The 57,671-nt window shown below is 46.7% G+C and carries 57 protein-coding genes and 1 pseudogene; 33 read left to right on the top strand and 25 right to left on the bottom strand.

The window, feature by feature from the left end:
* Both LRP50_RS18050 and rlmC read right to left on the bottom strand, forming a co-directional pair.
* Positions 1-250, bottom strand: a pseudogene (locus LRP50_RS18050) (glutathione S-transferase family protein); the annotation flags it as partial.
* Positions 251-483: 233 nt separating this feature from the next.
* Entirely contained in the window at positions 484-1,620 is a 1,137-nt protein-coding gene (gene rlmC, locus LRP50_RS18055; RefSeq protein WP_274165845.1) for a 23S rRNA (uracil(747)-C(5))-methyltransferase RlmC, read from the bottom strand.
* A 227-nt stretch (positions 1,621-1,847) separates the two neighbouring features.
* On the opposite strand from rlmC, the gene murQ reads away from it, so the two are divergent.
* From murQ to LRP50_RS18075, 4 genes are all read left to right on the top strand, one after another.
* Positions 1,848-2,750 (top strand): N-acetylmuramic acid 6-phosphate etherase, encoded by a 903-nt coding sequence (gene murQ, locus LRP50_RS18060; RefSeq protein WP_274165846.1) that lies wholly within the window; start codon positions 1,848-1,850, stop codon positions 2,748-2,750.
* A 401-nt stretch (positions 2,751-3,151) separates the two neighbouring features.
* Positions 3,152-3,691 carry an RNA polymerase sigma factor gene (locus LRP50_RS18065; protein ID WP_274165847.1) on the top strand — a complete coding sequence of 180 codons (540 nt, stop codon included), beginning with the start codon at positions 3,152-3,154 and terminating at the stop codon, positions 3,689-3,691.
* A complete protein-coding gene (locus tag LRP50_RS18070) occupies positions 3,676-4,482 on the top strand; it encodes a hypothetical protein (protein WP_274165848.1) in 807 nt (268 codons plus the stop codon). The genes LRP50_RS18065 and LRP50_RS18070 overlap by 16 nt, the downstream gene beginning before the upstream one ends.
* A gap of 374 nt (positions 4,483-4,856) precedes the next feature.
* Positions 4,857-6,065: an ammonium transporter gene (locus LRP50_RS18075; protein WP_274165849.1), complete on the top strand. Its 1,209-nt coding sequence runs from the start codon at positions 4,857-4,859 to the stop codon at positions 6,063-6,065.
* 154 nt (positions 6,066-6,219) lie between these two features.
* Here the strand turns inward: LRP50_RS18075 and LRP50_RS18080 are convergent, their stop codons facing one another.
* A complete protein-coding gene (locus tag LRP50_RS18080; RefSeq protein ID WP_274165850.1) occupies positions 6,220-7,041 on the bottom strand; it encodes a helix-turn-helix transcriptional regulator in 822 nt (273 codons plus the stop codon).
* Between the two features lie 66 nt (positions 7,042-7,107).
* Positions 7,108-7,701, bottom strand: a complete 594-nt coding sequence (locus LRP50_RS18085) for a LysE family translocator (protein ID WP_274165851.1) — start codon at positions 7,699-7,701, stop codon at positions 7,108-7,110.
* A 212-nt stretch (positions 7,702-7,913) separates the two neighbouring features.
* Between LRP50_RS18085 and LRP50_RS18090 the strand changes: the two genes are divergently transcribed.
* On the top strand, positions 7,914-9,209 hold the full coding sequence (locus LRP50_RS18090; protein WP_274165852.1) for a hemolysin family protein: 1,296 nt from the start codon (positions 7,914-7,916) through the stop codon (positions 9,207-9,209).
* Positions 9,210-9,353: 144 nt separating this feature from the next.
* Here the strand turns inward: LRP50_RS18090 and LRP50_RS18095 are convergent, their stop codons facing one another.
* The 7 genes from LRP50_RS18095 to LRP50_RS18125 all read right to left on the bottom strand — a co-directional run bounded on the left by LRP50_RS18095 (position 9,354) and on the right by LRP50_RS18125 (position 13,624).
* A complete protein-coding gene (locus LRP50_RS18095; protein WP_337992921.1) occupies positions 9,354-9,542 on the bottom strand; it encodes a TOBE domain-containing protein in 189 nt (62 codons plus the stop codon).
* A gap of 154 nt (positions 9,543-9,696) precedes the next feature.
* On the bottom strand, positions 9,697-10,170 hold the full coding sequence (locus LRP50_RS18100; protein ID WP_274165854.1) for a 2TM domain-containing protein: 474 nt from the start codon (positions 10,168-10,170) through the stop codon (positions 9,697-9,699).
* 197 nt (positions 10,171-10,367) lie between these two features.
* The gene (locus tag LRP50_RS18105; protein ID WP_274165855.1) at positions 10,368-11,024 is read right to left on the bottom strand and encodes an alpha/beta hydrolase; all 657 of its coding nucleotides are present in this window, start codon (positions 11,022-11,024) and stop codon (positions 10,368-10,370) included.
* Positions 11,025-11,428: 404 nt separating this feature from the next.
* Positions 11,429-11,944 carry a transcription termination/antitermination protein NusG gene (gene nusG, locus LRP50_RS18110; RefSeq protein ID WP_274165856.1) on the bottom strand — a complete coding sequence of 172 codons (516 nt, stop codon included), beginning with the start codon at positions 11,942-11,944 and terminating at the stop codon, positions 11,429-11,431.
* Positions 11,945-12,324: 380 nt separating this feature from the next.
* Positions 12,325-12,750: a GNAT family N-acetyltransferase gene (locus LRP50_RS18115; protein ID WP_274165857.1), complete on the bottom strand. Its 426-nt coding sequence runs from the start codon at positions 12,748-12,750 to the stop codon at positions 12,325-12,327.
* Between the two features lie 159 nt (positions 12,751-12,909).
* Positions 12,910-13,125, bottom strand: coding sequence for a hypothetical protein (locus LRP50_RS18120; protein WP_274165858.1), 216 nt, complete (start codon positions 13,123-13,125; stop codon positions 12,910-12,912).
* Between the two features lie 145 nt (positions 13,126-13,270).
* Positions 13,271-13,624: a hypothetical protein gene (locus tag LRP50_RS18125; RefSeq protein ID WP_274165859.1), complete on the bottom strand. Its 354-nt coding sequence runs from the start codon at positions 13,622-13,624 to the stop codon at positions 13,271-13,273.
* A gap of 243 nt (positions 13,625-13,867) precedes the next feature.
* On the opposite strand from LRP50_RS18125, the gene LRP50_RS18130 reads away from it, so the two are divergent.
* The 3 genes from LRP50_RS18130 to LRP50_RS18140 are packed head-to-tail and all read left to right on the top strand — an operon-like array spanning position 13,868 to position 16,687.
* Positions 13,868-15,544, top strand: coding sequence for a vWA domain-containing protein (locus LRP50_RS18130; protein WP_274165860.1), 1,677 nt, complete (start codon positions 13,868-13,870; stop codon positions 15,542-15,544).
* Positions 15,545-15,563: 19 nt separating this feature from the next.
* Positions 15,564-16,109: a sigma-70 family RNA polymerase sigma factor gene (locus LRP50_RS18135; RefSeq protein WP_274165861.1), complete on the top strand. Its 546-nt coding sequence runs from the start codon at positions 15,564-15,566 to the stop codon at positions 16,107-16,109.
* The gene (locus LRP50_RS18140) at positions 16,106-16,687 is read left to right on the top strand and encodes a hypothetical protein (RefSeq protein ID WP_274165862.1); all 582 of its coding nucleotides are present in this window, start codon (positions 16,106-16,108) and stop codon (positions 16,685-16,687) included. Before LRP50_RS18135 ends, LRP50_RS18140 begins: the two co-directional genes overlap by 4 nt.
* A 66-nt stretch (positions 16,688-16,753) precedes the next feature.
* Here the strand turns inward: LRP50_RS18140 and LRP50_RS18145 are convergent, their stop codons facing one another.
* Both LRP50_RS18145 and LRP50_RS18150 read right to left on the bottom strand, forming a co-directional pair.
* Complete coding sequence (locus LRP50_RS18145) at positions 16,754-18,007, bottom strand: hypothetical protein (protein ID WP_274165863.1); 1,254 nt, start codon at positions 18,005-18,007, stop codon at positions 16,754-16,756.
* A 272-nt stretch (positions 18,008-18,279) separates the two neighbouring features.
* Positions 18,280-19,185 (bottom strand): MBL fold metallo-hydrolase, encoded by a 906-nt coding sequence (locus LRP50_RS18150; RefSeq protein ID WP_274165864.1) that lies wholly within the window; start codon positions 19,183-19,185, stop codon positions 18,280-18,282.
* A gap of 50 nt (positions 19,186-19,235) precedes the next feature.
* Between LRP50_RS18150 and LRP50_RS18155 the strand changes: the two genes are divergently transcribed.
* The gene (locus tag LRP50_RS18155) at positions 19,236-20,177 is read left to right on the top strand and encodes a LysR family transcriptional regulator (protein ID WP_274165924.1); all 942 of its coding nucleotides are present in this window, start codon (positions 19,236-19,238) and stop codon (positions 20,175-20,177) included.
* Between the two features lie 97 nt (positions 20,178-20,274).
* Here LRP50_RS18155 and LRP50_RS18160 read toward each other — a convergent pair whose 3' ends face one another.
* On the bottom strand, positions 20,275-21,006 hold the full coding sequence (locus tag LRP50_RS18160) for a phosphatase PAP2 family protein (RefSeq protein WP_274165865.1): 732 nt from the start codon (positions 21,004-21,006) through the stop codon (positions 20,275-20,277).
* A 256-nt stretch (positions 21,007-21,262) separates the two neighbouring features.
* Between LRP50_RS18160 and LRP50_RS18165 the strand changes: the two genes are divergently transcribed.
* Positions 21,263-21,556 (top strand): DUF6506 family protein, encoded by a 294-nt coding sequence (locus tag LRP50_RS18165; RefSeq protein WP_274165866.1) that lies wholly within the window; start codon positions 21,263-21,265, stop codon positions 21,554-21,556.
* A 121-nt stretch (positions 21,557-21,677) separates the two neighbouring features.
* Here the strand turns inward: LRP50_RS18165 and LRP50_RS18170 are convergent, their stop codons facing one another.
* Positions 21,678-23,201: a trypsin-like serine protease gene (locus LRP50_RS18170; RefSeq protein ID WP_274165925.1), complete on the bottom strand. Its 1,524-nt coding sequence runs from the start codon at positions 23,199-23,201 to the stop codon at positions 21,678-21,680.
* 579 nt (positions 23,202-23,780) lie between these two features.
* Here LRP50_RS18170 and LRP50_RS18175 point away from each other — a divergent pair.
* The 6 genes from LRP50_RS18175 (at position 23,781) to creD (ending at position 28,047) form a co-directional block, all read left to right on the top strand.
* Complete coding sequence (locus tag LRP50_RS18175; RefSeq protein WP_274165867.1) at positions 23,781-23,921, top strand: hypothetical protein; 141 nt, start codon at positions 23,781-23,783, stop codon at positions 23,919-23,921.
* Positions 23,922-24,250: 329 nt separating this feature from the next.
* Positions 24,251-24,757, top strand: coding sequence for a hypothetical protein (locus LRP50_RS18180; protein WP_274165868.1), 507 nt, complete (start codon positions 24,251-24,253; stop codon positions 24,755-24,757).
* A gap of 24 nt (positions 24,758-24,781) precedes the next feature.
* The gene (locus LRP50_RS18185; RefSeq protein WP_274165869.1) at positions 24,782-25,069 is read left to right on the top strand and encodes a hypothetical protein; all 288 of its coding nucleotides are present in this window, start codon (positions 24,782-24,784) and stop codon (positions 25,067-25,069) included.
* On the top strand, positions 25,062-25,550 hold the full coding sequence (locus LRP50_RS18190) for a peptidoglycan-binding domain-containing protein (RefSeq protein ID WP_274165870.1): 489 nt from the start codon (positions 25,062-25,064) through the stop codon (positions 25,548-25,550). The genes LRP50_RS18185 and LRP50_RS18190 overlap by 8 nt, the downstream gene beginning before the upstream one ends.
* Positions 25,551-25,595: 45 nt before the next feature.
* Positions 25,596-26,267 carry a peptidoglycan recognition protein family protein gene (locus LRP50_RS18195; RefSeq protein WP_274165871.1) on the top strand — a complete coding sequence of 224 codons (672 nt, stop codon included), beginning with the start codon at positions 25,596-25,598 and terminating at the stop codon, positions 26,265-26,267.
* A 343-nt stretch (positions 26,268-26,610) separates the two neighbouring features.
* Positions 26,611-28,047, top strand: a complete 1,437-nt coding sequence (gene creD / locus LRP50_RS18200) for a cell envelope integrity protein CreD (RefSeq protein ID WP_274165872.1) — start codon at positions 26,611-26,613, stop codon at positions 28,045-28,047.
* Positions 28,048-28,129: 82 nt separating this feature from the next.
* Here the strand turns inward: creD and LRP50_RS18205 are convergent, their stop codons facing one another.
* On the bottom strand, positions 28,130-29,086 hold the full coding sequence (locus LRP50_RS18205) for a hypothetical protein (RefSeq protein WP_274165873.1): 957 nt from the start codon (positions 29,084-29,086) through the stop codon (positions 28,130-28,132).
* A 295-nt stretch (positions 29,087-29,381) separates the two neighbouring features.
* On the opposite strand from LRP50_RS18205, the gene LRP50_RS18210 reads away from it, so the two are divergent.
* The 8 genes from LRP50_RS18210 (at position 29,382) to LRP50_RS18245 (ending at position 38,083) form a co-directional block, all read left to right on the top strand.
* Positions 29,382-29,888: a DUF3087 domain-containing protein gene (locus LRP50_RS18210; RefSeq protein ID WP_274165874.1), complete on the top strand. Its 507-nt coding sequence runs from the start codon at positions 29,382-29,384 to the stop codon at positions 29,886-29,888.
* Between the two features lie 249 nt (positions 29,889-30,137).
* A complete protein-coding gene (locus tag LRP50_RS18215) occupies positions 30,138-31,094 on the top strand; it encodes an AAA family ATPase (protein WP_274165875.1) in 957 nt (318 codons plus the stop codon).
* Entirely contained in the window at positions 31,091-32,068 is a 978-nt protein-coding gene (locus LRP50_RS18220; protein WP_274165876.1) for a DUF58 domain-containing protein, read from the top strand. The genes LRP50_RS18215 and LRP50_RS18220 overlap by 4 nt, the downstream gene beginning before the upstream one ends.
* A 25-nt stretch (positions 32,069-32,093) precedes the next feature.
* Positions 32,094-32,597 carry a DUF4381 domain-containing protein gene (locus LRP50_RS18225; RefSeq protein ID WP_274165877.1) on the top strand — a complete coding sequence of 168 codons (504 nt, stop codon included), beginning with the start codon at positions 32,094-32,096 and terminating at the stop codon, positions 32,595-32,597.
* Positions 32,590-33,555 (top strand): vWA domain-containing protein, encoded by a 966-nt coding sequence (locus LRP50_RS18230; RefSeq protein WP_274165878.1) that lies wholly within the window; start codon positions 32,590-32,592, stop codon positions 33,553-33,555. Before LRP50_RS18225 ends, LRP50_RS18230 begins: the two co-directional genes overlap by 8 nt.
* Positions 33,548-35,479: a vWA domain-containing protein gene (locus tag LRP50_RS18235; RefSeq protein ID WP_274165879.1), complete on the top strand. Its 1,932-nt coding sequence runs from the start codon at positions 33,548-33,550 to the stop codon at positions 35,477-35,479. The genes LRP50_RS18230 and LRP50_RS18235 overlap by 8 nt, the downstream gene beginning before the upstream one ends.
* Positions 35,480-35,593: 114 nt before the next feature.
* Positions 35,594-37,309 (top strand): BatD family protein, encoded by a 1,716-nt coding sequence (locus LRP50_RS18240; protein WP_274165880.1) that lies wholly within the window; start codon positions 35,594-35,596, stop codon positions 37,307-37,309.
* A 267-nt stretch (positions 37,310-37,576) separates the two neighbouring features.
* Positions 37,577-38,083: a TPR domain-containing protein gene (locus LRP50_RS18245; RefSeq protein WP_274165881.1), complete on the top strand. Its 507-nt coding sequence runs from the start codon at positions 37,577-37,579 to the stop codon at positions 38,081-38,083.
* A 71-nt stretch (positions 38,084-38,154) separates the two neighbouring features.
* Here the strand turns inward: LRP50_RS18245 and nrfA are convergent, their stop codons facing one another.
* Positions 38,155-39,573 (bottom strand): ammonia-forming nitrite reductase cytochrome c552 subunit, encoded by a 1,419-nt coding sequence (nrfA, locus tag LRP50_RS18250; RefSeq protein ID WP_274165926.1) that lies wholly within the window; start codon positions 39,571-39,573, stop codon positions 38,155-38,157.
* A 481-nt stretch (positions 39,574-40,054) separates the two neighbouring features.
* Between nrfA and nrfB the strand changes: the two genes are divergently transcribed.
* The 6 genes from nrfB to LRP50_RS18280 all read left to right on the top strand — a co-directional run bounded on the left by nrfB (position 40,055) and on the right by LRP50_RS18280 (position 45,502).
* A complete protein-coding gene (gene nrfB / locus LRP50_RS18255) occupies positions 40,055-40,657 on the top strand; it encodes a cytochrome c nitrite reductase pentaheme subunit (protein ID WP_274165882.1) in 603 nt (200 codons plus the stop codon).
* Positions 40,654-41,343, top strand: a complete 690-nt coding sequence (gene nrfC, locus LRP50_RS18260; RefSeq protein ID WP_274165883.1) for a cytochrome c nitrite reductase Fe-S protein — start codon at positions 40,654-40,656, stop codon at positions 41,341-41,343. The genes nrfB and nrfC overlap by 4 nt, the downstream gene beginning before the upstream one ends.
* Positions 41,340-42,305, top strand: a complete 966-nt coding sequence (gene nrfD / locus LRP50_RS18265) for a cytochrome c nitrite reductase subunit NrfD (protein WP_274165884.1) — start codon at positions 41,340-41,342, stop codon at positions 42,303-42,305. The genes nrfC and nrfD overlap by 4 nt, the downstream gene beginning before the upstream one ends.
* A 131-nt stretch (positions 42,306-42,436) precedes the next feature.
* Entirely contained in the window at positions 42,437-44,383 is a 1,947-nt protein-coding gene (locus LRP50_RS18270) for a heme lyase CcmF/NrfE family subunit (RefSeq protein WP_274165885.1), read from the top strand.
* A 4-nt stretch (positions 44,384-44,387) separates the two neighbouring features.
* Positions 44,388-44,816 (top strand): cytochrome c-type biogenesis protein CcmH, encoded by a 429-nt coding sequence (locus tag LRP50_RS18275; protein ID WP_274165886.1) that lies wholly within the window; start codon positions 44,388-44,390, stop codon positions 44,814-44,816.
* A 362-nt stretch (positions 44,817-45,178) separates the two neighbouring features.
* Positions 45,179-45,502 (top strand): hypothetical protein, encoded by a 324-nt coding sequence (locus tag LRP50_RS18280; RefSeq protein WP_274165887.1) that lies wholly within the window; start codon positions 45,179-45,181, stop codon positions 45,500-45,502.
* A 148-nt stretch (positions 45,503-45,650) separates the two neighbouring features.
* On the opposite strand, the gene LRP50_RS18285 is transcribed toward LRP50_RS18280, so the two are convergent.
* The 3 genes from LRP50_RS18285 to LRP50_RS18295 all read right to left on the bottom strand — a co-directional run bounded on the left by LRP50_RS18285 (position 45,651) and on the right by LRP50_RS18295 (position 47,824).
* Positions 45,651-46,238, bottom strand: coding sequence for a hypothetical protein (locus tag LRP50_RS18285; protein WP_274165888.1), 588 nt, complete (start codon positions 46,236-46,238; stop codon positions 45,651-45,653).
* A 2-nt stretch (positions 46,239-46,240) separates the two neighbouring features.
* On the bottom strand, positions 46,241-46,756 hold the full coding sequence (locus LRP50_RS18290; protein ID WP_274165889.1) for an RNA polymerase sigma factor: 516 nt from the start codon (positions 46,754-46,756) through the stop codon (positions 46,241-46,243).
* 144 nt (positions 46,757-46,900) lie between these two features.
* A complete protein-coding gene (locus tag LRP50_RS18295) occupies positions 46,901-47,824 on the bottom strand; it encodes a DoxX family protein (RefSeq protein WP_274165890.1) in 924 nt (307 codons plus the stop codon).
* A gap of 259 nt (positions 47,825-48,083) precedes the next feature.
* On the opposite strand from LRP50_RS18295, the gene LRP50_RS18300 reads away from it, so the two are divergent.
* Positions 48,084-48,629, top strand: a complete 546-nt coding sequence (locus LRP50_RS18300; RefSeq protein WP_274165891.1) for a peroxiredoxin family protein — start codon at positions 48,084-48,086, stop codon at positions 48,627-48,629.
* Between the two features lie 203 nt (positions 48,630-48,832).
* Positions 48,833-50,383, top strand: a complete 1,551-nt coding sequence (locus tag LRP50_RS18305; RefSeq protein WP_274165892.1) for a hypothetical protein — start codon at positions 48,833-48,835, stop codon at positions 50,381-50,383.
* A gap of 152 nt (positions 50,384-50,535) precedes the next feature.
* Here the strand turns inward: LRP50_RS18305 and LRP50_RS18310 are convergent, their stop codons facing one another.
* The 4 genes from LRP50_RS18310 to LRP50_RS18325 form a co-directional block, all read right to left on the bottom strand.
* Positions 50,536-51,288 carry a TSUP family transporter gene (locus tag LRP50_RS18310; RefSeq protein ID WP_274165893.1) on the bottom strand — a complete coding sequence of 251 codons (753 nt, stop codon included), beginning with the start codon at positions 51,286-51,288 and terminating at the stop codon, positions 50,536-50,538.
* Between the two features lie 126 nt (positions 51,289-51,414).
* Positions 51,415-52,059 (bottom strand): lysophospholipid acyltransferase family protein, encoded by a 645-nt coding sequence (locus LRP50_RS18315; RefSeq protein WP_274165894.1) that lies wholly within the window; start codon positions 52,057-52,059, stop codon positions 51,415-51,417.
* Between the two features lie 2 nt (positions 52,060-52,061).
* Entirely contained in the window at positions 52,062-52,994 is a 933-nt protein-coding gene (locus tag LRP50_RS18320) for a phosphatidate cytidylyltransferase (RefSeq protein WP_274165895.1), read from the bottom strand.
* Complete coding sequence (locus LRP50_RS18325; protein ID WP_274165896.1) at positions 52,991-53,677, bottom strand: CDP-alcohol phosphatidyltransferase family protein; 687 nt, start codon at positions 53,675-53,677, stop codon at positions 52,991-52,993. Before LRP50_RS18325 ends, LRP50_RS18320 begins: the two co-directional genes overlap by 4 nt.
* A gap of 662 nt (positions 53,678-54,339) precedes the next feature.
* Between LRP50_RS18325 and cqsA the strand changes: the two genes are divergently transcribed.
* Positions 54,340-55,506 (top strand): alpha-hydroxyketone-type quorum-sensing autoinducer synthase, encoded by a 1,167-nt coding sequence (cqsA, locus tag LRP50_RS18330; protein ID WP_420791237.1) that lies wholly within the window; start codon positions 54,340-54,342, stop codon positions 55,504-55,506.
* 54 nt (positions 55,507-55,560) lie between these two features.
* Here cqsA and LRP50_RS18335 read toward each other — a convergent pair whose 3' ends face one another.
* Positions 55,561-57,621: an ATP-binding response regulator gene (locus LRP50_RS18335; protein WP_274165927.1), complete on the bottom strand. Its 2,061-nt coding sequence runs from the start codon at positions 57,619-57,621 to the stop codon at positions 55,561-55,563.
* Positions 57,622-57,671 lie beyond the last annotated feature (50 nt).

Genomic DNA, 57,671 nt, shown 5'->3' on the forward strand with positions numbered 1-57,671 from the left:
CTGAAATCATGCTTTCTAGCCCTTTTAACGCACGGAAGATCAAGGTGCGATGTGCCCAAGGGCACGCGAGGGAAACATACAAATGATAGCGACTAGGTTCTGCTTTAAAGCCACTTTCGCCGCTTGGTCCTGCTGAGCCATCTTGCGTTACCCAATTGCGAAAGCTGGTGGCTTTGCGAGTAAAACGTCCGTTGGTTTTCGATGTGTCATACCAATCGGTGCGCCATTTTCCATCCACTAATAAACCCATATCTCGCTTCCTTCGTCTCAACCTTCGATGGACAAACAATAATCAACCTCATGAAATGAATAAACAGCGATAAATTGAAATGATTGTTCTCCAAGCGAGAACGAAAGGCGTAATGGGCGACAAATGCGAGAAAGAAAGAGAAAAGAGAAAAGAGAAAAGAGAACAATTTTTACTGAGTCACGCGTACTTACAACAGTGAATGCAGGGCAATCCCTTGCCCAGTGACGTGAAACTTAAGCGATTTCCGAGCGCTCGAGAAGCACCATCACCTCAGTGTGATCGGTATGAGGAAACATATCGAACCACTGCAAACGTTTAACGGTATAGCATTGCAGAGCATCAAGGTCTGTTCGCAAGGTGTCAGGATTGCAGCTTGAATAAACAATGTGTTTGGGCGCCAACGCCGAAAGCTGTTCGGCCAATTCAGTGCCGAGGCCACGCCGCGGCGGATTCACCAAGACCAGATCAGGTGCTGAGTTTTGACGCTGTGAAAACTGGGTAGAATCTAACGCATCGAAGTCGAGGTTAGTGATCCCCATTTCATCCGCAGACCGTTTAGCGCTAGCGATGGCCTCGGGTTCGATTTCAATCCCTGTCACTGAATTCGTCACGTCAGCACAATGCAGGGCGAAGCCGCCTACACCACAGAAAAGATCCCACATACGCTCTGGCGCTATCTCTTTTACCCACTCACGCGCAGTGGCATAGAGTTGAGCAGCAACTTTAGGGTTAGTCTGGAAAAAGCTTTTCGGACGGATCACTAAAGGCACATGATTGAATCGTTCGATAAGGTGTTGTTCTTGTGTGAGAAAAATCTCTTCGTCACCTTCCAAACGTGCCATATGAACTGGCTGAATGTTTACCGTCACAACGCGAACCTTTGGAAACGATTGCTGTAAACGAGGTAGATTCGTTTCAAATCGCGCAATAGCCTCTTGGCTTCGCGTAACAAATCGCAGCATAAACTCACCGCTAATCGCCGCGCGAGTCAGTAAAATATACTTCAGCTCTCCTTTCTTCTTTGCTTTGTTGTAAGGCGAAATACCCGAGGTACGAATCCAATCACGCAGGTAATCCAACAATTCCTTCATGTCGTCTGTGTATAGAGGACAATGCGTCAGGCTTGCGGGTTCTCCGCTGGGCATCTCAATACCCAATACCGGCGCATGTGCAGCGCCCATCACCACCATTTTCGCTTTGTTACGACAAGCCACTTCATCGCTTAGCACGGGCGATAGCCACTGCTCCGGCAGACGTTGTTCAAACAAGGATTTTAACGCTTCGTCTTTTTGTTCAATCTGTTCTGTGTAAGGTATTTCTCTCAATGAACAGGAACGGCACGTATGCTGATCAAAGAATTTGCAACACATGGGGATCCACCACCGCCAGAAAAAACGCAAGTCTATGCTTCCTGAGAAAAATGACCAATCGCGTTATTTCTCGTTATCTAAAACGTTTTTTATCGTAGTAAAAGTCAGAAAATCACAGCAATAACAACGCAGAAAACGGCTTTTCACTTGAGGTTAAAGGCACAGATAAGGAATACTGAGCAAAATAGAAAAATCCTTGCTCACTAGCGACATAAGAGACGCACCCAATGAATATTGATTTAACCCAACTCGTCACAGAAAGTCGCAATGCCGCCAGTGCAAACATCGATACTTTATCGACATTAGACATGCTGACAGTGATCAATCAAGAAGATCAAAAAGTCGCTCTCGCAGTGGAAACGCAACTGCCCAACATCGCCCTTGCAGTCGATGCGATTACCCATGCCTTTGCCAATGGTGGTCGCTTAATTTACATGGGGGCAGGAACGTCAGGCCGTTTAGGTATTTTAGATGCCAGTGAATGCCCGCCAACCTATGGCACAAAACCAGAAATCGTCGTTGGACTTATCGCAGGAGGACACCCCGCGATATTAAAAGCGGTCGAAAATGCCGAAGATAACGCAGAACTTGGTCAGCGCAACCTTGAAGAATTAGCCTTAACACGCCACGACGTTGTCGTTGGCATTGCGGCAAGTGGGCGCACACCATATGTATTAGGCGGTATGCGCTACGCCAAATCAGTTGCTGCAACGGTCGTCGCCATTGCGTGCAATCCGCACTGCCCAATGGTTGATGAAGCGGATATCGCCATCACCCCAGTTGTTGGCCCTGAAGTGGTGACAGGTTCTTCACGCATGAAAGCAGGTACGGCGCAGAAACTGGTGTTGAATATGCTGACCAGCGGCGCAATGATTCGCAGTGGTAAGGTTTATGGCAACTTAATGGTGGATGTGGAAGCCACCAACGCCAAGCTCGTTCAGCGTCAGGTGAACATTGTCATTGAAGCAACCGGCGAGTCACCTCAAGCAGCCGAAGCAGCGCTCAATGCTTGCCATCGCCACTGCAAAACCGCCATTCTGATGTTACTGGCGGGGATTGATGCACAAGAAGCCAAAACAAGGCTTGAGCATCACAATGGTTTTATTCGCGCCGCATTAAACAACAGCTAGACGACAGCTAGCACTAAACAGGCACATGGCGTCATATCCTGCCCAATGCGCGACACATTGGGCTTTTTTATGCCTGTAAGAGAGCATTTTTCCATTTTTTTTTCACTTTCTTGCATCCAATTTTCTTTCTCCTCCGTCTCTTGTTCTAGGTCTAAACCACGTCACGATACAAAATTCAGACCCCAATATTGCAGTCATAAACCTTCTCTCCTAGGGCGTCATGCGCTTTTGCGAAGTCTTAGTCTTGGCTGTGGTATCACCGAATGGACAGACGGCACACACCAATGATTGCACAATGGCACGCCTCTTTATCTTTGGTTTAAAGACAAAAAAACACTCGATCACACCAGTGATGACGTAGAGAAAACGTTCAACATATCATTCAACAACAGGGGTAATCAGTGAGCGTCGAAAAACAACAACTAACATCGCTACTCTCACGCGTAGCGCTTAGAGACAGAGAAGCATTCGAAGCGCTTTATACCTTAACCAGTCCTCGGCTATTTAACCTATTAACTGCCATGGTGAAAGATGAACAACTAGCAGCAGATCTTCTTCAAGAGGGCTTCCTAAAACTCTGGTTTGACGATCGTCGTTACCCCGTCGAACATCCTTGGGCCTGGCTGTGCCAAAGCATGAGAAACCTCGCTATTGATGAACTACGGCAACGAAGACGACGACAAGGCGATAACCAGTCACCGTATGTGCTTTCGGATGTGCAATCTACCGCCATGAATGTATCAAGCCAATCAAAAGACCCCCAACGCCTCGATGTTTGCCTCGAGGCGTTGGCGTATGAAAAGCGCAATGCCATCGTACTCGCCTATCAACATGGCATGACACACCAAGAAATCGTAGAGCACATCAATTCGCCGCTGGGTACAGTAAAGTCATGGATCAGACGCGGACTACAGGAGTTGAAGCGATGCCTAACCGAATAACAGCAAAGCGCTATGCATCATTCGAAGTTCGCGACAGACTTGCTGCGCAATATGTGCTGGGTACGTTGCCTCCCCGAGTGCGTCGCCGGCTGGAGAACTTGATTCAACAAGACCCAACATGGTGGGAAAATATCGCCCATTGGCAGAAACACTTTAGCGGGTTAACACCGTCGATGGATGAACACCTTGAAGAGCAGCAGTTTTCGACTCCTCCCAGTAAGGTCTGGGATCGGATTTCAATGGCTCTGTTCCCTCAAACACATAGAAATGCGTCAAATTTCATCACTCGCAAACCTACACGCCAATGGCCCTTGTGGTTCATGCCTGTTGGTTTTACCTTTGCTTTAGTGTTGGGGCTATTGCTAAGACCTATCATTACTCCAGAGCAAAACACACCAATAAATGATACACCATCAATAACGTCAATTTCCCGCGTTCAGCCTGCCGCTTACTTCGCCATGATGTCATCGAAAGTCGAAGATAATCAATTTGCTCTAGTCGCGTATCAAGGCGCTAGAGCCGGAGAGTCCACACTCCGACTACAACGAAACCTGAGGGAAACAACATTGCCATCAGAGACCGCCATGGTATGGATGCGTGACAAATCGAGTGGGAAATTGCGAGAGGTGGGGACGTTACGGAGCATCAATGACACTCGATTCATGAGCCCAGAGGAATGGAAGGCTCTAAAAAATAGCTCAGAGCTACTCGTGACAGAAAACGGCGATCCTAACAGTCAGCTGCTGTATCAGGGTGATTGTGTCGAGTTGAGCAACTGGAATGCAATCTAAGCAAGTAGCTGGCAATAGTAAAACAACGCCACCGTAACCCTGATAACACAGAGGGCAGAGTAACGCGATTCACTCTGCCCTCACACAGTATTACATCACGCCTTGTCATGTAGGGGGACATTGCAGAGCACCATGTTGGTGCGGTGAAAGTCGGTAACTTGCACAATTTTGATGCACCTGATGTTTCCACATCGTTAAATAACGGTGCAATACATTCCCAAAAATAGCCTTTTCACCCCCATTGATATCATGATGTTATACGCCATGCGCACCTTCTTGGTGTTTCATTGCCCCCTTCTTGAGCAACTCGGCACGATTCGTGCTTAAACACCCTTTAGGAAAACACCGTTCTCAAGGAAGTAGAGGAAATCATTGTGGAAAATATTAGTAGCGCGATTCAAACGCTGACGGAAAGCGCGAACACGCTCTTTATCTTGATGGGTGCCATTATGGTACTTGCCATGCACGCAGGCTTTGCCTTTTTAGAAGTCGGTACGGTCAGGCATCGTAACCAAGTTAACGCACTGGTTAAAATCATGTCCGACTTCGGTTTCTCTGCGCTCGCATATTTTTTTATTGGCTACTGGGTAGCCTACGACACAACCTTTTTCAGCAGTGCAGAAACACTTTCAGCCAACAATGGCTACGAACTGGTTAAATTCTTCTTCTTGATGACGTTCGCCGCCGCGATTCCCGCCATTATTTCTGGTGGTGTCGCAGAGCGCGCAAAATTTACGCCGATGTTGATAGCAGCCGCAGCGATTGTCGCCTTTGTTTACCCATTCTTTGAAGGCCTGATTTGGAACGGTAACTTCGGTTTCCAAGATTGGCTAGAAGCCACATTTGGCGCGGCTTTCCATGATTTCGCTGGCTCGGTCGTCGTTCATGCAGTCGGTGGATGGATTGCACTCGCTGCCGTACTCATCCTTGGTGTGCGTAAAGGTCGCTACCGTGGCGAACGTTTGATTGCATTTGCACCTTCTAACATTCCTTTCCTTGCCCTCGGTGCATGGATTCTGACCATCGGCTGGTTTGGCTTTAACGTCATGTCAGCGCAAACGCTGGACGGCATCAGCGGTTTGGTCGCCGTGAACACCTTAATGGCAATGGTTGGTGGTATTGTTGCTTCACTCATCGTCGGTAAAAATGACCCAGGCTTCCTACATAATGGCCCTCTAGCCGGTCTGGTTGCTGTGTGTGCGGGTTCTGATCTTATGCACCCAATTGGTGCGTTATTCACGGGTGGTGTTGCGGGCGCATTGTTTGTCTGGTTGTTCACCTTGACACAAAACCGCTTCAAGATTGATGACGTGCTGGGTGTTTGGCCATTACACGGTGTGTGTGGCATGTGGGGTGGCCTAGCTGCTGGTATCTTCGGATTAGAAGCACTGGGCGGCCTTGGTGGCGTTAGCTTTATGTCTCAGCTCATTGGTACCATTGCAGGCGTTGTCATCGCTTTCGTCGGTGGTTGGATTGTTTACACCGCAGTTGATAAAACCGCAGGTATTCGTATGACAGAAGAAGACGAATACAACGGCGCAGATTTGGCAATTCACAAAATTGCTGCAACATCAGAAGACTAGTTACACGCTTTAAACACACCCATTGAAACATGATCAAAAAGCCCATCTCAGTATCTGAAATGGGCTTTTTTGTTTCAGGCGAATACTCGACAAGTTAAGCCAAGTTCAGTAGGTACTTGCTCTTGAAAGTCGCTGTGATGTGCGGTTAACCGTGTTATTTTGGCAAGAAATGAGATTGATAATATTTTGGCGTAACGGCGAGTTTCTTTTTAAATTGACGCTGAAAGTGTGCTTGATCCGCGAAGCCAAGTTGTAGCGCGACATCAGCAATATCATTGCCCGATTTCAGCATGACTTTGGCACGCTTAATTTTCTCATCCATCAAGTATGCATGCGGTGGCAAACCAAACTGACTTTTGAATGCTCTGAGCAGTTGATAACGACTCATACCCGCTTCTTGCGCCAAATCTTCGAGTTGATGGGTGTGGTCAATGTCATCTAACAGCTTCTCACGAATTTGCATCAATCGCGGCTGTTTTGTCATTCGACCTACCTGTTCTTGTCCCCATCTACCCAGCATGGCCTCGATGAAATCAAACAGGCACACTTGCGCTTGTAATGCACTCGAATCAGATTGTAATGCCTCGAACAAGGCTTGAAACCGTCGTTGAATATCGGGATGGCGCTCTACATCGTGCAAAAAAGGGGTGTAGTCTGATGTATCTCGTTGAAGCACGTCTCTTTGCACGTCACCCATTTTAAGCGTATCAACAAACAACATGCTGTAAGACCAAGTGCCTTCATGTGGATTACAGGCGTGCACATCGACCGGGTTGATCGTCACCACATCGCCTCGCCCAATTTGATGGCTATGTTGACGATTACGATAATTGGCCTGCCCTTGGTTAATGATGCCAAACGAAAACTCGTCATGAGAATGCGCTTCATAACAAGCATGGCTTTGGCTAGCGACTCTCAGTTCTACCCAAGGCAGCACGGTGCTTTGCTTGAAACTGGCACTGATGTCCTTTTTCATTGCTGTCCTTTTTTTGGTGAGAAGTTTGGTGAACAATTAAACACATGTTATCGCGAACGATTTTCCTTATGTCCATATCATTACCACAGAAACAGCCAACAACCCACCCATCACGCGATTAAAGTCACGTTGCTGTTTTGGATTCTCGAGACGCGTAGCGAGCACCGTCCCCAACGCTGCCCAAACACCGACACCCACCAAGCACAAAACCAATGACACACTCGTGAAAATCAGCAGATATAGCGCCTCATCGCCGCGCCCAACCACGAACAAACCGACACCAGACATGGCGACCAACCACGCTTTCGGATTGAGTAACTGTGTTAGCGACCCGGTCATCAATCCCGATCGTATTGATGATGAGGTTTTCATAGACGTTGTGGGCGCTGTGAAGATTTTGTACGCCAAGTAGAAAAGGTACGCACTTCCCCCCACTTGCATGACCCCTTCCAGTTTGGGTAGAACTTGCAACAAACCGTTCATCACGCTGCCCGAACAATACACCACAAATGCATAGGCCAACGACGCCCCCAAAACATGCTTTGCTGCCTCCAACATCCCCGAATTCGCTGCCGTACTGGTCGCTAGAATATTCACTGGGCCCGGTGTTACCGCACCGACGAAAGCAAAGGTCGCCATCGCCAAAATTACACTTTCCATATCGTACTCCTGTTTCGATTGAACCAGCGTATGGCAAATCAGCGTCTGGGTATTGAACGATATTGCAGCAGGTCAACGAGCACTTTTAACTTGTTGATCAACAAGGCTGATAAAAACCTTCTCATGATGCGTCAAATCTATTCGTTGAATCACATTCCAAAGGTGATTTGCGGATTATTCTGAGCGCTGTTAATTACGTGAATTGGTCGTATATGAATGCCCTCTTACTTGTTGGTTTAATTGTATTAAATGGACTTTTTGCGATGTCAGAAATTGCTCTGGTCGCATCAAAAACCAGTCGCCTCAAAAAGCTTGCCGTAAACAGTAAAGCAGCGGCGGTTGCTCTCGTGCTGAAAGAAAATCCAAACACCTTCCTCTCTACCATTCAAATCGGTATTACCGTGATCGGCTTACTTAGCGGTATCGTCGGTGAAGCCACGTTATCGGTGCCGTTTGCTGAACTGATGGTTCAAAACGGCATGGATGCAGAAACCGCCAACGTGTTATCGACGGCGTGTGTGGTGGTGGGAATTACCTATTTCGCGATTGTAGTGGGTGAGTTGGTGCCAAAACGCATCGCGCAATCTAACGCCGAAACCATCGCTATCGTGGTTGCGTTCCCAATCCATTGGATATCTATTATCACGCGTCCTTTTGTAGTGGCACTGAGCGCCTCAACACAGATGCTACTTAAACTGCTTAGAGTCGACCAAAACAACGATGACCTCGTCACGGAAGATGATATTCAAGCCATCGTCAATGAAGGCTCAGAGTCCGGTGCTATCGAGCCGCGAGAGCAAGTGATGATTCAGAATATTCTTCACCTTAATGACCGACTCGTAGGCTCTTTGATGACACCACGACGTAACATCGACTTCCTCGATATCGATCAACCGATCACTCAGATACTTAAGCGAATACGCAGTACCAAGCACAGTGTATTTCCTGTGTGCCAAGGTAACCTAGACAGCGTAATCGGTACGGTATCAGCCAAAATGCTACTGAGTACAGCCAACGAGCTATCAACCATCACGATTGGCAAACTTCTCAAACAGCCTTTATATGTTCCCGAGTCTATGAAGGGACTCACCTTACTCAATCACTTACAAATGCATAGTGCAGAAATGGCCTTCATTGTTGATGAATATGGCGACATCCAAGGTCTCGTGACTCACTATGATTTACTAGAAGCTATCGCTGGCGAACTGTCTTTGTCCCCTCAAGAACAGTGGGCTAAAGCGCTGCCTGAAGGTGGCTGGGTGATGGATGCGCTGATCCCTATCAGTGAATTCAAAAGCAAGTTCAATGTGCCACGCGTAAACGGGGAGGAGGAGGAAGGCTTTCAAACCCTCAACGGCATGTTAACGTGGCGAGCTGGGCGTCTTCCTGTTGAAGGTGAGATCATTCATCACGATCGATGGGTGTTCGAGGTTTTGCTAATCAACCACAACCGAATTGCACGCGTAAAAGTCTCTGAGAACATCCAAATTGACGAAGCAGTTAGCTAAATAGGCAAAAAAGGTCAGGATAAAAAAGAGCCCGGCACCCAAGGAGGAAATGCCGGGTATGGATAACAGAACCGAATGAAAAATACTGTTATCAAAGGAGTGTATTCACGCTAATGCCAACTCGAAAGGCCCTCGCGCAGATGATCACGACAACAAAACAAAGTGTCCGTTAGCATCAGAAAAATGAAGCTTGTTGGCGTGGAACTGGAGACCAAGGTGATCGCCCGCTCCCACTTCACTTTCAACAGCGGTGCGAACAATCACTTTGCCCAAATCATCGCAATCAACAACTACATAGATATCTGCACCTAGGTATTCAGTCACATCAATAATGCCTTGTCATTTTATCCACCGGCGAGCTTGCCCGAGTTGTTAGGTGAAGCGGTTGACGTGTTTGCTGTTTAAAGAAGTCAAAACGAGTAGCTAAATAAAAAAAAGACCAGCAACATGCTGATCTTTTCGTTTTAAGATAAAGGCATTTAGAATGCTACAGCTTACGCCCTAGCCTTTTTTCAACCTGCTTCTTTTCCCATTCTGGGCCAAAGAAATTGAACACTTCAAACGCGCTTAAACCATGGGAAACAATGCCAATACCCCAACCTAACGCTGGCCACCACGCCCAAATGTACTCAGGGCTGGTCATGTAGTTCAAAATGAACAACCCTGTAATGACAGCGGCATAGGTGATCAAGTGCGAGTAAAAACCTTTGATTTCTCGAACTTGGTTAAGAATTTGTGTTTCTTCTTCCGTAATTTTAACGTCTGCAGTCATGTCGGGCTCCGGTATTTTTTGAAGGTCAGATACTTGAAGTTCAAAAACAGCAGCCAAAGATTTCAATGATTCCAGTCCCGGTTTATCACCGCGCTCAATCCGTTGAATGGTACGAACACTTAACCCACTCATTTCAGATAGTTGTTCTTGAGACCAACCTCGCTGTAACCTGAGTTTTCTGACAATCATCATTTAATCCTTTCTGCTGTGTGCCCTTTAAATCTACAAAAAACAGGAGGACATTCACCACGACACGGTAGTGTCACTTACCCGACAATACTTTAAAAACATACATTTAGCACTGCGCATACAAGGTTTCAAATTTAGACGACAGCAATGCGACAAAAAGCCGACTCATAAGTAATTAATAGAAACCGACGCGAAAACTACAGGCCCAAACGCGCTGAGAGCCATTCGGCAATATCCTTTATCTGAGGCATACACACTTGGTGCTCCATCGGGTACGTTGACCAATTTGGTGCAAACCCAGCGGCCATCAAATCATCTCGTGCATCTTCACCCATCGCAGGAAGAACCACAGGATCGTAACTGCCATGCATGATTTCAATGGGAATGGAGCGATTTGCGTTCGCATATTCAATGGTGTCAGAGGTTGGAAAGTATGTAGACAATGTCAGCAATCCAGCTAATGCTTTCGGAAAGCTCAACGCCGCTTGATAGGCCACGGCACCACCTTGCGAGAAGCCAGCAAGAACAATGCGTTCAGCGGGAATACCACGCGCGATTTCACGCTCAATCAAAGCAGACACTTCTGACGCTGAATCAAGCAACTGCCCAACATTCAGCTTACGTCCTGCACCCATTTCGAGAATGTCATACCACGCTGGCATCATCATGCCACCATTGACGGTAACAGGAATAGATGGCGAATGAGGGAAAATGAAACGAACTGGCGCATCTTCAGGTAGACGCAATTCAGGCAGGATGGCTTCAAAATCATGACCATTTGAACCCAACCCATGCAACCAAATAACAGCTGCACTGGCTGTGATCTGCGGTTCAACTTCTACGCATTTGAGCATTTTTCTCTATCCCTGTTTTTGTCATTACGTTGGTTTACTTCGGAAAGCGAATTCCATGATGATTGAACAAGAAGTTACACACTTCCTTCTTTTTCAATGACGAGTATACAGGTTCCTCCTTGCGGATATGTCACCTCTTTCTGAGTTGAAGGCACAGCTTCTCTGCAATTCATTGGCAGACGTTATACCCCATCAACCTAAAGATGCTCGATTTCAGAGGCCATCAGTGCGAGTTTACTGAATCCTGCATCTTCAGGTTGTTTGGGGATATATATTTCAGAATAAGAGCATGATGATGATGAAGAAGAAGGATGCGGATTAAAGAGATAGAGATTTGATTTCTTAGCCGTGTTGAAAACAAATGACTTACGTCGCACGTAAATTACGTGCGAGCGTACAAAGAGTTAAGCAGGTGTAGGTAGTTCAGTGCGAACCACACTACCCATAGGCACGGGCACCATGATAGAGCGCCCAAGCTGCCCGACTTCCATGGCGATAGGTCGTGCGCCTTCGCCATCAACCAAGATACCCGTCATGCCTTTGAGAGGGCCATTAATCACTGCCACCGTCGCACCATTAACAAGGTTATTAGCCAATGAGGTGACATCATCATAGTGATACAGAATGGTTTTAATTTTCACGATGTGTGTTTCAGGAATAGCAGCTAGGTAGTTGCCATTTCTGATCAAATGCGAGAAACCAGGTGCGAGTTTTACCTGCTGTAAACCTTCAGGCAACGTGCGCACAAAAACATGAGATTTAAACAAAGGTTCATACGTCGTTTTGGTTTTAATGCCCACCATGGTTCTGATAGTTCGGCGTGGCAAATAAACGTCATACCCTTTTGCTGACAAATGTTCGAACAGAATATTCTCTGAATGATCATGGGTATAAACCGCATACCAACGATAGTAATGCAATGCTATCTCTCCTAACATTCCAAGCGTTGAAATGGCCGTCAAAGGCCAATAAGCAATAAGCAATAAGCAATAAGCAATAAGCAATATATCGGTGCAAACACAAGCCAACAGAGTCAAGACTTGCTTTGCGATACAAGATCGTTGCGCGGAATGCTCGACACCCACGAACGACGGTACCAATAATGAGCGCGATACTATCGCTAGTTACTCAGTGAGGAAAGAAAATTAGCGAGTTGTTGAGAGAAGGATTTTTCCTAGCCTAAAACTCTTGGTCGATATCACGATGACGAGGGAAACGTTGCGGTCATTCTCACCTTGTTTGGTGCTACCTCGCAGTCATTCTATGTTGATGATGAAGCGATTGAAATACCATTTAATGGCTAAGCATCCACCAGCGATTTGGTGAGGAAATGCAGAGCCTGTTCGTCTGCGGGGAAATCGTTCAGTGTCATTCTGTTTTGATAGCCTTTCTTTTCGTAAAAAGGTTTAGCCTGAAAACTGAAGGTATCCACCATGGCTGACTTGCAACCCTGCTCAATGGCAAGGGCTTCCATTCTCTGCATCAACTCCGTTCCCACCCCTTGCCCGCTTAAGGAGGGATCGACCCAGAGATAAAGGATGTGCATCCAATTTCCCCATAGGCGCGAGATAATACCTCCCATGCGAACGCCATTTTCATCCAACGCAAAAATGCCTATTTGAGTCTCTTTGAGGTGTTCAACAAAAGGGTCGTTAAACGCACGCAGCCCCGTTCGAACATCCTGAATGTCTTGCTCTGTGGGATTGGCAACGATTTGATATTCCATCATTCATCCTTGAGTTTGACTTCAGTTTTTCTGGGTAGGCAAATAAAAAGTGAAAGCCACATGATGGCTCTCACTAATACACAAACAACCTGAGATACAGGGTTCAGCGAGGTTGATTGGGAAGATATATTAGGGCATTTTCTGAACGATGAGAAACAACTATTTCGGCAAAAATATGCGAAATAACGCGCCTTCTTCATCACTCAAATGCAGGGATTTTTTGCGCGGACGAGAATAACTAGATGCATCATCCAGATCCCAGTGGGGAGACTCCACACCATCATCGATAGCCATGGAAATCCCAAGCGCTTTGAGCTCATCCAAGTTTTCTGATTCTTTAACGACATCGCCGCTCAGTACATTTACCAGCTTCATACTGCACCTCTCGTCAGGCATTTCCTTGTACCCAAACAACCTGAAAGCTCAGTATTCAGCAAATTTGGGCACTAACCTAATATCGAAGCTAGCAGAGAAATATGACAATCTCGCGAATCATTTATTACAGACTCAGAGCACGCTGTTACGACGATTGATGATCTGCAGAAATCGCTTGCTTTAACTGTTTGATCCGCGTCTCTTTGTATCCAAAAATACCAAACATTGCGACAGTCACGCCGATGCAAGTATAAAGTTGAGTTTGGGAGTAAACGTCAAAGTTTGAAAACAAGAAAAACAGCATCAGTGCCATCAAAACAGCCTGAATGACCCAACGAGACTTATCATTAAAGTTAAACGATTGACCGTCTTCATCGATTCTAACGTGCACGCGCCCGACCAGAAATCCAAGGTTTATCAGCAACCCATCGTTATCTGTCGCTTCTTTGTAATCAATGCGGTTTAACGCTAGGTATTTTTCCAGACCTTTCTGATCCATGTATTCACTCTCCTCAATCGCAAAATGGCAGGACACAACAACCTAGGCTTCACAAAAACAATGAGTTCACAACAACCTAGGTTCCCTGCTCGCACTGATAATACCAGAAGGATACACGGGCAACAGTGTCTAATGCGCAGAACACCCTCTAGGGGGGGCGCATAAAAAAGTGAGAAAATATTTCACCCCTTTCGGCGACTCGCCCGTTTATACCGAAAAACCTACAGAAAAAAGGAACGGTATATGAAGCGCAATCAAGTCTCTATTGCAGTTGCAGCAGCTCTCACAGTGATCATCGGTTGTTCAGAATCCACCAGCGACAACACACAAACAATCGCAGATTCATCCACTCCAATCATTCAAGAAGAGATCATGGTGGAGGTAGCGGAAGAAGCAGATGTCATGCATGTGATGCCATCTCGTCCTGCGGCAAAAATGGCCTATGCCCGTGTTGGGCAAAATCACCTTTCGGTCATGCCAATGCCAATCGCAGACTCCTACTTTGAACCAGAGAATCGAGATAATTACCTAGACACGCCAAGCAATGGCACAAAGCTGGTAGCTACGTCACCGCTTTCAACCTTTTCAGTGGATGTTGATACAGGCAGCTACGCCAATGTGCGCAGTTACCTCAAAATGGGAAATAAACCTCCTGCAGATGCGATTCGCGAAGAAGCCTTCATCAACTACTTTGACTACCACTACGCCGCACCAACTACCAAGGTGCAGCCGTTCTCTGTCAATACCGAGGTCGCACCCGCGCCTTGGAATGCAGAACATCAACTGATACGCATTGCCCTAAAGGGCTATGACATTCCAGTTAGCGAGCGAAAAGCGTCAAATCTGGTGTTTCTGGTGGATGTCTCCGGCTCAATGAACCAACCCAACAAACTGCCATTGCTGGTGCAGAGTCTCTCGCTGATGGTGAAAAACCTCAGTGCCAATGACAACGTGAGCGTGGTGACTTACGCAGGTAACGCTTCTGTCGTGCTTAAACCCACAAAGGGAAGCGAGCAAACCACCATCATCAACGCACTAAAGAGCCTGCAGGCTGGCGGCGGTACATACGGTGAAAGCGGCATTAAACTCGCCTATCAACAAGCCAAAGAAGGTTTTATTCGTGAAGGGGTCAACCGCGTAGTCTTGGCAACAGATGGTGATTTTAACGTAGGAGTCACCAGCTTAGACGCGCTAAAAACCTTGGTGGAAGAGGAAAGAGAAAACGGAATTTCACTGACGACTCTTGGTTTTGGCCGTGGTAACTACAACGATGCCATGATGGAGCAACTTGCAAATATCGGTGATGGTAACCACGCCTACATTGACACCCTGCATGAAGCGCAAAAAGTGCTGTTGCGTCAGATGAGTGGCACGCTACAAAGCATCGCGTCAGACGTCAAAATTCAAGTGGAGTTTAATCCGAATGCCGTCAAAGAATACCGCTTGATTGGTTATCAAAACCGCCAACTACGCGACGAAGATTTCAACAACGACATGGTCGATGCAGGAGAAATTGGCGCGGGACATACTGTCACTGCGCTCTATGAGGTCACCCTTGTGGGCAACAAAGGCCGTATTGACGACCTTCGCTATCAGCAAAAGCAAGCAACAAAAACAGGCTTTGGTGACGAACTGGCACAGGTGAAAGTCAGATATAAACTACCAAATGAAGATCAAAGCAAGCTCAAAACGTATCCAGTGAAGAGCCATACTGGCAAGCCAGCCTTCACAGAAGCGAGCTCCGACTTTCAGTTTGCTACCGCAGTTGCTGCCTTTGCGCAAAAGCTCAAGGACAATCACTACGTGAATGGTTTAGCCTACAGTCAAATTGCCGATATCGCCCGAGAAAACCGAGGAGACGACCCTCACAATTACCGCGGTGAATTTATCACCCTGGTGGAGATAGCTCAGAACCTTTAATGGACAGCCTAAGTTTTTAATGAACAGTCTAAGCGACGAAAACTTGATGGTGAACTTCAGCGAAGGCGAACAGCGCGCCTTTGCTGAACTCTACAAACGTCACAAAAATCCGCTTTACCGCTACTTCCTACGGCAGCTTGGCGCGAGCCAGCACGCCCGTGCAGAAGAGCTGTATCAAGATGTGTGGTATCGCGTCATTGATAAAAGGGAAAGCTACACACCGACCGCCAAGTTCACCACTTGGCTCTATCATATCGCCCATCATTTGGTGATTGATGAGCACCGCAAAAACCTTTCGTCAGACAACTACGCCAAATCCCAAAACGATGAACAGCGAGATACACCCGACATGGACGGCGATAAACATCAAGCCATCAAATCATGCATGAGCTTGTTAGCGCCCTTGCAACGCGAAGCTTTTTTGCTGCGCCACGAAGCGGGGTTTGAGCCCGCACAGATTTGCGAGATCGTCGGCGCGAAAGCAGAAGCCGTGAAAACCCGCCTTCGCTACGCGATGGAACAATTAAGAGACTGCCTGACGAAAAAACTGGGAGAACGACAATGACAGCGCCATTCAAAGATGAAGACATCGTCGCGCTGTACAAGGAAAGCGCGACGGAAATCCCAAGTGAAGCCTTGAATAATCGTATTTTAGGCTACGCACAAGCACAAACTCGCAAGCGCATTCCTTGGTGGACGTATGCAGGAATTGCCGCAACCGTGGGATTTGTCGCCTTGCTCGCGCCGTGGACATGGGTCGACCAAAGCCTTCAATCTCCTGCTCATATTGAATTGATGGAAGCACCAATACAAAAGCAGAATCGCCAGCAAGCAGACAGCTTAGAAATCGAAGCAGCGGTTGAAGCCGATGAGGCTCCCGTTGAAGAGCAACTCATGCTGAAATCACTGCCTAGCGAAGCATCTCGGTCAATGGAGTTCCAACGCGCACCTCAGGCCAAATCCAACGCGAAGATGAAGGTTAAACTCAACCCATTCAAAGAAGTAGAAAGCCTGCTCGCAAAGGGAGAGAAACAAAAAGCCATCACATTGCTTAAAGAGCAACTGGACGAACAGCCAGAGTTACTCAGTGAACTGCCATTGCATCTGATTCGTCTTCTTGAAGAGAGTGCCGCCGAAAAGTGAGAATGATTGGGTGATATTAACTGACAACGTGAATGATTCATTACCGGGCAATCGTATGAAAAAATTTCATTTTATTGGTTTATCATTCTCTTTAGGTTCTTTAGCGTTTGGGTCAGTAGCGTTATTTTTCATGTCCGAACCTCTGCTATGATTCGACCCAAACCACATTTCAAGCACTTTGTGAACTTTGTCCGAAAACAAGCCTCCTAACAATCCAAACAGCGCACAAGAATATGGATTAGAGGTACTTACACCTCTCGACAGAACTTCATCAACAAAAATTTTCGGACCACCTTTGACTGCAAAATAAAGGATAACCCCAGTAGTAAGACCAATCAAAACCAGCTCAACACTGAGAAAAACATCATTTTTTTGCATAGTGACTATAGTCGCACCCAAAACGCCTGAAGATATGAAAATCATCAAAAGTAGAGTGTCATTTGACTGGCCTTCTAAATACAATGTAGAAAAAAACGAACCATCCGAAAAATCAACACCAATACGCATATCCGCTATAGTTTCTTCAACTAATTCTAATTCGATTTTTTTTGCTGTCAAACTTGCATTTTCGTAATTTTTTTCTAGACTAACTTCAAGAGAAACCTGTTCAATAAATTCCTCCAATCCACCACCTCCAGATAACATTTCCTTAATACTCAATAGCCTTTTATCAGCATTTTCACCATACAAAAATTCGTAGTCTTCAACATATGATCGCCAAAAACCCTCATCGAAGTAACCATTTACATTCAAGTTCAAAAGATAATCCTGAAAGACATCCAATTCATCTAGGTTGTTTCTAATTGAATCAACATCCTGGCCCAACAAGCTAGATTTCTTTTTGTAATTTATTATCTTAATTGCTTCATTAGATAACGCCCCTAATGAACCAATTTCATTAGCACGAATTCTGTCATCTATTTTTGCGATTGCAACATGAGGTGCTAACATTTTGTATTCCAATATTTCATCTCTGACCAAGCTCATTGGAATTTTTCCATGGACAATAAGAAACCTCAGCTCTTCTATCATCGCGTCCGTCACTTTAAAAGTGTCCATATCTGAACTTGACACGTACCGCTTTCTCCCATCATCGTTTCGGATGTCATCTTTATATAAAGAAAAAAGCAAGTCCACCCTTTCTTTCTCTAATCTAGATAGCAAACTGTCCCTCCCAGATATTTCATTCACAGAAACAGCGATTATTACAATTGTAACAAGCACACAAACAATCCTTGTTAATTCATAAACACCATCCTTAAATTTGTATATTCCATTGAAATTCACCGCCCTATATCTCAAATTGGAAATTATCTTCATAACACAACCCTACACTCAGGTTAACATCCAAAACCAGCGACCGGACTGAAAACAAAATTCATCCACCACCATTAAGATAGGTGAGTCCATAAATATATCCGTATCAATGTAGAGATACACGAGAGATAATTATAAGTGTTAGTTTTGACTACTAAGCGGGTTTTATATACATAGTTTTCAGTAAATCCCCCCCTCTAATCTCAAGCTTTCTACAGACTTTCCCAATCTGGTTAGAATCAAAAAGGCCGGTTTATCACTCCGGCCTTTTGGTATTAATTGGCGTCAACGTCATACCAGGGGAAGGGTCCCATAAATTCGTCTGACAAAATTCGCCAGATGTTCATTTCCAACCACTGGTCATAACCCACCCAATGTTGATACTTTGGTAGCTTCAATGTGGAAGGGATCATAAATGGGTTTGTGCCTTTCTGTAGCTCAGCATAAAAGCCCGCTCGTAAATCCTGAATAAATTCAAGTTGGGCCTGAATTTCAGCTTTGCCACCGCCCTGAAGAGGTCTCTCACCTTCATTGTGTGAAAACACAGCGCGATCAAAATCAAGCTCTAATATCTCACTCAACGAACGCTCCCATTCTCGGGGGTTAAAATCTGGTACGACAGCAAATATCACGCGATTGGGGGTCACGAGATCGGCAATGTAGGCAATCCGTTCTTTCGGCAAAACAAAAACGGTCATGCCCATACCATGGTTTAGACCCAAGAAATGCAGCTCAACCTTAGTATCACCAAACATTAAATCCTTGCGATAGCCCGACCACGTGTCCGTAGGGTTAACCATGTCAGGGTAAGGGTTGGCCTTTATCCACTTCGCTGCATCTTTGTGAGCCAGAGTCTTAGCGCCTTCATCAAGGAAGACTTGCCCGCCACTAGAATGGTCCCAGTGATTGTGTGTTTGAAGCGCCCAAATAATTGGTTTATCCGTGATCGTTTTTATCTCTTCGACCATGGCTTTAGCGTGAGGCGTGTTGATCGTTTCAAATACAACAACGCCCTCATCAGTGACGGCAAACATAGAGATGTACTCTCCAGATTGCGAGAAACTGTAGATGTTTTCAGCAATCTCGACGGCCTTCGCTGATTCCTTCGCTTGCGCAAGCGACGCACCGAAAATTGCAATATATGCAATTAATATGGAGCTAAGTGTATTGAACCTTTTCATGTCGTCATTCCTTGTTAGTCCTTTAATGACAAAAGGTAGCAGTTGTGACAATGACTAAAGAAGGTGCTAATTTGCATTTACGGATTGTCAAAAATGCAATAAGTATGATCACTCCCGAACAAGCGTTTCTTCAGGTCGTCGAATCTGGTAGTTTCAAAAAAGCAGCACTTCATCTCGACGTGGAAGCCTCATCACTCAGTCGAAAAGTCGCCGCATTGGAAGCAAGGCTTCAGGTCAAACTGCTACAGCGCTCTACTGCTCGCTCACTGCCAACTGAATTGGGTCTGGCTTACTACAAAGGCCTAAGCAAGCTCACCATTGAGCAATCTGCGCTGGAAGATGAAATCACTGGCGGTTCGTCTTCAGTTCGCGGGCGATTGCGAGTGAGTGCCACCGTGGATTTTGGCGAGCAGTTTCTGGTGCCCGCCATTTTGCAGATCCAAAAACAGGCACCGGACTTGTCGGTGGAGTTGTTGCTTGGTAGTGACGTAGACAATCTGCTTGAGAAAAATCTCGATGTGGCGTTTCGCTTTGGGCCGCTGGCTGATTCTTCGTTATATGCACGACAGGTGGGCGAGATTCCCCGCGTGTTGGTGGCAAGCCCTAATTATCTAGCGAGAATGGGAACGCCGAAAAAACTCGAAGATCTGAAGTCACATCAGTTTGTGATGTATTCGCTCTCTCAAGCGAGAGTAGATATTGCGTTTGACGATGGTAATCTGTTTTCCCATCAAGGCATTCACAGCAATGTCGCTGCCAACAGCTTACGATCAATTCGCCCTTTGGTGGTCGCAGGAGCTGGGATTCATTGGGGCCCAAGATGGTTGTATCAACAAGATCTGGATGCAGGGAGTGTGGTTGAGTTGCTGCCAGAGCACCCCGTCAAAGGCTTCTCGATTTTTGCGGTTTATACCGCAAGAGATTACCTCCCCCAGAAAACACGATTGTTTATCGAATGTGTAGTCGAACAGCTCTCAGCATTGAGGGATTAGATTTCGCTATCAGGTAACCGCACGCCCTAAATGACAGCTGCCAATCTAGTTCTTTTTAGCGTGCGGGTGATGTGATGCTCAAACCAATCCCCTCACATCACCCTAGCTTGATTTTCTTTAAACCCAGCCGCGTTAATGCCCGTTCAAAAAATGGAACGAGGAAACACAGCCCTGCGGCGAATACAAGCGAACCAAATAGATCGATCGGCCAATGCATGCCTAACCAAAGTCGGCTCATGCCCACTAGCCCGGCCCACATTGCCAGCATCACAGCGAATACTCGATAACCTTCAGACAATAAAATCGCACCCCAGAATATCGCCGCGCATGCAGCGAATATTGTGTGCCCAGATGGGAACGAATAGTTCGTCTCCCCTTCCCAATGCGGCAATCGCCAGTCACTCACGCGCTCTTTCACCGTATCAATAACATCTACTCGCTCACTGCTAGACAATGCATAGAATGCAGCGGCAGAGTCAACTGAGCCTAAGTCCTGCAAGACATAAGTGTAAGGGCGAGGCTCTTTGGTAACGGATTTCAGTACGGTTTTAGTCACGAAGCTTGCGCCAAGCACAAAGGCAAAACATGACAAACAGACCAACACACGCGGGCGAGACCACCGAAGAAAAAATGGAATACTACAGAGTACTGCCGTGGTGAACAAAAACCCTTTTGAGCCCGCCGACCATGACACAAAAGAAAACATGGCACCCAGCGTGTTATTGACATCACCGACAAACGAAAAGCGCGTTGAAACAACCGCAGATAAAGACAAAAGCAGGCAAAGCAATACGGTACATATCAATCCGTATTTTTTCTGAAAAACCATAAATAGCGCGACCCTTTGCTTTTTAAAGACAAGATGAAATTGGACGCTCAGTCTACAGGCGTGCGAGCAGCAGCGTGTAAGAATACGGTGAATTCTCCGCGCATTACTGCCTAAAACACGCTCAGGTGACATCTTGTCTAAGAACACATCACTGACAGTGTTATATACCCGCCCCAGTCATCACTCAGCGCGAAACTTGATACAAATACCGGCAACAAGCTAATGTAGTACGAGCATACACAGCTCAGGACACCCCATGATTTCCCGCTACGGCTTCATCATAAAATCACCGGATTACCAGAACGATCAGCATCGGTCTGTGATTGAATCTCCTTTGTTTCGTTCAGAAATTCTCGGCGTGAGTTCAGATGAAGAAGCAATAAACGCAGCCAGACAGCTCATTACCAATGGCGCTCAAGTGGTCGAGCTTTGCGGTGGTTTTGGTCAAGAAAGTGCCGAGAAGATCATCGCTAGGTTAGAGAGCGATATTCCTATTGGGTATGTAGGGTTCTCGGAGCAAGAGGCGAAAAAGCTCGGTGGGTCAGCTTAATATGTTTATACCCGAACAGCCTGAAGATGCAGGATTCAGCAAGGTTCATGTTGTTTGGGTAGATGTCATTCAAGTCATGAAGATGCAAAAAGCCCTCAAGTGCTGAGGGCTGAAATATCGTTTATCGTTTTATCCAAGCATCTTGCCAGTTAGTGCCCACACCCGGCTCATAAGCACTTGGCGCTGCGCCACACCAAAGGTTGTAAGGCCACGGCTTGCACTCATAAATATCGTTGTTATTCACCACGGTATCACCTGCTACATACTGAGTTCCCGCAACATAGCTATCCCCAGTAGTTGGTGGCTCAGGCTCTACAGGGGGTTCAACTGGCGGTTCTACAGGTGGCTGGACAGGCGGTTCAACAGGAGTGGTGACACCGCAATCAGCCACGCCGATTTCTTCCCAAGGCCCCCACGGACCACTCGTCGAAGGATGCTCTCCCTGCGTCCACCATTTGGCTTTCCACAGCTTTCCGCCCCACGTTGCCGTGTCTTTTGGAAGGTATACAGTGTCTTCCTTCCAATCTGTTGAGCAGTAACCTGAGGTAGGATTGGCCGTTGCTGATACTGTGGCCTTGTAAACGGTGGTTGTTTTATCAACTTCAAACGTCATGGTTGCCGTTGCTGTACCCACTTCGGACGCACCAAACTCAATAGCGACCAGACAGGACTCATTACCTTGCAAAGTCGTGTTTGAACACGTGTCTTTGGCAATAACCGGAGGTGTCGCCACACCCGCACCTGAAACGCTTAATCGATCAACAGTGAAGGGCGAAAAACCCGCATTTTGGACAGAGAAACTGTGTTGTTTGGGTTCTCCAACGATGAAATCTGACAGGACTGTATTCTCGTCAAATGCCACGTGAACTTTGTCGCTACCACCAACAACAATGTCATCGACAAAGGTCTTAAGCGCCGCAATATCACTGTACACACCGTATTTTCCTGGACGCGCACAGCCTATTCCCCAGCTCACAATGCCTAACTGTGTTACGTTGCCGCCTCGATTGATCACGATTGGGCCACCGCTATCACCCTGACAGGAATCAATTCCACCTTGAGGGAGTCCCGCACAAAATGAAACACCACCGATAGACGTGTAATTCCCGCCTGCCAGACGGCACTCAGCATCGGAGACCAATGGCACATCGACTTCCTGTAAAACAGTCGGTGAACTCCCCCCTTCTGCAGTACGCCCAAGCCCTGCAACGGTTAGGAAATCACCATCTGAAGCATATTGATACAGCGACCCGCTCGCGATATCGACCGCCGTCAAACCTGCAGGAGCACTTGTTAATTTAAGCAGAGCAATGTCATTCGCCAAATTCGTCGTATTAAAGTTTGGATGAATATATATCTGTGACACATCGAGCCGGGTACCATCGGTGCCGTTGTAACGAGTCCCACCAATTTTAACCGCAATATGATTTGGGGCGTCCGTGTCTACACAGTGCGCTGCCGTCAAAACGAAACCGTTGCCAATATAGCTTGCGCCACAAAATGACCGGTTGCTGTTTCGGTTCACTATCTGGGTATAAAACTTCCAATCCGCAGGATTAGCATCAGTGCCACCAACAATACGTGGTGATACATCAGCAGTGTTGGGTGTTATTGTCTCTGCAGCCAAAAGACATGGCGCCATCATAGTGATGGTCAGCGCTATTTTTATATTTTTTTTCAATCGTTGCCCCTTGCAATATTCGCGAGCTTTATCGCTCCTCATTAAAAAAAGCAGAGGATTCACGGTGCTAACAACATGAAGGATAAGAGTCTTTTCTATTTGTGAGTGGTGTTATAACTCCCCAAATAATATCGATTACATTTCCAAAAATTTGGGGAGGGAACAACAAATGCCTGTCAAATCGTTCACGTTAAATCAACGAATGTTGCAATAAAACTGGGAGCGTGCGCATCGCAAAAAAAGCAGAGCACCTTTCGTCACCTGCTTTCTCTTCCAACACTCAACAATGCGATTCATGTAGGCTCGCCTTCGTGCCTTTTTGCTCATAAGTCATTCGATTTACCGCAACTTTTGCCAAGCACTGTGAGTTTTTGCAATCTACTGTAATGGAACGTAAATTCGGTATTCATGCGCTGACTCCCCTCGTAACATGCCCGAAAAACAACAACAGCCCTCAATGAAAACAGGCGGTAAATCTGGACTTTACATAACGTAATGATGATTTATTGCACGGGCATATAAACGGACACTTGGAGCTTGCGCATGTCGACACCCACTCAAAACAAACCAAAAACAGCGTTCATCAAACGATTCATGACATTTATCGTTAACTTCCCGCCGTATTTGTATTTTCCTGTTAAGCAGAAAGCACAAGAAAAAACCAACAGTGACGGAGTAAAATAAAGCGCCCAACCGGAACCAAAAAGCATCGACTATTCGGTGCTTTTTGTACCGTTAGCGCGAACAAGCACCGTAAATTTCACTTTATTCATACAGATGCGTTTGATAAATGATCACCACAATTAAATAAACAACTCATCACCTTAGCCTTCCATAATAGAAACATTATTCATTCTTTATCTATAAAGTTTTAAACTCGGGAACTTTGTATTACAAAAGAAAACAAGAAAACAAAATGACCTTACGCCGGTAATAAAACCTTCATTTAGCAGGTCACCAAGTGAATATCTAACTATCTTTGTTAAGTTATTTTCAAATCATAGGTGGGAAAAATGGGTAATGAGTCAGTTTCATCCATCGTTTCAACATTATTGACAGCCCCTGCTGAGGCTGTTGTATTTGCATCAAGAGAACAAAGGAAAATTTGGATTCAATGGTTACAGGACTTACAAAATATATTAGCTTCTACAGAGAATGAAGATGTACATAAAACGATCATTGAAAAGCATCTTCCTTTAGCTCCTCTGTGGAAGATGACAGCCCAAATATCATTAGGTATTACAATGCGTATTGCATCAATTGAGAGACGAGAAGGTGGTGTTTCTTTGGGGCTGGGTGTTGGGATGATTCAGGCAAGTGGTACTTTCGGTTTTTCGAGAGAAACAACATCGGAAAGTGTATTGCAAGCATTTGCAAATTACAATTTGACCAATGATTCCGAGATTTCACTAAAAGACTATTTAAGTATTATTGATGTAAATCAATTGAATAACAAAGATGATCTAAGTAAAGCTATTAGTAGATTAGGGCAGATGACTACACCACCCGCTTTGCCATGAAAACTATTCATATAGGAAATGCACATGTCGGATACAGATAGCACTAGCGAAGTTTGCAGGAACAGTTTGGACGACACCTTAATCGCACTTCAAAAGTCGATAAGCCGAGTTAATGAAAAATCGCTACCTCTCCCAATGGGAGGTGACAGACCCATCGCGTTAATTATTGGTGATATCGATTTTGAATTGGAGCTTTCATGTGATCAAGTCGAAGACAGATTAATCGTAAGTAAGGGCGGGACTATACATATGAAACTAAAGGGCACACTAAATACAGATATGGAAGTCAGAGAGGGAGACGAAGGTGACTAGAAAAACCAAGCTCAGTGGTGCCAGTGTCGGAAAAGTATTTGGCTCGGCTATTGAAGAGATCATTCGAACAGGGAAAAGACTCAATTTTAAAGGTGAAGTCGATCTAGGCGTTACTCTAAATACTTCCATTTCAGATGAAACAGGCGTGTTACTTGTCCTTTTTAAAGGAAACGATTCGACCAGCAAGAACATGCAAGTCAAACTGGCTACTCGTATTCGCCTCTCTGATCTACCTCCTAGATATGAATACAAAAAGCCACTTAGAAAAAACTACAAAGGGCAAGAGGTCATGGAACTCCAAGCAGCTCTAAATAGAGTGATCTCAGCAGGCTTGAAAGAAGACGGTAAATATGGAACTGAAACAATACATGCCGTAAAAACCTACCGATATTCCAAAAACACTATCGATTTTAACACTAAGCGGTTGATCAGTGGCAGTTGGGATAAGGATATTGGCTTACAACTTGAGCGCGACACTTAACAAAGCGGACGTGATACAGATCTTTTATTTCTAGGAGATATCACTATGACATTTACATTCACAAAACCACATCGTGATGTGGACAAAGTATTCATTCACTGCAGTGCAAGCGATTCCCCAGAACATGATAATTTGCAAACATTGAGAGAATGGCACGTCAAAAAAAACGGGTGGCGTGATATTGGATATCACTATTTCATTCACAAAGATGGCACTTGCTCTACGTGTCGTGATATTCAGAAAACCCCTGCAGCACAGTTAGGGCATAATACAGGCTCCATTGCGGTTTGCTTGCATGGATTGAAGAAAAATAATTTTACACAGCGACAATTTGAAACCCTCATTGATATGTGTCGAGTCTTCGACAATGCCTACAACAATCAACTAACCTTTCATGGACACTGCGAAGTTTCAACGAAAACATGCCCAGTGTTTGACTATCGAGAAGTACTAGGTCTCTCGCTTTCTGGTGACCGAGTTAACCGTCCAAATAGCTCTCCACAACCATTAGCACAGCCTTTGTTACAGCTAACAGACACAGGTGCTGCAGTAACATTACTCCAACAGGAACTGGCAAAAAAACTCAATATTTCTTTGTCTAGTGACGGCCACTTTGGACAACAAACAAAGTCCGCAGTACTACTCTTTCAAAAAAATCAGGGACTTGTGGAAGATGGAATTGTCGGCAAGCAAACATGGCAGCAAGTTCTCGCTTAGTACCCTTGCATCCCTCTTATGCATCGTTAACTGTCTATATCGACAATTAACATTACATAAGCAGAATTTTATTTTGGAGTCGTCCGTCTCGGAGACCAACCGGTGCATTTATCCTTGACCAATTGTCCTCCGAGAGGATGTCGCGTTTTAGAAATTGCTGTAACTGACCGCGTCATAAACTCACACAACTCAACCGTCGGCGCACGCCTTCCACCCAATCTCAACAATCCCGCTCGCCATATTCTCGCCACAATTGATCACCACATTGCCAGCCTGTGACTTTGCTGCTTTGGTTTAATGTCTTCTCGACTATCACTGGCTCATCAATTCGCAAGGAAGACTCATGACGGAATTACTCTTCGGGCTATTAGCCCTCTTGCTGCTCGCCATTTTTGGTTTTGGTGCATTTGTATTAGTAAAAACGGGAGTAAACCGATTAAACATCAATCTCGATTTACCAGAAGTACATGCGCGTAGTTCTCTGCTATTAAAAGGCGTGCTGGCTTTGACCCTTTGCTTACTGGCGATCGTGCCGCTGTCCATGGTGCATGATATGGCGAATGAGCGAGAGTATTTGTACAAAGATGTGGTAAATGAAATTGGTCAGTCTTGGGGAAGTGAGCAAACCTTAGCTGGGCCAGTGCTGGTGCTGCCTTACAGCTACATTGTTGTGCAAGAGGTAGAAACCACTGAAGGTGAAGTGCGGGAACGTCGTGTTCGCCATCACGACGAGTTAGTCATTCTCCCGAAAAGCCTATCATTACAGTCGGGCTTGACGCATGATTTTCGCACAAGAGGTATCTACCAGTCGTTGGTGTATCAAAGCGTGATTGAAGGAGAAGCACAATTTGCTTTTGACCTTCCGACGATTACAAACCTCGAGCACTTTTATTTTGACGCAGCGCGACTGGCATTTGGTTTGTCCGCTAACAAGGCGATTGATGGCGTCGATGTGTTTGAAGTGACGGGTGAAGGGGCGACTTCCGATGCAAGTTTAATGTCAGGAACTGGGCTAAACACGAACGCATTACAAAGGGGCTTTCATCGCCCTGTTTCTTTGGCTGAAACACCAATGCCGTTTACGCTACATTTTAAGCTTCGCCTTCGCGGTTCACAGGGTATCGGCTTTTTGCCTTTGGGCGAGAGTTCAACATTCCAACTTCATACAGATTGGCCACATCCAAGCTTTAGCGGCGCGTTGCCCTCAGCACGACACATCAACGAAGGTGGCTTTTCGGCAGAATGGGACATCAGCCATTTAAGCCGGAACTATCCGCAAGTTTTTGTGGATTCTTCCAACGTGAATCTAGAAGAAGCCAATGCCTATACTCAGTTGTTTCAGCCAAACACACACTACGGAAAAATTGAGCGATCACTCAAGTACGGCCTGCTATTTGTTGCCCTGACGTTTATCGTCTTGATGATGTTTGAACTCGGCGTGAAGAAGGACAACACACAAAGTTTGTCAGCGCTGCAATACGCCATGGTCGGCGCTGCCATGACACTGTTTTATCTGGTGCTGTTAGCACTTTCTGAACACATGAGTTTCACCATGGCATTTATGGCGGCGGCGAGTATTCCTTTGGTCAGCATTCCCGCGTATGTAGGCAGTGCCACGGGCAGCATGAGAAGAGGTGTGATCATGCTTTCCATGCTTATGGGTTTGTATGCTCTCTTATATTCCATCCTGCGACTCGAAGATTACGCCTTACTGATGGGCAGTGGTTTGTTGGTGGCGGTGTTGTTGACCTTGATGTTTATGACGCGGAAAGGAGGGTAAACGTCAGAATGGAAGGAGGGTGGATAATGGCTATAGAACAGATTCGAAATCCACAATGCCGCCCTCTCCTTCTCAATATATTTCACCATAGATCCCTATTGGGATCATTGGCCTCGACCCACGCATCGTCCTCTCTCGCTTCTAAATACAACTGCAAACCGTTGTATGTAGCGAAAGCGACTGCGCCGCCTAGGTGTTGGAAATCATCAAAGTAATCATCTTCAAGTGGGCAAAGTTCAGAGAGCGTATGCGCGCCTTTTTCCATCGCCCATTGAATCGCGAATGTTGGGGCGATAATGCCTGACACCGTGACTTCGACAATGGACTGGTTTTGGACGCTTTGGGCAGTTCGAATACGTTCGGCTTCGCGGTCTTCCGCTTCTTGAACGGCAATATCGTCGATGATTTGAGTACGACGAGCAGGCGAAATTCGTTTGTTCAATTTGGCGATTTTCAAGGCGTAATCAAATCGCGCTGGTGTCACTATCTCAACCAATTGTGTGAGCAATTCTTTATCAACGCTTGTTCCGCTTACAAAGAATTCAATACACGTACTGAGTGAAGAATAGCGCATGCCGTTGAATTCAAAACCGCTTGTGTCATCCATGTCGTCTAACGGAAGGCCGTCGACGATCAGTGGCCAACCCTCAAAGGCGATTCGCTGTTTGGCGATTTCATACATGTGCCATGCACTTTCACCAAAACCGCCCAGAATTGATCCCGAAAACTCGCTATCTTCAAGCTCTTCTCTTGTCCAGTTTTCGCCGATGGCAAGATGCTTGGTGTATTTCGAGATAAGCGCTTGTTTAAGATGCGCACGTAACCGCCAAATCGAATTGATGTCACGAGGGTGGCTAAACGCATCACACTCTTTACATGCAGGTAGAGCCAGCATCGGATGTTCCACGCTTTTGTTAGCTCGGCGAGGAAATGGCAGGACTTTCGAGGCGGGCTCACCACAAAACCAGCAGATATGACGCAGGTTGAATGGAATATCTATCAATGAGTGTGAGTCTAATGAATGTGAGTCAGTATGCATGGCGGTTTTTACACGAGAACGAATCCCCGCAGTTTACGTGGTAATCACGCCAATGTATCTACAGTCTGCGTGTTGAATCCCGCATTGTTATTTTGGCTGACAATGAGAGGATACGGTTTGCGACAAAGTATCCCTTATTCAAAGTATTGAAAGGTGGATAAAATTCCTGTGAGATAGAATGACTATTTCTACAAGAATTTGCCTTGAATTGAACGCGCTGATAGCCTCTGAAATCAAGTATCTTCAGGTTGTTTGAGTGTATGCTTCGAGGCAGACCACGAACCATGGATAACACATGCAACTGATTAAGATCGACAAAGCACTTTACCGTTCACGCTTAAACATGGTGATTGTCGCTTGTATCGCGAGCTTAGCAATCTCAAGCTTGGCGATCTCTCAGACGTTGATTTACCTCTTCCCAGATGAATCTGGCAGCCATTTTCACTGGAACTTACTCGGTGTCATTGTCAGTACTGTGGGCTTGGTGGCAACGCTACTCAAACTAAAAACACACCCTAAAATGCGCGAAGTTGCCTATATTTGGGATCTTAAACAAGCGTTAAACCTAATCTATCGTAAAAACCGAAAACTGCTTGCCGCAGCCAAAGAAGGCAATGCTGATGCCATGCTGGCGCTACAATTTAGCTACGCAGGCTCCCGCCAGTTGTGGCAACTTGATGACAACACCATCACCATGAGCAGCCTCAATGACGCACAATCAAAGCTTGATGAATGGACTCAGCAATACAATGTGACGTTAGATATTACGAACTATCGCTCAGAATCACTAAAGGCGTTTTGATCGAAGGCGCCGAGCACTCTAAGGTTTGCCTCCAACGGTGATTCAGCATCAACACAACGTTGAATGAACACCAACAAGTAGAGGCCGCCTTTCTGATACTTCACTAAAAATCAATGATTCCCCCTCCCTCAGCCCTTGAAAGCGGACCCAATCACCTCCATTTTCATTCACAGTGAACCTCTGCACCGTCACGCGGTCTCAAACAGGTCAATTTCCTTTGTTTTTGAATATCCAAGGACAAGAATATCTATGTTATCTGATACATTTCAACGCCTTAATGCTTACCTGCAAAGTCAGGTTATCGGCCAACCTGAACTGGTTAAGCAGCTTCTTATCGCTTTATTGGCTGACGGCCATATCTTGGTGCAAGGGCCGCCGGGGCTAGCAAAAACTCGCGCCGTCAAAATGCTCGCGGACTGTATTGAGGGTGATTTCCACCGCATTCAATTTACGCCAGATTTGTTACCTGCCGATTTGACGGGCACAGACATTTTCCGCCCTGAAACTGGCGAATTCACCTTCCAGCCAGGGCCGATTTTCAATTCTTTATTATTGGCTGATGAAATCAACCGTGCCCCCGCCAAAGTGCAAGCAGCCATGCTTGAAGCCATGGCGGAGAAGCAAATCACAGCAGGTCGCAAGACCTATGCCTTGCCAGAGCTCTTCTTGGTGATGGCAACGCAAAACCCCATTGAGCAAGAAGGCACGTATCCCCTGCCAGAGGCTCAGCTTGACCGTTTTTTGCTGCAACTTAACGTGGAATATCCCAACGCCGATAGCGAACTTGAGATCCTTCGTCTTAATCGCGGCGAAGCCCAAGGCGTGGAAAAACAAGAACCCGTGCTGCTGAAACAGGACAGTATTTTCGAGGCGCGTCAGGCAGTCCTTGGCATTCACATGGCTGAGGATGTTGAGAAATACATTATTCGTTTGATCATGGCGACCCGTGAACCTCATCGCTACAGCGATGATTTAACCGCGTGGCTGCAAATGGGTGTCAGCCCTCGAGCAACCTTGGCGCTTGATCGCTGTGCCCGTGCACACGCTTGGTTAGCAGGTCGAGATTTCGTCACCCCCGACGATGTTCAAGCCATGGCCTACCCAGTGCTTCGTCACCGCTTGCTATTAAGCTATGAAGCACAAGCCGAAGGCATTGCCGCCGACAGCGTGGTGAAACACTTGATTGAGCAGGTCGCCAGCGTATGAGCCTGACAGACACCACCGCGGTTTTGCCTCCACACTGTGACGGCGTCAACGTGGGTCTGGCTGAGCTACTGCATTACCAGAAACAAGCAGTGCGCTGGCTTCCGCCTGCGTTAAGTATTTGGTCGCAGTTAAGCGGTCAGCATGGCAGTCGCCAGAAAGGGCGAGGCATGAATTTTTCCGAGGTGCGCCCTTATCAATCTGGCGATGACATTCGCGCCATTGATTGGCGGGTAACAGCACGAACCGGAAAAACCCACACCAAGCTGTTTACCGAAGAGCGTGAACAGCCCGTGATGCTGATGGTTGATCTCAGTGCCAGCATGAAGTTTGGCTCGCAGCTTATGCTCAAATCGGTGCAAGCCACCCATTTTGCCAGCTTGCTCAGTTGGTTGGTGGTCAGCCAGCAAGATCGCATTGGCGCGGTAATTTACAACGGAATCAAAGTGCGCGAATGCAAGCCTACCGCAAGACGACAAGGAACATTGCAGATCATCCATGCGCTAATGGAATCCCATAAAGAAATGCTGGCGGCGGAAAGTCACGCTGCATCCAACGAAGGTTGGCAAGCGGCGCTTCGCCATTTGCATCATTTGTGCCCCAAAGGCAGCGAGATCGCCATTATTAGTGATTTTTACGCCCTTTCGCAGCACGATAAACGCAGATTGAGTCAGCTTCGCCAGCACAATCGTATTCAGTTTGTGCAGATATCCGATCCTCTCGAACAAGGGCAAACCGCGTTTCGTGGTCATGAATGGGTCTCTGACGATCGCAACACGGCATGGCTGGATTTTTCTGCCCGTAAAACCCGAGAAGGGTTAGCGCAGCAATACCAGCGCCACCAGCAATTCATTGCTGACATGGCACGTTCCTTGGCGATACCTCTGCATACGATCAGCGCCTCACAGCCGTTATTGCAGCAGATTGGCAGCACGCGACGCGCCAGTGTGCGCGCCACGAACACAACACTAGGTTAAACACGATGAAGGCATTGTCATAACCATGACGAACTCACCCTCAAATGCATTACCACTGGCTGACATACAGCTCCAGAATGCCCCTGGGCTCTGGCCGCTCGCGTGGGGCTGGTGGTTATTGATTGTCGCGTTATTAGCAGCGGTATTGCTGGCTGCCATTTTACTGCGCAAAAGAGCGAAACGCGTTCAAGCTAGAAATGAAGCGCTCGTTGAACTCACGCAATCAGACTCTCTCTCCAAGATTAACGCGTTGCTAAAACGCGCTGCTTTGAGCTATTTCGATCGCGATCATGTCGCGAAGCTGACAGGCACTCCATGGTTGACATTTCTCGACAGTCAATTGCCCGCCACAAAACACAGCTTTATGGCTCATGACGAACTGTGGCAAAAAGGCATCTTTGCCAAAGAGGGGCTAACAGATAGCGAACTGGCTCAGTGCAGAACCTTGGCGGCACATTGGCTCAAGCATGCGCTACCGCCTAAAGCTTCGTTGAACGTAATCAACAGCAAGGAGGCAAACCATGTTTGAGTTTGTCTGGTGGTGGGCGTTCATTCTGCTGCCCTTGCCCTTGCTCGTTTATAAACTGGCCAAGCCTGTTCCTACACCTGCTGCCATTCATTTGCCGCGCTTGCCAACAGGTTTGGGTGGTCAACACCAGCGCAGCCGTTTTAGGCCCATCATCATGACCTTATTTTGGGTCAGCTTGGTGGTCGCAGCTGCACGACCGATTTGGTATGGCGACCCAATACAAATCCAACCCGAGCATAGAGACATGATGCTGGCAGTCGATTTATCCGGCTCAATGGCGATGGAAGACATGGTGATGTCCAACGGCAGCACCACAGATCGCTTGTCTGCGGTCAAAGATGTGCTTGCGGATTTCATCACTAAACGCGAAGGCGACCGTGTCGGCTTGGTGCTGTTTGCCGATCATGGCTATTTGCAAACGCCGCTAACGCTTGATCGCAATACCGTGGCACAACAACTCGAACGCGCCGTGTTAGGACTGATTGGCGAAAGCACTGCCATTGGTGAAGGGCTAGGTGTTGCAACCAAAACCTTCATTGATAGCCAAGCCCCGCAGCGAGTGATTATTTTGCTCAGTGACGGCGCAAACACCGCGGGTGTGATTGACCCATTGGAGGCAGCGCAACTGGCGAAAGACAACGATGTGACCATTTATACCATCGGGGTCGGTGCAGACAGCATGATTCAGCGCAGCTTTTTTGGTTCTCGTCGCGTGAATCCTTCGCAGGACTTGGATGAAAAAACGCTCACCGAGATCGCCAAAATGACCGGCGGTGAATACTTCCGCGCCCGCGACCGAAAAGAGCTAGAAACGATTTACCAACTCATCGACCAGTTAGAGCCTATCTCGACCGTCCAACAAACATGGCGACCACGAGACGAGCTGTTCCGCTTCCCGCTTGGGCTTGCACTGGCGTTGTCTGTCGTCATCGTTGTACTAAGGAGACGTCATGGCTGATTTTACGTTTATGCATCCCACATGGCTGCTGGCACTTCTGCCGCTTGCCTTACTCCTTCCTTGGGTTCAAGGAAAAGCCCAAAAATCGGGATTGATCGCGCCGCATCTCTCGGCGCTGCTGTCAGGCAACCAAGCCACTAACAATAAACCCAAACGCTGGCCCACTGTGGTGTTGGCTTCTGCATGGGTGCTTTCTGTCATCGCATTGGCTGGCCCTAGCTGGCAAAAGACCGAGCTACCCGCGGTAAACCTTGCCGGCGCTCGTGTGTTAGTCATGGATATGTCACGTTCCATGTATGCCACCGACATTGCTCCTAATCGTCTCTCGCAAGCACGATTCAAAGCGCTCGACTTGTTACCGGGATGGAAAGAAGGCAGCACAGGTTTGGTGACCTATGCGGGTGACGGGTATATCGTGAGCCCACTCACCGAAGATGCTGCCACGCTAAAAAACCTGATCCCGAATCTGTCTCCGGCAATCATGCCAATCCCCGGTAGCAATACTGCGGCGGGTATTACCCAAGCGATGGATTTATTGAAACAAGCCGGATATGCGCAAGGTGACATTGTATTGATCACCGATGGATTGAGCCAAAGCGAATCCAAAGCCACGCTTAAAGCACTAGATGGCAGTGACTATCGCGTATCCGTTTTAGCAGTTGGCACCCAACAAGGCGCGCCAATCAAGCTACCGAACGGAAAAATGCTGGAACAAAATGGCACGCCAGTTATCGCCAAGCTCGATCTCAATACCTTGCAAGCTATCACCAAACAAACCGGTGGAATCTTGCAGATTTGGCAAGCTTCAAATCGCGATGTCGATAACTTAGTCGCCTTCACTGCCAAACCGCTCGACGGAAAAGCGGACGGCAAAAACAAAACCATCGAAGAGCGCATTAACGATGGGTTTTGGCTGATCATTCCTATCATGTTGCTATCGCTATTTGGCTTTAGAAAAGGTGTGGTATTGGCGGCTCTGTTTGTTGTAATGCCAATTAAACCCGTCTCTGCGGCGGCATTTAAAACCGATGACCAGCAGGCTTACGAACAGTTCGAATCTGGGGATTATCAAGGAGCTGCAAGCACATTTGCTTCGCCTTCTTGGAAAGGGATCGCTCAATACAAAGCGGGGGATTTCAATGGCGCTATTGAGACTTTATCCGCGCTGACCGATCCGGTTTCTCAATACAACCTCGGCAATGCCCTTGCACAATCGGGCGACTTAGAAGCCGCACAGGAAACCTACGAATCGCTACTGAAGCAAGATCCCAACAATGCAGATGCAAAACACAACTTGGACGTTGTGAAGAAGGCGCTAGAGCAGCAACAGCAACAGCAACAGCAACAGCAACAAGATCAGAATCAAAACGGCGACCAGCAGCAAGACGGTGAAGGCGACCAATCTCAAGATCAGCAAAACGGTCAGCAAAATGATCAACCACAAAATGGTGACCAATCAGGTCAGCGCCAAGATTCACAAGGGCAAGACCAGCAGTCTGATCAACAAAGTTCGTCATCGGATCAAAGCCAGTCGCAGAACGCTGATGCCAACGAGCAAGATGGCGAATCGCAACAAGGCAACGACGCACAGCAAGGCGAAGCCAATTCTGCCCCGCAAGAACAAGCTCAAGGCCAAGACGGTGAACAAGACCAAGAAGGGCAACAAGGTGAGCAAGAGCAGCAGGAAGGGCGGGAAGGACTGGAAGGAAAACCTGAACAGAGCGAGGAAGAAGGCGATCAGCCCGCTGCGATAGCATCTGAATCTGGCGAATCAGGAAGCGGCAGCGATGCGCTAACCGCCAGCCACCCTGTGCTGAAAAAGCTCGAGCAAGTGAACGATGATACTGCCGCGCTCATTCGCGCCCAGCTGATGCTTCAAGCACGTGAAAAAGACATGCCCAAGCCTGCGGAGAATTCATGGTGATCACGGTCATGCCAATAAGCAAACCAGTCAATCGCTACCAAGCCATGAGCAAGCTGGTGTTAAACAAATTAGTGAACAAGCCAATTGGTGAAGAAATAAATGGGTGAGCAAAACATGAAACCTCAGAGATTTTCGCTGATGTCCCCGATTCTGCTGGTACGGTCTCTGCAAGTACTGTGGCGACCAGCAAAAGCCGCCATGCTTATCGCTGTATTGGCGTTAAGTACATTGCCAAGCGTGGCATTTGCAGGAGTTGCTGAAGCGACAGTATCGAAGAATGTCATCGCATTAGGTGATGCACTGCAACTGACCGTCTCTGTCGATGAGAGTGTGAGTAACGACGCCCTTGATCTGTCTCCGTTAGACAAAGATTTTATCTATGGCAGACCGAGCGTCAGCAGCAATACGTCTTATATCAATGGTAATTTCTCGCGCACCACCGTTTGGCGTGTGGCAATTGCAGGTAAACGCGTGGGCAATGTCACCATTCCGTCACTCACTATTGATGACATGACCACAGAGCCGATCACGGTTCAGGTTGTTGATGCCGGAGACAAAGGCGCTCAGGGTGATACACAAGCAGTAGAGGTCATTGCTACTCTTGATCGCCACGACGGATATATCGGAGAAACCTTCAACTATCGCGTGCGCTTAATGATTGGCACTCGGCTAGACTCCCCTGCGTTGCAAGCACCGTTCGGCGAAGGGATGGATGTTGCGCAAGTTGGGGATGACGTGCAAGCAGAGGCGGTCGTTAACGGACGCCGTTACGTGGTGATCAGTCGCCAGTATCAAATCACCCCAACACAAGCTGGCGAGCTTACCCTCGAAGGTGCCGTATTCAGCGGCACGGAAGTGAAAGGAAACAGTTGGGGATCGTCTGTTGGCCTACCCATCAGTCGCCAAGCGAATAGCCTAACACTCAACATCGCGCCAAAGCCTGCGGATTATAAAGGCTTGTGGCTACCAACCCCCGATCTTGATCTCACTCAGCGTTGGGAGCCAAACACACTCAGTGAGAGTACCAACGCCCAAGTCGGCGAACCTATTAATCGCGTGATTTCATTGAAGATCAAAAACATCGCCCAAAGCGCGATGCCAAATCTCAATTTGGATTACCCCACCAGCGTGAGCGTGTATTCAGATAAACCGGAATACAGCGAAGACGGTGATTACACCGTGATGACGGTAAAACAAGTGATTATCCCGCGCCAAGCAGGAGACGTAACCCTACCGCCGTTGTCTATCAATTGGTTTAACACCTCACGCAAGCTGCCAGAAACCAGCAAGATTGAGGGCCTGACGCTGTCAATCGAAGCGGGAGAGAATACGCCGAACACGCAACCTATCATGCCAGATGTTGCGTTAACGCCATCAGCACCAGCACCAAGCAATAGCGAAAACGTGGTGATCACTGCTGGATACTGGCCGTGGGCGACAGGCTTTTTTGCCGTTTTATGGTTAGGCACGCTCGGCATGTACTTGCGCCGCCCTAAGGTTATGGTGCCACAAAACAATGCTACCGCTCGCCAATCAATAAAAGGCACAGACAATGCTCTGCTGGCATTGAAAACGGCGGTGAATGCTAACGATGCCGTGGCAGTCTCTACCCACTATCGCAACTGGCAAAACGGCCATTTACCCTTCGAGTTACGCGAGGGTATTGACGCTGAAATTAGCGCCATGATGGCAAGTCGATACCGCCCACAAGCAGAAAGCTGGGATAACAGCGAATTGCTCTCATTACTCTCGCAAGCCGAGACAGTGAGCAAAGACAGTGCTAAAAAAGCGACGAAGAAGGGAGGCTCACTCAGCGAGTTAACCCCCTAGAATTGCTTGACTAACCCTCTAAAAACCGGACAGAAACGTCCGGTTTTTTGTTAAATAACGGCTCGGTTTACCGTCAAATTTCTCGTAGCAAAAACGAAACCCTCGCGAGTTATCAATACCGACCACAAAACATTGATTCTCAATTCAATTGGCGCGACCATAATCTCATTCTGTATGGTGTTGGCAGTAGCGCCTATGACTCCAAAGACACACACATCACGACGAGTACCCATCATAGTAGGTACCTTTGTATTAGGGATCAGCAGTATGGTTTACCTTCATTTGGGTGAACCGTCACAGCTGTTTTCTGCACCAAGTAACTTCGTCATGCCGAAATCAGAATCCTTCGTTACACCTCGTTTCGATGCCCTTCAAACCCAATTAAAAGCCGACAAGCAAAACGGGAAGCTGTGGTTTGAACTGGGCCATGAATACATGGCAAGGGGAGAGTTTGATAACGCCTCAACGGTGTTTCACTACGCGGAGCGTTTATCAAGCGATCCAGCTGCAGATATTTTTTCTGCACAAGCCACCGCTCGCTATTACGCCAACAAACAACGATTCGATGACCAAGTACAAACTTGGTTAAATGAAGCGCTAAAACGCGCCCCTAACAATGCTTCCGCACACATGCTTATCGCATCGGATCATTTCCTGTCAGCAAGATACCCATTGGCGATCGAACATTGGGAAACCATTCTTGATGCCAATCACCCCGACATTGACCGGGTGGCTATTATCACATCCATACATCAAGCCAAACGTATGCTGTAAAAAAGGCCAGCTTTCGCTGGCCTTGATTCTCATCACTCACTTTATCGGCTTAATCGATAGACCTAGCCCTATTAATATGACGCCTCACGGACTTTTGCATCTTCATCCCACTGAGGAACCACAGTTTTCAAGAACTCTGCTTTCTCCGTGTTCATGGTTTCCATGTCCATACCCAATACTGCCTGCGCTTTCTCTTTCGTAGAAATATCCGGTATCTGAACAGGCTCTGTGATGCCCTTCGTCGCGAGTAGGCGAGCCAACTTGGTTCGCGCATCTGCTGCACGGTCTACAGCTGTACCCAAGGCTTTTAATGCAATCTCAGGGGCATGCATATGAACGCCATGTGACGCTATCGCATAATCCCAACGCCATTGCGCATGACGAATATCTTGAAGGATCGATTCCATTTCAACATCGCTAGCACCCGCATCCCACGCTGCTGCTGCTTCAAAGTGCGCAGCCACAATATGCTTTTCAGCCGTAAGCTTCATGTTCAGCACTTGTGCTTTACGCGTCGACACAATTTCCAACATGGTGTCTTTACTTTGTGTATGACACTGAGCACACGTATTTTCGAACTGATCAAATGGGTTGCCAATTTTGTGGCTGGTGTACACCTTACCTTCAGGGGTTTGTACTTTCGGCATGTGGCAGTCAATACAACCGACATCGTTTTTGCCATGTATACCATCACGCCACGTTTCAAACTCTGGGTGCTGCGCTTTCAGCATCGGCGCTTTAGACAATTTATGCGTCCAATCTTTAAAGCCAATCGCGTCAAAGTAATCTTCCATTTGATCGACATTGGTACCTTGCGCCCAAGGGAAGGTGACCGCTTTGGTCGGCCCCGAGAAATAGTACTCAACATGACACTGTCCACACACTTGAGCCTGTTGAGTAAAACGGGATTGTTGCTCAAACGGTTGATGAATACTGTTCATGGCCCTGTCTGCATACGGGCGTGACAACTTCAGTGCTGGTTCGCCTCGCTCAAACGCTTCGCTTTTTGTATCGTGACAATCACCGCAACCTATCGTATTGCTGATTTCGTCGCCAAGACGTGACCATTTTCCCTCAAAATAACCGTCTTCGCCGCGTTCCTCGATTAACCTAGCAACATCAGGACTTTTACAGCTCCAACATGCCATTGGCATCGGACCTGATTGCGCATCTTTCGGCGCGCCGGTGCGTAACGTGTTTCGAACATCATCTAACGCATAAAAGTGGCCACGTGCTTTATTGTAATCTTTTGCAAAGCCATAACCCGCCCACATGATGACCATGTTGGGATCTTCAGCGAGCGCATCCTCTAAATGCTTACTCTCGCTAGTGGCTTTCCACGAGTCATATTGTTCAGGGAAGGTAGATTGATAGACGTCATTACGCACTTCAATGCGTTTTGTGTCTGGGGGGGATGTCTCTGCCAATACGGTTGAGGAATAACCAAGAATCGAGATCCCCATTACCGCACTCATGATGCAGGCAGACATGATACGAGTTGCCGACTGAATGCTCACAGCATTGCCTCCAATATTTTTTAATTTATCGTCCTACCAGCGTTGTGAGTTCAGGTATGCAGACAATGCAATTGGAGTTCTAAATAGTGTAGCGAATTCCCACACATAATCTGTGACATTTATTTCATCCTTGGGTGACATTCACAATTTCATAACCTGATTTTGCAGCCTATTAATGGGAATGATTTTTGTTTATAGCCCAAAATTGATGTGCATCATTAAAGGTGTATTTAATTTGTTTGTTTTGTTAAATCGAGAGGTGTGAACCTTCATTCTATCGTGGGTCTGATATCTAATATCCTTACACGGCGTTGTGGCTGTATGCAAAAATGTAATGAGAGTTAACAAGGAATGCACAGGCTATTTTAGCCTGCGGCAGATCACGTAACTCTGATCAAGCAGCTTCGGTCTATGAGTTTTGCTCTCATGACGGAAACGCTGTTAAAGGTGAACAATGAGCAATCTCAAAGCCAGCCCCTTCTGGAGCGCAACCATCATTGCTGCGCTTTGTCTTTGGGGCATATCGCTGACTGTTGCCACTGCTAACGAAGGAGTATCTGCTCAAACCAGTGGAGATTCTGTTTCACAACAGCATGAAGTGACATTTCAAAGAAACCCCGATTACGCTTGCACACAGTGCCATAAAGACGAGGAAAACCAACTCGCTGGAACACACGGCGAAGCCATAAATCCCCACACAAATCGAGACATGACCTGCATCGATTGCCACACAGGTATCACTGAAGATCACCGTGACGGCGCAAAAGATGTTGTCAAATTTGACCACTCTCAATCCGTGGCAGGCACAGACATTCCTGCTGCGTCACTCGCGTGGATCCTGCAACAAAACACGCAATGCGAAGCGTGCCACGAACCGCTTGATTTACGTGAAGCCAACTGGACACATGATGTCCATGCAAGAGATCTCACCTGTACGTCTTGCCACGATGTACACCCTAAACAGGACCCAATGAAAGGCATTACGCGCAAAGACAACATTCAACTCTGCGTTGATTGCCATTCCGACCAAACCAAAGCACGGGAGGAGAAAGAATGAGTTGTTCTAGACGTCAATTTCTTACCGGAGCAGGGGCTGTTATCTTTACGACTGGCGTTGCGGGCACTCAGATGATCAGTCGTCCTGTTCTCGCCGCAAGTACCGAAATCAACAGCATTCGATATGGAATGGTGCATGACGAAGGCCTGTGTATTGGTTGCACCGCGTGTACCGATGCGTGCCGAACGGTCAATAATGTTCCCGAAGGGGTGTCACGACTTGAGATTGTTCGCACTGAGCCTGTGGGTGAATACCCAGATACGAAATACGGCTTCACCCGTGTCTCTTGTCAGCATTGCGAAAATGCCCCTTGTGTTTACGTTTGCCCGACAGGTGCAGCGATAAAAGACCCTGATACAGGAATCGTAGATGTGGTCGCCGACAAATGTGTCGGCTGTGGATACTGCTTGGCGGCTTGCCCCTATCAAGTTCGATTCTTCCACCCCGAAACCCATGCGGCTGATAAATGTGATTTTTGTCGTCACACCAACCTGGCAGAAGGAAAACTGCCTGCTTGTGTGGAGTCTTGCCCAACGAAAGCCCTCACCTTTGGCGATCTCAATGATCCTGAAAGTCAGGTTTCTCAATTGCTAAAACAGAAGACGGTTTACCGCGATAAAGCCCACCTTGGAACTGCACCTCAGCTCTATAAAGTGCCGCACAATGCAGGGGAGATAAAGTCATGAGCACCTTCGCTAATGCTTTTCAGTTTGACTCACTGGTCTGGGATTGGATCATTGCGGTATACCTTTTCCTTGCAGGCATGTCTGCAGGCGCGGCTATGATAGCTGTTTACCTTAAACGAAATGTGATTGAAGGTGACGCGGCAAAAAATGGCATTATCCGCGCCACCGCCATTCTTGCCCCTATGGGCATCATTGTTGGCTTACTTATCTTGGTTTTCCACCTCACTAAACCACTTGAGTTCTGGAAGATCATGATTTATTTCAACCCAACGTCTGTGATGTCCATGGGCGTGGTGTTGTTCCAAGTCTATATGATGGTGTTGTTTGCGTGGCTAGCCAGTGTTTTCCTGAACGACATTCAACGTATTGTCGGTCATTGGGTAGACAAGATCCCTGGTGCCAATGCACTGCTAACGGCCTGCCGTCGATTTGAAAACGGTCTGGAAATCACACTGGCAATCCTTGCCATTGTGCTTGCGGCCTACACAGGTTTTCTGCTTTCGGCTCTCAAAACCTATCCGTTGCTCAATAATCCTGTGTTGCCAATCCTATTTCTGTTCTCAAGCCTTTCATCTGGCGCAGCGGCGTGTTTGCTTGTCGGTGTCATTGGATTCAAAGAGCCAATGAACAGCGCGTCTGTGCGATGGGTCCATCGTTTTGAGCGTCCCGTCGTGTTATTCGAACTGTTCGTTATCTTTGCGTTCTTCTCTGGGCTGTATTTTGGCGGAGGGCAAAAAGAAGTGGCGGTGTTAGCCGCGATAGGAGGAGGATTTTGGTCCAGTTGGTTCTGGTACGGGGTTATCGGGCTCGGAATGGTTTTGCCATTGGTCCTTAACGCGATAAGTCCGAGCGGCGTTAAACACCGCACCAGTTATCTTGCCGTCGTCACGACATTGAGCCTGATTGGGGTATTGATGTTACGCACATTTATTCTGTACGCAGGACAAATGACCACGGTCTAACACAACATCGGCTTTGCCTGAGGATGCTTAGTCACAATGTCCTCAGGTAAAGCGAGTTACCTAACGAACCCATTCACCTTAGTTTCCTGAGTTGGTTCTCTGGGTTTATTTATCAAAAAGTTATCTTGCCTATGCTCTCTGAAATTGGTCATTGTCTCCTTATTGTTGCTATCACTTCCGCGTTTTCTTCCTCTGTGCTCGGCGGGTTGAGCCTCTGCTTTCCGAATACCACGTTCAAGGAAACGGCAAGCATGACGCCTTGGCTCGCAACCCTTGCGTTTTTTAGCCTCTTTACTGCAACAGCAATCCTTGCCTTCAGTTTTATCAATGACGACTTCTCACTGCAATATGTTGCCCAACATTCGAATAGCGCACTACCTACCCCCTTCAAGTTGGCCGCGGTTTGGGGTGGGCATGAAGGGTCATTTCTCTTTATGGTACTCGCTCTTTCTGGCTGGTCGGCACTGGTGGCTAACAACAAGACGTTGCCCGAAGATTATGCCAATGCAGCGCGGTTTGTTCTCAGTACCATCGTGACACTGTTGGGTATTTACTGCCTTTGGTTATCCAACCCATTTTTACGAGAACTACCCGCAGCCTTGGAAGGCAGAGATCTCAACCCCATGCTGCAAGACATAGGGTTGATTCTGCATCCCCCGCTGCTTTATTTGGGCTACATTGGTTTTGCTGTGCCATTTGCCTTTGCGATTGCTGCACTTCTCACTCAAACACCCGCCAGAGCATGGGCTGATTCATGTCTGCGCTGGGCACTGGTTACATGGGCATTTCTAACGGTAGGTATTGCGATAGGCTCTTGGTGGGCCTATCACGAACTAGGCTGGGGAGGCTGGTGGTTTTGGGACCCGGTCGAAAACGCTTCACTTCTGCCTTGGTTAACCGCCACCGCGTTAATACATTGCTTGGTATCAACAGCCCGAAACAACACGCTAGTCAGTTGGACGCTCCTGCTCGCCATAGTGACATTCGCACTGACCATATTAGGCACGTTTATCGTCCGCTCAGGCGTACTGACGTCAGTGCATGCGTTTGCCTCAGCCCCGATGCGAGGCACAGGGTTGCTGATTATTTTAACCGTGTTACTTTTCCCCGCGTTGCTGCTTTTTGCGCTGAGGGCCGCGAATATTTCCCACCAAGATGCCGAGAAATCACGTTGGCACCCTCAACGATTCTGGCTCATGGTAGCTGCCAGTTTGCTGTGCGCCATGATGTTAATTGTGATGCTTGGCACCTTGTATCCCATGATTTATGCCGCAATAGGACTCGGCACACTGTCTGTGGGAGCACCTTACTTTAACTCGTTGTTCGTCCCTTTGGCTGTAGTCTCGGCCTTCGCTGCCACCTTCAGCACTGCTCGTGGGTTGTCCAAACTTAAAATGCGGATAGGCATAACGGTCTCCTTGCTTGTTGGATGTGTGATCACCTATCTAGGGACCCAATACTACCAAGTCCCCTTCTCGTTGATGGTATCGGCTGCGCTGACCGCCTCATTTTCCTTAATCGTCGCTACCGTTTACCACTGGTTTAACCGTTCGCGGACTATGGCGCCTATTGCAATGACACTCGGGCATTTGAGCCTTGCCATCACGATAATGGGGGCGGCGCTTCTCGATGGTTTTGGCAGTGAAATCAGCGCAAAAATGCAGGGGAACCAACACGTCTATTTAGGGCCATACACCGTGACTCATCAGGGAAGTTCATGGCATATTGGTCCCAATTACACCGCAGAGCGCATCACTTTGTCTGTGTCAAAAAATGGCACTGAGATTGGTCATGTTACCCCTGAAAAACGTCACTACACCGTCAGGACAATGAACATGTCTGAAGCGGGCGTACTCAGAGATAATTTTAGCGATGTGTATGTCACGCTTGGCAGCAAGTTTGATTCAGATACTTTCGCAGTAAGAGTCCAGATAAAGCCGTACGTTCACTTGCTTTGGATTGGCGCATTTATGATGCTAATCGCAGGTTTATGGGGGGCTGCCTATCACTACAAACGCGCGCGCCTTGCACGCGTTGGACAAGGCGAACCCTCACCACTCTCTGAGAGAATTCACTAAGACGATGAAACAAATATATCTCTTCTCACTACTCAGCTTATTGCTTTCTTGCGCCTTATTTTCATCTGCAGCGAGCACATCCGACACCACACCGTTGCAGCAAGACAATGCCGAAACCTTTCAGTTTTCTTCGGCTGAAAATCAACGTCTGGCGCTAAAATTGGGAAAAACGCTTCGCTGTCCTGAATGTCAAAACCAGAACCTCATTGAGTCCAATTCGACCGTTGCACAGAATTTGCTACTGACCGTATATCAACAGGTTGAAGCTGGCGCGACAGAAAAAGAAGTGGTCAGCAATATGATTTCCCAGTATGGACACATGGTGCATTACCAGCCTCCCTTCATAGCAGGAACAGCCGCGCTTTGGCTCGCCCCATTATTGATATTGTTTGGCTTTGGTTTCTTTATATTCCGCCATTCTCGCCAAGAATGAACATGAAATGGCCTAAACATAAGCAAGATAAACAATTTAAGATCATGATTATCCTTAATAATACAAACGGACAGATCGAACTCGACACGTAAAATATGCACCACCCGTTAAATTTTTACCTGAAACTGAAAAGCAGCCTTGCCAGAATAGTAGATCACTGGTTTAGCGTACCAAGAGCTTGTGCTTTTCTTAGAGCCTACCGCCATTTGTTACTATCCCTTTATCTTGCTCCCCATTAAATGCTCACACTTCTACCGCCCCATTATGATCAATAAATTATCCTATAATTAAATGTAAGCCTTTTCGTAAAAAGGCATAACCCATTATTAATTTGGTACTTTTTCAGGTGTGGTTTTCAAGATGTGGAAAAAGATGCATTCGGTGCCTCAGTAGCAATAGGCAACAATGGTAATTGGCTCGCGGTAGGCGCACAATATGAAGATGCTTCTAGCTCGGGAATAGACCCTAGCGACAACGGAAATACCGCCAATAATGCTGGTGCCGCCTATATTTTCGAATTAAATGGCAGTTGGCTACAAACCCACTACCTAAAATCACCTAACACCGAAGATGTCTCTTACTTTGGAAAAGCTATCGCCTTTAGCGCCTTACAAAAAGAATTATTGATAAGTGCGCCGAGTGCGCCAATCAACGATGTTAAATCTGGCGTTGTCTATTTGTTTTAGCAACCATACGAGAGCGGTATGCTTACCTGCTTTGGGTGACAGGTAAGTACTCTGCCTGCGAAACGGTCTCTTTTTCACAATCAATGCTATCGCATAACAATTCTTCGCAATAACATTGTACCATTTAAGCTCGGCGCAACGCTTCAGGCTACTTTGCCAATCCCATGAGTAGGCCGTTTTCTTCCCACAAAGCGACACTCACACCATCAATATCAATCACCACGTTATTCAAATTTGCATCAACCCCTTGCGGCAGTTTTGCTTGATAAAAAGTATAAATCCGCTTGGTGTCCAAATCCTCCACCTGAAACTGAGCAGCGATTTTCCCGTCGATACTGCAATAACGTGCCCCTAACAGGGTCCATTTATCTACGGGAAGTTGCTTAGGCGTGATCAATGCAAAATCTAAACGGTTGAGGTAAGAATCAATATCCACAAATGAATTGCTTAGTATTTCCATCTGCATCTGGCTATTGTGGTTGTAAGCAATCTCGGCCGAAATGGCATTATAATCATACCCTTTATACCAGAACGTCCAAACGCTCACCGCCAGCATCAACATTGCTGCCATCGCCATCCCAGTTCCCCACACATATGATCTGGGCAATGTTTCTTTATCTGATGACTTTTCTTCCAACTCCTTCAAAGCACTTATTTGTGCCGCTGTTAAGGATTTTTCGTTGTAATGTTTGGCGAGTTGCGACTTTAACGCGTCACGATTTTTTGAATAAGTCATGGCTACGATACCTGCTTTAACATGTGACCAAATTCATCCGCCAAGCGGGCTTTCATTCGACTCAAACGTGAAAGCAATGTTCCTCTTGGAATATCCGTTAAGGTGGCAATCTCTTGGATGCTAAACCCTTCTACTGCCCATAAATAAAGCAGTTCCCGCTCCTTTGCGGACATACTGTTCAGCAAGATATCAACGTGTTGCTCGTCAATCGTCATTTTTTCTAGCGCATTAAACGCATAGCTGTCATTTTCATCGCCTTCAATAAACTCAGACGACGTGATCAGCTCTAGCTGATTGCGACGGCAGTGATCAACAAATTCATTTCGGATCACACGCATCATGTACGCTTTGGTATGTGTGGCTTCATCTTCATTCTTTAGTATTTTTTCACAGCAACTTTGCACTAAATCATATGCTTGAGGTTCGTGATGACACAAAGAAAATGCATAACGATAAAGCTGATTGAGCAAAGCTTCCGTGAAAATAACCCTTCGACGCTTTCTAAAAAAATTCAGCATGGCGAGTGTCCTTCACATGACAAAATTGATAAAGCAGGTGCCTGATACATCCACCCGCTTTCAAGCATGAAAAGGAAATATCCCTCTCTCGTAATTCAATGACGTCGGGTGAGGAGTAGTAAAACGCCACACCGCGAGTGAGTATCACTGTTTGCTTTGATAACCAATCTCAGGCTGAGATGTTTGAAAGCCTAAGGTTTCTTTTGTTCTTCGTACACAATCAAACAAGGTAAAGCGCACGCCGCCTCCCAATCTCAACAGAACCAGACCCGCAGCAGCCAATGCAAATTCCCGCTTTACGCCATTTAGATTCGCGATCACACCTTTGTCGACGCTGAATTTCTGCAACATATACCATGCCATAACTAACACCACCGCACCTGCTGCTGCCTTTAGCGATGTGCCTTGACCAAAAATCAGCACCAAACCTATTGCCGCTAAAACTAACTGGTACGTTGCGAAAGATGGAATCTTTGCATACGCACCGAAAAAGCCACCAATAATAAACGTCACCCCAAGCGAGAAACGCAGCAGCAACCCCAACACATCCCAATTTGGCGCCCCTCCAACGTCGCCCTGACCTCGACGCGCATCGAGGCTTCTTGCCCCCGCGCCTAGATTAAACAACACGAACATCATGCCGGATAAGGTGATATCTCGAATTTGCACAAACATCGCAGGTGAGGTGTAAGTTTTTACGCCCACAGACGCGCCAGGTACAGTGTCTACGGGCAATGAGAACACAAACGTCCAAAGCAAAAACCCGTAAAGCAACGCCAATGGACGCACCATGAACCCCGCAATGAGGGCGACGCCTGAAAACAGCTCAAACGAGGATAGTGATGTTAAGAAGAGCCACGGTGTGAGCACGCCATTACTGAACAAATAATCTTGAAACAGCTCATTAATATACCCTGTCGTTCCCATGTAGTTAGCCACCATAGCGGCTTGCTTTGAGCTTGAAAGAAGCAGGCTCAGTTTTGAAAGACCTCCAATAACAAAGACCAACCCGAGTCCGATACGTAATGCGAAGGCAGCGTTTGCGAAAAGTGTACTGTTTTTGTTCATAGGAAATCCTGAGTTATTGAATTAGGCACATGTGAAAACATGCTGTTTCCCTTCACTAACGAGCCAGTCACGATTTTGATTGCATCTCTATTCATTTTTTTTCGCGGTCAATTTGGAAACCACATTGGAGCAACCTTGTGAGAAGCATCAAACCAAGTGGCTACCAAAACCCAATTTGACAAAAGCACATAAGACACGCTAGATTGTTTCGTATCGAAACAATTACTCATGCGTTAACGATGATTCTAAGGAGTAGAGTATGTTGAACAATCACGTTGGTAGACCCTTTGAGATCAACGCAACAAAATCGTTTAACACTGAAAAAAACATTAAAATTGCGGACTTCAGAGGTCAGGTAGTTGTTGTCTATGTATTTCAAATGCTGTGCCCAGGTTGTGTCTCTCATGGGCTACCACTTGCCAAGAACTTGCAGCAGTCTTTTCGTAGCGATGATGTTCAGGTCATTGGTCTGCACTCGGTCTTTGAGCACCATGAAGTGATGACACCTAGCGCATTAGAAGCATTTATCCATGAATACCGCCTGACGTTTCCCATTGCGGTAGACACGCCAAGTCAGCACAGCAACGTGCCTGAAACCATGAAAGCGTACCAATTTGGCGGCACACCTACGCTTTTGGTCATTGACCGACAGGGTAGATTGCGACTTAACCACTTTGGCTCAATCAATGAGCTACAACTGGGAGCCATTATTGGCTCGCTGTTAGATGAGAAATCGGTCCAAACACAGACCGAGGATGCCGATGAATCGTCAGGACGATGTGATGATGAAGGTTGTCGTATTTGAATTCGCGCTGACGCCAAAGACCTGCCAATTTAGACAGGGTGTTCTGGGGCAAAATAGGCCGCATTTTTGTTAAATGCTTTTCTCTTTCGAGAACACTACGAGACAACGGTCACGATGACGAGACGCAGTAATCAAGAGCATTCCGTCTGACGCGTTTTATGCTTTAGTTAGGTTCTCAGCAATGATTTGACGAAAGGAGATCAATGATGAGGACTTTCGCCGACAAACCCCAATCCACCAAGCTGGCTAAACCGTTAAAGTCTCACGGCCCACTCCACTTTCAACGAGGCGTTAACGAAAGGCAACATTCATCCTCTTTTCCGCTACGTGCAGTCGGGGGACAAGCGTTAGAATGGTTGTCTCAAAACAACATTCTCGGCCGACAAACACAGGGGGCGCAAGGGGGAGATGGCGTCCCACCAACCCAACAGGCATCTCGAATGTCTGTGATGTCGAGGATTGGCCCTCCAGCGTTTTTACTCCGCCCTCCCGCTTGGCTTCCACCAGACACGCCGGCTTGGGCAGATCGGGGAAAGGTCGGGCTTTCGCCCTTGTTCTTTCAGGCGGAGCGTTCGACCCAAGCCGACATACTCCGCCATGAATATCTGCATGCCATCCACCAACGCCACGCCCCAATGGACAATTCCGCTGCTGCAAGGCGCCATGCTGAAGAATTGGCATCCACAGCCCATCACACTCCCATGTCAGCCTTCTACGCCCCAGTTCCTACTCTTTTGGCATACCCAGCGCAACAACACAAACCTTGGGACGACGTTTACATTGGTCACCAAGTAATAGTTGGAGAGCTAAGGAGTGGCGATTTGGTGTTGAGGATCATGATGAACTACAGCGAGTTCAAAGTAGAAGACGTCCTGACGTATAACGAAAACCTCGGTTTGGAGCTAACGGAGGTAACTAAGTCGAAAGTTTACCATTGCGGGAAGCATCCAAACCCCAATCTTGTGGGGACAGTGAAAAAACTAAGGGAAGTGATGGTTACCGTCGAAAAGCTGAATAGCAACATCCCCGACACATCCACTTTTAAGATCAAGTACATTTTTATCGCCCCAGATGTGTCTGATAGGTTTCGGACAATGGATAAAAAAGGTGTCCTGTTCCTGTCATCCAACGCATTGTCAACCGACATAGTGGACGTGGCAGCCCACGAAGCATCACATGGCATCTTCGAGCACCACGCCACTGCTAGGCATGATGACCCAGCGCAAAGGGTACCAGACAACCTGATACTGCAAGTTGCAGATATCTATATCAAACTGAGAAATACAAAACCTGCCGATCTGCCCCAGAAAAAGTTTGACCCAAAATCACCACCGCCTTATGAATCTTCGGAGAGTGGCATCGACCGACGCGCTTCTGGAATCATCCCAGTTCATGACACTGTCTGGTCAGGTGCTGGCGGACACCCTTGGAAAGGCATCGATGAATTTTTCGCATCAGCATATGCCGCTTTCACCCAAGACCCAAAATTACTCGACAAAATTGTTTCTCACTACAATAAACATGACCCAAACATACGAGCTCTTTACCGTCAGTTGTTCACCTTGTTTAAAATGATCGGTAATCCCAAAGCCATAGCCAGTCTTTCTGCCCCCAGCGACACAAAAGGTGCAGAGAAAGTCACCAACGCAACATCCGCCCCACCAGATTATACCGACCCAGCCTCGCGCCTGATCAGTGACCAATATCTATTTGACCCCACAGCCCTACCTGGCCCTGACAAGATTGTATGTTGAACCGTTGGTGGAAAACAAAAACGGGTTATCCACGACACTGTGGCTTACATTCTGTAATCGATTCTTAGACTAGAAATGGTCAGACTCGCCAATGAGGGCTTCGCAACGCGGTGTGTGGGACTTTATTCCTTTTATACAAAAACACGTTCAGATCAGTCTAGTATCAGCATTTTGGTCGAAATCCCTATCGTCACGACGATCATGGCGAACTTTATAAGCTGCTTGCCTTTAGATAGCACCAATTTCGCGCCGACTTTCCCCCCAATGACCAGCCCAATGAACATCAGTAAGCCCACATCCCAAATAATGCTCCCTTCATAAATAAAATATAACAAGGCAGCTAAGTTACTACAGAAGTTCAGGATTTTAGTTTGTGCGGTCGCTTTAACTAAGTTAAACCCCAGCAGAAACACCAGGGATATCGCAAAAAATGAGCCAGTACCGGGGCCAAAGAATCCGTCATAGAATCCAATGGCGGTAGCAACAACAAGCGTATAGGCATAAGGCGATATTTTCTTTTCTTGGTCGACGTCTCCTAGATTGGGTGAGAACAGAAAATACAATGAAAAGCCAATCAGCAAAAACGGAACAATAAGCGATAGGAAATCACTATCAACCATGGTTAACACCATTCCGCCGAAAAACGCCCCAAGGAATGTTGTCAGCATCATCCACTTTATTTCACTGAGCTGAATGTCTCCGGTTTTGATGAAGTGCAAAGACGCTGATAACGTGCCACCGACACCGCCCACTTTGTTGGTTGCTATGGCAGAAACAGGGGGGATTCCGCACATCAACATGGCAGGTATCGTGATAAGCCCGCCCCCACCCGCCAACGCATCAATACACCCAGCGACAATAGCCGTCACAAACAAGAAAAACAGGATTTCGTTAGCCAATTCCATCGCTCAACCCCTCGGAGATAATCGCATCGCAATGGACAAGGCATTGCCTACATCTTCTTTACTTAATTCACTTACAAACCTCAGTAGACAACAACAGCCAGTGAATAGGTGACAACGCGAGATAAGTTAAAGCACTTGAGTCACACAATGTTTACTTAACGCGTCATAAGCTGTCTGCATATCAACAAGGAAAGCGTCAGAGCTCTGAAATTCGTCAATCGGATCACCAACAACCACATCGCAATTGAACGGTACAAACATCGCCGTCCCCTTTGGAAGAGACATCCCTAGACCTCTCATGACAACGGGAAGAATGGGACATTTATCATGCTCTTTCACTAAATGGTAAATTCCCTTCTTCAATCCACTCATCACTTCTGGCTCACCTCGACTGCCTTCAGGAAACACCAACAGAATATCGTTGTTACTCAGCGCTCGATGGCACTCATCAAACAACTTTTCCTTATCAGCACCTGAATTCATCCGTTGAATGGGAATAATGCCAATCACATTGAGTGACAACCAAGAAACAAATCGATTTGATAAAAAGTAATCAGCCGCGGCAACGGGGCGAACTCTGTGAACTTGGCTAATTGGAAACAAAGCGAGCAAAACCAGCGTATCAAGATGGCTGTTGTGATTCGCCGCAAGCACTGCTGGGCCATTTTGGGGTAGTTTGTCTCTGTTGATAACGTTTAAGCCAAGTGCTACAAACACCAAAGGCTTCACCACCAACATAACAAACAACACTTTTGGTATTTTTGACAACATAATCAATAATATAAATAGTAAATATAATGAAAGAACAACGGCGCTGTGAACATCAAACTATCAACGCGATCGAGGATTCCACCATGACCAGGAATCAGATGACCTGTATCTTTAATTTTCAGGTCTCGCTTTACCGAGGAAATCACCAAGTCCCCAATAAACCCGCTCACTGAAATAATGAGTCCTGCGACCATTCCTTCCAATGGCGTGAGGGGTGTTAAGTAAGGAGCAGCAAAATATGACAGAATGACAACCGTCACACCTCCCCCAATAAATCCTCCCCACGTTTTGTTCGGGCTCACTTTCGGGATGATTTTCCGCTTGCCAAAACATTTACCGCTCACGTATTGGCTCACATCATTGAGCTGGGTGAATATCAGCAAGAAAAGTAACATTCCAAGTGATCCCGCATCCGGGTTTTTACTCGGAAGAACCAACAAATATGCCATGTGACTAAGGCAAAACACCGTCAGCATCATTGACCAATGAATCACACCCGCTGATCGTATAAATCCATTTGTATCACCAATTAACACCGCGACCATTGGCAGATAGAGAAACATGTAGACAGGAATAAAGATGATAAACATCCCGTACCATTCAATGGATAACCAGTAATAGTGAAGCGGGATGGAAAGGTAGGCCCAAAAAATAACTCTGCGGTCGGCTAAGCGTATTGGCACGATTGAAAGAAACTCTTTCAACGCCATAAAACTCAGAAAACCAAAGAAGACGATGGTGTACTGAAGAGGAAGGAAGAGCGCAACGAAGACGATGCCCACCATCCACCACCAAGATCGAATCCTCAGCTTTAATTCAAGAAAATCTCCATCGGGAGTGGTGCGCGACTTCCAAAGATACACTGCGGTGCCCGCAACTAGCGCAGCAAAAACAGAGACCATCACATGCTGAGAGTGGGGAAGAATCGTTGTCATAACTTTTCCTCTCCCTTCAACGCTGTATTTTCCACATCACGATAGATGAACACCAAACGTCGCCAGCATGTCGCCAAGCTCCCTAGCAAAATAACAACCAACGCTAAATCAATGATATTGAAAGGAAGGCCGATAGAAAAACCAGTCAAATTTTGAAGAAAAAGCACCACGAGCGCACCCGTTAAAAGAGCCATCCTATGTTGCTTAGCCATGGGGCCGCGAAAGTCAGCCTTTGTCCCCATACTCACGCCTAGTACCCTAATATACGCGGTCAGAACAGCAACGAGGGCACATGCCCATGCCAAGTACATTCCACCTTCATACTGAGTTGTGAAACCCACGCCGATGATAAGTAAAGGGTCAGCAATACGGTCAGGTACATCATTGAACAATTCACCTGATGGCGTACTCTTGCCGCCTTCAATGGCTACCATGCCATCAAACAAATTACAAAGCAGACGACTTTGAATACAAAGGGCAGTGACAAGTAAAAGAGAGATTGAACCCAAAAAATGGTACGCGAGCATGGCTGCAAAACCCAATGCAGCAAAAACAATACTCATCAACGAAATCTGATTGGGCGTGATATCACGGTTGTTTATCCATACAGCGATGCGTTGCGTAAGCGCATTTTTTCGCACGGCTAGAGGACGACGACTTGCGTCATTGAATTGTGGGGCCATCCTTGCTCTCAATAAAATCCATATATTAAAAGCTATCTTAACGTTACATCTTTATTTCATATACTGAGTTAACGGCGTTTTCTCATACAATGTCAAAAATGCGAATCAAACATATATTCCATTGTAACTTCATGATTAAATTATATTTAATCATGAGTATCAACCGATGGGACATGCTCGGACACACGGATAGCATCAAACCCACGTATTTTTGTCTTTTCGCATAGTACAACGACGAGCAATTATAGGGGATCCCCGAAGGCTCTCCTCCTGCATTCCCCCACCTTTTCAGCCATGTAACCAAATGGAGTCATGGCTTGCAGCAAGTTCGGGATTGAGCCTAGAAACACAAATCCATTGAAACTGACTAGATGGTGACTTTCTCAGAGTATATGTCCCCGTTGTTGGCAAATTGTTGGAAAATAATTTCAGCCACATCAATATGAATATCAATAGAGTCTCATATGGTGGGTGTGGATATTCGCAAACTTAAAAATAATCGGAAAACAAGTTTCATCCATAATATCCATATATTCGGGCAATATATGGATGCCTCTTATTTCTCTCCGCGGTATCTCTAAGTTGCTCTTGATAATAAACGCGCCGAATTCGGCGTTTTTCTTTAACAGGACGAGGCTAGGCCTATGGAACATAAATCTAAAATGAGAAAAAAGCTTCCTTCTTTCGTCGATGCGCGTTTGAATTCGTTTCTACGTGATATGACTGAACCATATGAAAATGGTCGCCCATTACCCGTCAGCAGTCGACCGGGAAAAGGTGCGGTGATCATGCAAAGTAATGACTATTTGTCGTTGAGTCTTGATAGCCATATTCAGAAAGCGCATTTGGACGCCATTTCTGCGTCGAATGAAAATGTGGTGATGTCTGCTGTTTTTCTTCAGGATGAGGATCATAAACCGGACTTCGAAAAGCGTCTGGCGGAGTTTGTGGGGTTGGAGAGTTGTGTACTCTCTCAATCTGGATGGTCGGCGAATATCGGCTTATTGCAAACCATCTGTGAGCCGAACACATGCGTATATGTCGATTTCTTTGCGCACATGTCACTATGGGAAGGCGCCCGGATTGCGGGGGCACGGATTATTCCTTTTATTCACAATAGCGTATCAAACCTTAAACGACAAATTAAAAAAAATGGCCCTGGTATTATATTGATTGACTCGGTGTACAGCACGATCGGTACCATCGCACCGCTTCGAGCCATCTACGAAGTGGCTCAGGAGTTTGATTGTGCGTTGGTGGTTGATGAATCGCATTCGCTTGGCACCCATGGGCCAGATGGCTCGGGCCTAATTAATGAAATGGAAGTGCGAGATCAAGTCGACTTTGTTACGACCAGTCTTGCAAAGGCGTTTGCTTATCGAGCTGGGGCAGTACTTGGTCCAGCGAGCCTTATCAAAGCATTACCGTTTGTGTCGTTCCCTGCGATATTCAGTTCCACTGTACTACCGCAGGAGGTCGCAAGGCTTGATGCGACATTGGACGTGATAAAAAAGGGCGATGAGAAGCGAAAGCGCTTGTTTGAAATATCGGATGTGCTGCGCATGGGTCTTCGTGATATCGGCTTTAAAATCCGTAGTGAATCCCAAATTATTTCTCTGGAGTGTGGTGATGAGAAAAACACAGAACATGTGAGGGACTTTTTAGAAAGCAACGGTGTGTTCGGTGCGGTTTTCTGTGCACCGGCAACCGCAAAGAACAAAGCATTGATCCGGTTTTCCTTGAATGCAGATATGAGCTATCGGGAGGTAGATCATGTGCTGACAGTTTGTCAGGCTGCTTATGAAAATTCTGATCTCACCATCCATTGAAGTAAGGCTTGGTAAATCATGTATGGATAAGAAGCTCTGCAATGGCAGAGCTTTTTATGAAAGCCAGGTCGTTATTTTGTCTCTCAATTGCTGCTGCTCGGAAGGTTTGATAATGAAGTCTGTCATGCCTGAGGATGTGATTTTTTCAAGAGTGGGTCGAGAATTGTCACCTGTGTGAGCAATAATAGGGACATCAGCATAAGCTTGGAGTGAAGAGCGAATACGACGCGAAGTTTCCAGCCCATCCATCACAGGCATTTCGATATCCATCAGAATCAAATCCACATTCTGTTTATCTTGTTTAAGCATCGCTATTGCCTTGTCACCATTGGCGCATTGAATAACGTTAAACCCCTGTTTTTCTAAAATGATAGAAGTCATTTGGCGGAGTGACTCACTGTCATCCACTACCATAATGGTTTGTGTCTCGGTATTGCTTGGGGTTTGTGCACGCTTGTTGGGTATTGAAGCATCTACGGAGTCGAAAAATAACTGCTCAATCACCATTGTGGTATTCAAGCGCCATGCTAGCCCTTCAATCCATGTTGGGTTGTACACAGCATGCGATTGATGGCAAGTCGATGAACTGTTGTGCAGGTATATGATTTTTGCTTCAGTGAACGAAAGTATAGGTTCAAGATGGCCGAGCACATCCCCATTTGTCCCTACACTCTCCAAATCGACAATGATGACATCGTATTCAAAATCAAACTCGGGCTTCTTCAGAACGTGCAGCACATCGATAGTTTGCAGTTTGAAGCCCATTTTTTTGCTGATTTTCGTCGTACGCTGGACCAAATCAACGTCATCGGTCACCATCAGCATCGATTTAAGCTTGATCAGGTTGTGTTTGATATCTTGAGCAATTGAGGAGTCAAATGAGGGGAAAGCGAGAGTGAACGCAGTCCACTCCCCGACCTTAGAATCGCAACTGATTTCGCCACCGAAGGAACGCATGACTTTTCGGCAGAATGGCAATCCCAGTCCATAATTTCCGGTTCTTCCTGTGGTGTAAAAATCCTCGAAAATCAGGTTAATAATATCACTGGGTATTCCCTGACCATTGTCACGAACAATGATTCGATTTTCCCGATCACCGACTTCAACCATCACCTCTATCGCAAAATTTTCTCCGATTCGATGATGAAAAGCGTTTTTAAACAGGTTATAGATAACGTACTTCAGCAGGGTATCGCTGCCGAGAAAATCAAAGGTGTCGGTGTTTCTAATCGTTATCGCTGTTTTGTCTGTGTTGCTCCTGAAACCAAAACTATCGACAGCATATTGCAGCACATTTTTGACGGCGTGCTTTTTAAACGTTGAGCGGGAAACGCGGTTTTCATCAATGGACGTCAGCAGAAGATCGATGGTTTCATTACCGGCACGAATGATGTTCATCGCGTCGTCACTGATCTCACGGAGTAATAAAACGTCTTCTTCGCGAAGTTGATAAACCCGATTGTTGCTGTCCTTAGGATCCGGAATCGTCAAACGTATTAAATCAATGGAAGAGCAAAGACCACTGAGCGGGTTTCGCATTTCGTGAGCAATACCAGCACCAAAAACTTTAGCAATCGATACTTTGGTTTCATGCTCTTGTTGATTGCGAAAGAAAAATAAATTCCCGAAAACGTAGATGAAAAGGAACACTGGCATGTAGGTCCAATCCATCGAGAATGCTAGGTGATACCCCTTCTCAGCCCAGGCACAGATCGTTGCCATGGTAATACCTGCCAATGTTTGAGCAAACATGACCCAAGTAATATGTACCAGTAATATGTGAAGGAAAATTGCGGCCATAAAGGAAAGTAGCCAAACGGTGGACCAATTGTTCATCAGTAGCATATAGAAGAAAAAGAAGGGAAGAACAATGGAAATGGCGATTTGATAGAACCAGTGCATACGTTCTTTCAAAACGGGACTTAGCTTGTTTCTTACTAATACAATGACAAAAAACAAGCAACAAAGAAGTCGAAGAGGCAAGTTTTCATAAGCTTGAGGATATATATATTGCCAAATGAAATAGTAAGCCGGAAAGCCAATTAGTCCCATCCAGCTCACGAGCGTCAGGTTTGGTTCAGCGTATTGATAAACTTTGCGAAATGCCGCTTCCATGCTTTTGATAAAATTCTGCCATAGTTCAATGTTAACAGCCAAAGGTCTAT

Source organism: Enterovibrio gelatinilyticus, from assembly GCF_028683095.1.
GTDB lineage: Bacteria > Pseudomonadota > Gammaproteobacteria > Enterobacterales > Vibrionaceae > Enterovibrio > Enterovibrio gelatinilyticus.

Bases quoted from the DNA above. Each gene is read 5' to 3' on its own strand.
- rlmC (WP_274165845.1), bottom strand. From the start codon at position 1,620: ATGTGTTGCAAATTCTTTGATCAGCATACGTGCCGTTCCTGTTCATTG.
- murQ (WP_274165846.1), top strand. From the start codon at position 1,848: ATGAATATTGATTTAACCCAACTCGTCACAGAAAGTCGCAATGCCGCC.
- LRP50_RS18070 (WP_274165848.1), top strand. From the start codon at position 3,676: ATGCCTAACCGAATAACAGCAAAGCGCTATGCATCATTCGAAGTTCGC.
- LRP50_RS18080 (WP_274165850.1), bottom strand. From the start codon at position 7,041: ATGAAAAAGGACATCAGTGCCAGTTTCAAGCAAAGCACCGTGCTGCCT.
- LRP50_RS18085 (WP_274165851.1), bottom strand. From the start codon at position 7,701: ATGGAAAGTGTAATTTTGGCGATGGCGACCTTTGCTTTCGTCGGTGCG.
- LRP50_RS18090 (WP_274165852.1), top strand. From the start codon at position 7,914: ATGAATGCCCTCTTACTTGTTGGTTTAATTGTATTAAATGGACTTTTT.
- LRP50_RS18100 (WP_274165854.1), bottom strand. From the start codon at position 10,170: ATGATTGTCAGAAAACTCAGGTTACAGCGAGGTTGGTCTCAAGAACAA.
- LRP50_RS18105 (WP_274165855.1), bottom strand. From the start codon at position 11,024: ATGCTCAAATGCGTAGAAGTTGAACCGCAGATCACAGCCAGTGCAGCT.
- LRP50_RS18115 (WP_274165857.1), bottom strand. From the start codon at position 12,750: ATGGAATATCAAATCGTTGCCAATCCCACAGAGCAAGACATTCAGGAT.
- LRP50_RS18120 (WP_274165858.1), bottom strand. From the start codon at position 13,125: ATGAAGCTGGTAAATGTACTGAGCGGCGATGTCGTTAAAGAATCAGAA.
- LRP50_RS18125 (WP_274165859.1), bottom strand. From the start codon at position 13,624: ATGGATCAGAAAGGTCTGGAAAAATACCTAGCGTTAAACCGCATTGAT.
- LRP50_RS18130 (WP_274165860.1), top strand. From the start codon at position 13,868: ATGAAGCGCAATCAAGTCTCTATTGCAGTTGCAGCAGCTCTCACAGTG.
- LRP50_RS18135 (WP_274165861.1), top strand. From the start codon at position 15,564: ATGAACAGTCTAAGCGACGAAAACTTGATGGTGAACTTCAGCGAAGGC.
- LRP50_RS18140 (WP_274165862.1), top strand. From the start codon at position 16,106: ATGACAGCGCCATTCAAAGATGAAGACATCGTCGCGCTGTACAAGGAA.
- LRP50_RS18145 (WP_274165863.1), bottom strand. From the start codon at position 18,007: ATGAAGATAATTTCCAATTTGAGATATAGGGCGGTGAATTTCAATGGA.
- LRP50_RS18150 (WP_274165864.1), bottom strand. From the start codon at position 19,185: ATGAAAAGGTTCAATACACTTAGCTCCATATTAATTGCATATATTGCA.
- LRP50_RS18155 (WP_274165924.1), top strand. From the start codon at position 19,236: ATGACTAAAGAAGGTGCTAATTTGCATTTACGGATTGTCAAAAATGCA.
- LRP50_RS18160 (WP_274165865.1), bottom strand. From the start codon at position 21,006: ATGGTTTTTCAGAAAAAATACGGATTGATATGTACCGTATTGCTTTGC.
- LRP50_RS18165 (WP_274165866.1), top strand. From the start codon at position 21,263: ATGATTTCCCGCTACGGCTTCATCATAAAATCACCGGATTACCAGAAC.
- LRP50_RS18170 (WP_274165925.1), bottom strand. From the start codon at position 23,201: ATGATGGCGCCATGTCTTTTGGCTGCAGAGACAATAACACCCAACACT.
- LRP50_RS18175 (WP_274165867.1), top strand. From the start codon at position 23,781: ATGTCGACACCCACTCAAAACAAACCAAAAACAGCGTTCATCAAACGA.
- LRP50_RS18180 (WP_274165868.1), top strand. From the start codon at position 24,251: ATGGGTAATGAGTCAGTTTCATCCATCGTTTCAACATTATTGACAGCC.
- LRP50_RS18185 (WP_274165869.1), top strand. From the start codon at position 24,782: ATGTCGGATACAGATAGCACTAGCGAAGTTTGCAGGAACAGTTTGGAC.
- LRP50_RS18195 (WP_274165871.1), top strand. From the start codon at position 25,596: ATGACATTTACATTCACAAAACCACATCGTGATGTGGACAAAGTATTC.
- creD (WP_274165872.1), top strand. From the start codon at position 26,611: ATGACGGAATTACTCTTCGGGCTATTAGCCCTCTTGCTGCTCGCCATT.
- LRP50_RS18205 (WP_274165873.1), bottom strand. From the start codon at position 29,086: ATGCATACTGACTCACATTCATTAGACTCACACTCATTGATAGATATT.
- LRP50_RS18210 (WP_274165874.1), top strand. From the start codon at position 29,382: ATGCAACTGATTAAGATCGACAAAGCACTTTACCGTTCACGCTTAAAC.
- LRP50_RS18215 (WP_274165875.1), top strand. From the start codon at position 30,138: ATGTTATCTGATACATTTCAACGCCTTAATGCTTACCTGCAAAGTCAG.
- LRP50_RS18220 (WP_274165876.1), top strand. From the start codon at position 31,091: ATGAGCCTGACAGACACCACCGCGGTTTTGCCTCCACACTGTGACGGC.
- LRP50_RS18225 (WP_274165877.1), top strand. From the start codon at position 32,094: ATGACGAACTCACCCTCAAATGCATTACCACTGGCTGACATACAGCTC.
- LRP50_RS18230 (WP_274165878.1), top strand. From the start codon at position 32,590: ATGTTTGAGTTTGTCTGGTGGTGGGCGTTCATTCTGCTGCCCTTGCCC.
- LRP50_RS18235 (WP_274165879.1), top strand. From the start codon at position 33,548: ATGGCTGATTTTACGTTTATGCATCCCACATGGCTGCTGGCACTTCTG.
- LRP50_RS18240 (WP_274165880.1), top strand. From the start codon at position 35,594: ATGAAACCTCAGAGATTTTCGCTGATGTCCCCGATTCTGCTGGTACGG.
- LRP50_RS18245 (WP_274165881.1), top strand. From the start codon at position 37,577: ATGGTTTACCTTCATTTGGGTGAACCGTCACAGCTGTTTTCTGCACCA.
- nrfA (WP_274165926.1), bottom strand. From the start codon at position 39,573: ATGTCTGCCTGCATCATGAGTGCGGTAATGGGGATCTCGATTCTTGGT.
- nrfB (WP_274165882.1), top strand. From the start codon at position 40,055: ATGAGCAATCTCAAAGCCAGCCCCTTCTGGAGCGCAACCATCATTGCT.
- nrfC (WP_274165883.1), top strand. From the start codon at position 40,654: ATGAGTTGTTCTAGACGTCAATTTCTTACCGGAGCAGGGGCTGTTATC.
- nrfD (WP_274165884.1), top strand. From the start codon at position 41,340: ATGAGCACCTTCGCTAATGCTTTTCAGTTTGACTCACTGGTCTGGGAT.
- LRP50_RS18270 (WP_274165885.1), top strand. From the start codon at position 42,437: ATGCTCTCTGAAATTGGTCATTGTCTCCTTATTGTTGCTATCACTTCC.
- LRP50_RS18275 (WP_274165886.1), top strand. From the start codon at position 44,388: ATGAAACAAATATATCTCTTCTCACTACTCAGCTTATTGCTTTCTTGC.
- LRP50_RS18285 (WP_274165888.1), bottom strand. From the start codon at position 46,238: ATGACTTATTCAAAAAATCGTGACGCGTTAAAGTCGCAACTCGCCAAA.
- LRP50_RS18290 (WP_274165889.1), bottom strand. From the start codon at position 46,756: ATGCTGAATTTTTTTAGAAAGCGTCGAAGGGTTATTTTCACGGAAGCT.
- LRP50_RS18295 (WP_274165890.1), bottom strand. From the start codon at position 47,824: ATGAACAAAAACAGTACACTTTTCGCAAACGCTGCCTTCGCATTACGT.
- LRP50_RS18300 (WP_274165891.1), top strand. From the start codon at position 48,084: ATGTTGAACAATCACGTTGGTAGACCCTTTGAGATCAACGCAACAAAA.
- LRP50_RS18305 (WP_274165892.1), top strand. From the start codon at position 48,833: ATGATGAGGACTTTCGCCGACAAACCCCAATCCACCAAGCTGGCTAAA.
- LRP50_RS18310 (WP_274165893.1), bottom strand. From the start codon at position 51,288: ATGGAATTGGCTAACGAAATCCTGTTTTTCTTGTTTGTGACGGCTATT.
- LRP50_RS18315 (WP_274165894.1), bottom strand. From the start codon at position 52,059: ATGTTGTCAAAAATACCAAAAGTGTTGTTTGTTATGTTGGTGGTGAAG.
- LRP50_RS18320 (WP_274165895.1), bottom strand. From the start codon at position 52,994: ATGACAACGATTCTTCCCCACTCTCAGCATGTGATGGTCTCTGTTTTT.
- LRP50_RS18325 (WP_274165896.1), bottom strand. From the start codon at position 53,677: ATGGCCCCACAATTCAATGACGCAAGTCGTCGTCCTCTAGCCGTGCGA.
- cqsA (WP_420791237.1), top strand. From the start codon at position 54,340: ATGAGAAAAAAGCTTCCTTCTTTCGTCGATGCGCGTTTGAATTCGTTT.
- LRP50_RS18335 (WP_274165927.1), bottom strand. From the start codon at position 57,621: ATGGAAGCGGCATTTCGCAAAGTTTATCAATACGCTGAACCAAACCTG.